The sequence below is a fragment of the Alteribacillus sp. HJP-4 genome, from assembly GCF_042139015.1.
GTDB lineage: Bacteria > Bacillota > Bacilli > Bacillales > Marinococcaceae > JBHIKY01.
In genome coordinates, this window is record NZ_JBHIKY010000005.1 from 170,015 (window position 1) to 227,685 (window position 57,671).

General features: G+C 41.1%; 53 protein-coding genes (1 of these 53 cut by a window edge). 39 read left to right on the top strand and 14 right to left on the bottom strand.

Translation table 11 applies throughout. The features are described from left to right. Window positions 1-175, bottom strand: the 5' end (the start) of a protein-coding gene (locus ACE4RR_RS06545) for a sensor histidine kinase (RefSeq protein WP_375534604.1). The gene continues 1,145 nt to the left of window position 1, outside the view; only the first 175 of its 1,320 coding nucleotides appear in the window; the start codon lies at window positions 173-175; its stop codon lies off the left edge, out of view. 323 nt (window positions 176-498) lie between these two features. Here ACE4RR_RS06545 and ACE4RR_RS06550 point away from each other — a divergent pair, with 323 nt between their 5' ends. The 4 genes from ACE4RR_RS06550 (at window position 499) to ACE4RR_RS06565 (ending at window position 6,129) form a co-directional block, all read left to right on the top strand. Then, window positions 499-1,920: an alanine/glycine:cation symporter family protein gene (locus ACE4RR_RS06550; protein WP_375534657.1), complete on the top strand. Its 1,422-nt coding sequence runs from the start codon at window positions 499-501 to the stop codon at window positions 1,918-1,920. Between the two features lie 100 nt (window positions 1,921-2,020). Next, the gene (locus ACE4RR_RS06555) at window positions 2,021-3,013 is read left to right on the top strand and encodes a glutaminase (protein WP_375534605.1); all 993 of its coding nucleotides are present in this window, start codon (window positions 2,021-2,023) and stop codon (window positions 3,011-3,013) included. A 498-nt stretch (window positions 3,014-3,511) separates the two neighbouring features. Continuing rightward, window positions 3,512-4,819, top strand: coding sequence for an amidohydrolase family protein (locus ACE4RR_RS06560; RefSeq protein WP_375534606.1), 1,308 nt, complete (start codon window positions 3,512-3,514; stop codon window positions 4,817-4,819). A 101-nt stretch (window positions 4,820-4,920) separates the two neighbouring features. Further along, complete coding sequence (locus ACE4RR_RS06565) at window positions 4,921-6,129, top strand: trypsin-like peptidase domain-containing protein (protein ID WP_375534607.1); 1,209 nt, start codon at window positions 4,921-4,923, stop codon at window positions 6,127-6,129. 493 nt (window positions 6,130-6,622) lie between these two features. On the opposite strand, the gene ACE4RR_RS06570 is transcribed toward ACE4RR_RS06565, so the two are convergent. Then, window positions 6,623-7,459: a YihY/virulence factor BrkB family protein gene (locus ACE4RR_RS06570; RefSeq protein ID WP_375534608.1), complete on the bottom strand. Its 837-nt coding sequence runs from the start codon at window positions 7,457-7,459 to the stop codon at window positions 6,623-6,625. Window positions 7,460-7,648: 189 nt separating this feature from the next. Between ACE4RR_RS06570 and ACE4RR_RS06575 the strand changes: the two genes are divergently transcribed. From ACE4RR_RS06575 to ACE4RR_RS06590, 4 genes are read left to right on the top strand one after another with little or no spacing between them, the layout of a single operon-like run. Next, window positions 7,649-8,233: a biotin transporter BioY gene (locus tag ACE4RR_RS06575; protein WP_375534609.1), complete on the top strand. Its 585-nt coding sequence runs from the start codon at window positions 7,649-7,651 to the stop codon at window positions 8,231-8,233. A gap of 13 nt (window positions 8,234-8,246) precedes the next feature. Beyond that, window positions 8,247-9,728 (top strand): AMP-binding protein, encoded by a 1,482-nt coding sequence (locus ACE4RR_RS06580; RefSeq protein ID WP_375534610.1) that lies wholly within the window; start codon window positions 8,247-8,249, stop codon window positions 9,726-9,728. A gap of 17 nt (window positions 9,729-9,745) precedes the next feature. Beyond that, window positions 9,746-10,897 (top strand): thiolase family protein, encoded by a 1,152-nt coding sequence (locus tag ACE4RR_RS06585; RefSeq protein ID WP_375534611.1) that lies wholly within the window; start codon window positions 9,746-9,748, stop codon window positions 10,895-10,897. 14 nt (window positions 10,898-10,911) lie between these two features. Further along, a complete protein-coding gene (locus tag ACE4RR_RS06590; RefSeq protein ID WP_375534612.1) occupies window positions 10,912-11,730 on the top strand; it encodes an FAS1-like dehydratase domain-containing protein in 819 nt (272 codons plus the stop codon). 212 nt (window positions 11,731-11,942) lie between these two features. Here ACE4RR_RS06590 and ACE4RR_RS06595 read toward each other — a convergent pair whose 3' ends face one another. Next, window positions 11,943-12,782 (bottom strand): DegV family protein, encoded by an 840-nt coding sequence (locus ACE4RR_RS06595; RefSeq protein ID WP_375534613.1) that lies wholly within the window; start codon window positions 12,780-12,782, stop codon window positions 11,943-11,945. 142 nt (window positions 12,783-12,924) lie between these two features. Here ACE4RR_RS06595 and ACE4RR_RS06600 point away from each other — a divergent pair, with 142 nt between their 5' ends. The 11 genes from ACE4RR_RS06600 to ACE4RR_RS06650 all read left to right on the top strand — a co-directional run bounded on the left by ACE4RR_RS06600 (window position 12,925) and on the right by ACE4RR_RS06650 (window position 25,581). Beyond that, entirely contained in the window at window positions 12,925-15,915 is a 2,991-nt protein-coding gene (locus ACE4RR_RS06600; RefSeq protein WP_375534614.1) for a CDP-glycerol glycerophosphotransferase family protein, read from the top strand. A gap of 266 nt (window positions 15,916-16,181) precedes the next feature. Next, window positions 16,182-16,577, top strand: coding sequence for a glycerol-3-phosphate cytidylyltransferase (gene tagD, locus ACE4RR_RS06605; RefSeq protein WP_375534615.1), 396 nt, complete (start codon window positions 16,182-16,184; stop codon window positions 16,575-16,577). 284 nt (window positions 16,578-16,861) lie between these two features. Next, the gene (locus ACE4RR_RS06610) at window positions 16,862-18,088 is read left to right on the top strand and encodes a CDP-glycerol glycerophosphotransferase family protein (RefSeq protein WP_375534616.1); all 1,227 of its coding nucleotides are present in this window, start codon (window positions 16,862-16,864) and stop codon (window positions 18,086-18,088) included. 30 nt (window positions 18,089-18,118) lie between these two features. Next, window positions 18,119-18,937 carry an ABC transporter permease gene (locus ACE4RR_RS06615; RefSeq protein WP_375534617.1) on the top strand — a complete coding sequence of 273 codons (819 nt, stop codon included), beginning with the start codon at window positions 18,119-18,121 and terminating at the stop codon, window positions 18,935-18,937. Between the two features lie 33 nt (window positions 18,938-18,970). Further along, window positions 18,971-19,798, top strand: a complete 828-nt coding sequence (gene tagH, locus ACE4RR_RS06620) for a teichoic acids export ABC transporter ATP-binding subunit TagH (RefSeq protein ID WP_375534618.1) — start codon at window positions 18,971-18,973, stop codon at window positions 19,796-19,798. Window positions 19,799-20,643: 845 nt separating this feature from the next. After that, window positions 20,644-21,933: an extracellular solute-binding protein gene (locus tag ACE4RR_RS06625; RefSeq protein ID WP_375534619.1), complete on the top strand. Its 1,290-nt coding sequence runs from the start codon at window positions 20,644-20,646 to the stop codon at window positions 21,931-21,933. 163 nt (window positions 21,934-22,096) lie between these two features. Next, on the top strand, window positions 22,097-23,350 hold the full coding sequence (locus tag ACE4RR_RS06630; RefSeq protein WP_375534658.1) for a sugar ABC transporter permease: 1,254 nt from the start codon (window positions 22,097-22,099) through the stop codon (window positions 23,348-23,350). Next, entirely contained in the window at window positions 23,350-24,192 is an 843-nt protein-coding gene (locus ACE4RR_RS06635) for a sugar ABC transporter permease (protein WP_375534620.1), read from the top strand. Before ACE4RR_RS06630 ends, ACE4RR_RS06635 begins: the two co-directional genes overlap by 1 nt. 162 nt (window positions 24,193-24,354) lie before the next feature. Continuing rightward, the gene (locus tag ACE4RR_RS06640; protein WP_375534621.1) at window positions 24,355-24,984 is read left to right on the top strand and encodes a uroporphyrinogen-III synthase; all 630 of its coding nucleotides are present in this window, start codon (window positions 24,355-24,357) and stop codon (window positions 24,982-24,984) included. A gap of 25 nt (window positions 24,985-25,009) precedes the next feature. After that, window positions 25,010-25,162: a hypothetical protein gene (locus tag ACE4RR_RS06645; RefSeq protein WP_375534622.1), complete on the top strand. Its 153-nt coding sequence runs from the start codon at window positions 25,010-25,012 to the stop codon at window positions 25,160-25,162. A 98-nt stretch (window positions 25,163-25,260) separates the two neighbouring features. Then, window positions 25,261-25,581, top strand: a complete 321-nt coding sequence (locus tag ACE4RR_RS06650) for a hypothetical protein (protein ID WP_375534623.1) — start codon at window positions 25,261-25,263, stop codon at window positions 25,579-25,581. Window positions 25,582-26,593: 1,012 nt separating this feature from the next. Here ACE4RR_RS06650 and ACE4RR_RS06655 read toward each other — a convergent pair. Continuing rightward, on the bottom strand, window positions 26,594-28,279 hold the full coding sequence (locus ACE4RR_RS06655; protein ID WP_375534624.1) for a glycoside hydrolase family 13 protein: 1,686 nt from the start codon (window positions 28,277-28,279) through the stop codon (window positions 26,594-26,596). Window positions 28,280-28,536: 257 nt separating this feature from the next. Further along, complete coding sequence (locus ACE4RR_RS06660; protein ID WP_375534659.1) at window positions 28,537-29,325, bottom strand: MBL fold metallo-hydrolase; 789 nt, start codon at window positions 29,323-29,325, stop codon at window positions 28,537-28,539. A gap of 162 nt (window positions 29,326-29,487) precedes the next feature. Between ACE4RR_RS06660 and ACE4RR_RS06665 the strand changes: the two genes are divergently transcribed. From ACE4RR_RS06665 to ACE4RR_RS06680, 4 genes are all read left to right on the top strand, one after another. Continuing rightward, window positions 29,488-30,126: an SIMPL domain-containing protein gene (locus tag ACE4RR_RS06665; protein WP_375534625.1), complete on the top strand. Its 639-nt coding sequence runs from the start codon at window positions 29,488-29,490 to the stop codon at window positions 30,124-30,126. Between the two features lie 139 nt (window positions 30,127-30,265). Then, complete coding sequence (locus ACE4RR_RS06670) at window positions 30,266-31,435, top strand: CapA family protein (protein WP_375534626.1); 1,170 nt, start codon at window positions 30,266-30,268, stop codon at window positions 31,433-31,435. Between the two features lie 161 nt (window positions 31,436-31,596). Continuing rightward, window positions 31,597-31,743, top strand: coding sequence for a hypothetical protein (locus ACE4RR_RS06675; protein WP_375534627.1), 147 nt, complete (start codon window positions 31,597-31,599; stop codon window positions 31,741-31,743). A gap of 362 nt (window positions 31,744-32,105) precedes the next feature. Further along, window positions 32,106-34,097: an acyltransferase family protein gene (locus ACE4RR_RS06680; protein ID WP_375534628.1), complete on the top strand. Its 1,992-nt coding sequence runs from the start codon at window positions 32,106-32,108 to the stop codon at window positions 34,095-34,097. A 105-nt stretch (window positions 34,098-34,202) separates the two neighbouring features. Here ACE4RR_RS06680 and ACE4RR_RS06685 read toward each other — a convergent pair whose 3' ends face one another. Then, the gene (locus tag ACE4RR_RS06685; RefSeq protein WP_375534629.1) at window positions 34,203-35,030 is read right to left on the bottom strand and encodes an STAS domain-containing protein; all 828 of its coding nucleotides are present in this window, start codon (window positions 35,028-35,030) and stop codon (window positions 34,203-34,205) included. 245 nt (window positions 35,031-35,275) lie between these two features. On the opposite strand from ACE4RR_RS06685, the gene ACE4RR_RS06690 reads away from it, so the two are divergent. Beyond that, window positions 35,276-36,334, top strand: a complete 1,059-nt coding sequence (locus ACE4RR_RS06690; protein ID WP_375534630.1) for a tartrate dehydrogenase — start codon at window positions 35,276-35,278, stop codon at window positions 36,332-36,334. Window positions 36,335-36,448: 114 nt separating this feature from the next. On the opposite strand, the gene ACE4RR_RS06695 is transcribed toward ACE4RR_RS06690, so the two are convergent. Then, the gene (locus tag ACE4RR_RS06695; RefSeq protein WP_375534631.1) at window positions 36,449-37,132 is read right to left on the bottom strand and encodes a GntR family transcriptional regulator; all 684 of its coding nucleotides are present in this window, start codon (window positions 37,130-37,132) and stop codon (window positions 36,449-36,451) included. Window positions 37,133-37,232: 100 nt separating this feature from the next. On the opposite strand from ACE4RR_RS06695, the gene ACE4RR_RS06700 reads away from it, so the two are divergent. Further along, a complete protein-coding gene (locus ACE4RR_RS06700; protein WP_375534632.1) occupies window positions 37,233-38,135 on the top strand; it encodes an alpha/beta fold hydrolase in 903 nt (300 codons plus the stop codon). 308 nt (window positions 38,136-38,443) lie between these two features. Here the strand turns inward: ACE4RR_RS06700 and ACE4RR_RS06705 are convergent, their stop codons facing one another. Further along, window positions 38,444-39,241 carry a carbonic anhydrase gene (locus ACE4RR_RS06705; RefSeq protein ID WP_375534633.1) on the bottom strand — a complete coding sequence of 266 codons (798 nt, stop codon included), beginning with the start codon at window positions 39,239-39,241 and terminating at the stop codon, window positions 38,444-38,446. Window positions 39,242-39,599: 358 nt separating this feature from the next. Here ACE4RR_RS06705 and ACE4RR_RS06710 point away from each other — a divergent pair, with 358 nt between their 5' ends. Beyond that, window positions 39,600-40,526 (top strand): bifunctional helix-turn-helix transcriptional regulator/GNAT family N-acetyltransferase, encoded by a 927-nt coding sequence (locus ACE4RR_RS06710; protein ID WP_375534634.1) that lies wholly within the window; start codon window positions 39,600-39,602, stop codon window positions 40,524-40,526. A 338-nt stretch (window positions 40,527-40,864) separates the two neighbouring features. Continuing rightward, window positions 40,865-42,427, top strand: coding sequence for a malate:quinone oxidoreductase (locus ACE4RR_RS06715; protein WP_375534660.1), 1,563 nt, complete (start codon window positions 40,865-40,867; stop codon window positions 42,425-42,427). A 160-nt stretch (window positions 42,428-42,587) separates the two neighbouring features. Here ACE4RR_RS06715 and ACE4RR_RS06720 read toward each other — a convergent pair whose 3' ends face one another. Beyond that, on the bottom strand, window positions 42,588-43,217 hold the full coding sequence (locus ACE4RR_RS06720) for a trimeric intracellular cation channel family protein (RefSeq protein WP_375534635.1): 630 nt from the start codon (window positions 43,215-43,217) through the stop codon (window positions 42,588-42,590). 445 nt (window positions 43,218-43,662) lie between these two features. Between ACE4RR_RS06720 and ACE4RR_RS06725 the strand changes: the two genes are divergently transcribed. From ACE4RR_RS06725 to ACE4RR_RS06740, 4 genes are read left to right on the top strand one after another with little or no spacing between them, the layout of a single operon-like run. Beyond that, window positions 43,663-45,249 (top strand): spore germination protein, encoded by a 1,587-nt coding sequence (locus tag ACE4RR_RS06725; protein ID WP_375534636.1) that lies wholly within the window; start codon window positions 43,663-43,665, stop codon window positions 45,247-45,249. A 28-nt stretch (window positions 45,250-45,277) separates the two neighbouring features. Then, entirely contained in the window at window positions 45,278-46,480 is a 1,203-nt protein-coding gene (locus ACE4RR_RS06730; RefSeq protein WP_375534637.1) for a Ger(x)C family spore germination protein, read from the top strand. A 6-nt stretch (window positions 46,481-46,486) separates the two neighbouring features. Beyond that, window positions 46,487-46,720 carry a hypothetical protein gene (locus tag ACE4RR_RS06735; RefSeq protein WP_375534638.1) on the top strand — a complete coding sequence of 78 codons (234 nt, stop codon included), beginning with the start codon at window positions 46,487-46,489 and terminating at the stop codon, window positions 46,718-46,720. A 12-nt stretch (window positions 46,721-46,732) separates the two neighbouring features. Continuing rightward, window positions 46,733-47,833, top strand: a complete 1,101-nt coding sequence (locus tag ACE4RR_RS06740) for a GerAB/ArcD/ProY family transporter (RefSeq protein WP_375534639.1) — start codon at window positions 46,733-46,735, stop codon at window positions 47,831-47,833. 352 nt (window positions 47,834-48,185) lie between these two features. Here ACE4RR_RS06740 and ACE4RR_RS06745 read toward each other — a convergent pair whose 3' ends face one another. Next, window positions 48,186-48,278, bottom strand: a complete 93-nt coding sequence (locus tag ACE4RR_RS06745) for a YjcZ family sporulation protein (RefSeq protein ID WP_375534640.1) — start codon at window positions 48,276-48,278, stop codon at window positions 48,186-48,188. 245 nt (window positions 48,279-48,523) lie between these two features. Here ACE4RR_RS06745 and ACE4RR_RS06750 point away from each other — a divergent pair, with 245 nt between their 5' ends. After that, window positions 48,524-48,664, top strand: a complete 141-nt coding sequence (locus ACE4RR_RS06750) for a RusA family crossover junction endodeoxyribonuclease (protein WP_483860824.1) — start codon at window positions 48,524-48,526, stop codon at window positions 48,662-48,664. A gap of 42 nt (window positions 48,665-48,706) precedes the next feature. Here the strand turns inward: ACE4RR_RS06750 and ACE4RR_RS06755 are convergent, their stop codons facing one another. Then, entirely contained in the window at window positions 48,707-49,219 is a 513-nt protein-coding gene (locus tag ACE4RR_RS06755; RefSeq protein ID WP_375534641.1) for a DUF3231 family protein, read from the bottom strand. A 113-nt stretch (window positions 49,220-49,332) separates the two neighbouring features. On the opposite strand from ACE4RR_RS06755, the gene ACE4RR_RS06760 reads away from it, so the two are divergent. From ACE4RR_RS06760 to ACE4RR_RS06780, 5 genes are all read left to right on the top strand, one after another. Beyond that, a complete protein-coding gene (locus ACE4RR_RS06760; RefSeq protein WP_375534642.1) occupies window positions 49,333-49,485 on the top strand; it encodes a hypothetical protein in 153 nt (50 codons plus the stop codon). A 114-nt stretch (window positions 49,486-49,599) separates the two neighbouring features. Beyond that, window positions 49,600-49,812 (top strand): hypothetical protein, encoded by a 213-nt coding sequence (locus tag ACE4RR_RS06765; protein WP_375534643.1) that lies wholly within the window; start codon window positions 49,600-49,602, stop codon window positions 49,810-49,812. A 49-nt stretch (window positions 49,813-49,861) separates the two neighbouring features. After that, entirely contained in the window at window positions 49,862-50,653 is a 792-nt protein-coding gene (locus ACE4RR_RS06770; protein ID WP_375534644.1) for a DUF2935 domain-containing protein, read from the top strand. Between the two features lie 71 nt (window positions 50,654-50,724). Next, complete coding sequence (locus tag ACE4RR_RS06775) at window positions 50,725-50,844, top strand: YjcZ family sporulation protein (RefSeq protein WP_375534645.1); 120 nt, start codon at window positions 50,725-50,727, stop codon at window positions 50,842-50,844. 147 nt (window positions 50,845-50,991) lie between these two features. Continuing rightward, on the top strand, window positions 50,992-51,162 hold the full coding sequence (locus ACE4RR_RS06780; protein ID WP_375534646.1) for a hypothetical protein: 171 nt from the start codon (window positions 50,992-50,994) through the stop codon (window positions 51,160-51,162). A 70-nt stretch (window positions 51,163-51,232) separates the two neighbouring features. Here ACE4RR_RS06780 and ACE4RR_RS06785 read toward each other — a convergent pair whose 3' ends face one another. Continuing rightward, window positions 51,233-51,388, bottom strand: a complete 156-nt coding sequence (locus ACE4RR_RS06785; protein ID WP_375534647.1) for a hypothetical protein — start codon at window positions 51,386-51,388, stop codon at window positions 51,233-51,235. A gap of 803 nt (window positions 51,389-52,191) precedes the next feature. Between ACE4RR_RS06785 and ACE4RR_RS06790 the strand changes: the two genes are divergently transcribed. Next, window positions 52,192-52,608: a hypothetical protein gene (locus tag ACE4RR_RS06790; RefSeq protein ID WP_375534648.1), complete on the top strand. Its 417-nt coding sequence runs from the start codon at window positions 52,192-52,194 to the stop codon at window positions 52,606-52,608. A 67-nt stretch (window positions 52,609-52,675) separates the two neighbouring features. Here the strand turns inward: ACE4RR_RS06790 and ACE4RR_RS06795 are convergent, their stop codons facing one another. Next, window positions 52,676-53,266, bottom strand: coding sequence for a DUF4352 domain-containing protein (locus tag ACE4RR_RS06795; RefSeq protein WP_375534649.1), 591 nt, complete (start codon window positions 53,264-53,266; stop codon window positions 52,676-52,678). 616 nt (window positions 53,267-53,882) lie between these two features. Next, the gene (locus ACE4RR_RS06800; RefSeq protein ID WP_375534650.1) at window positions 53,883-55,553 is read right to left on the bottom strand and encodes an NTTRR-F1 domain; all 1,671 of its coding nucleotides are present in this window, start codon (window positions 55,551-55,553) and stop codon (window positions 53,883-53,885) included. An 899-nt stretch (window positions 55,554-56,452) separates the two neighbouring features. On the opposite strand from ACE4RR_RS06800, the gene ACE4RR_RS06805 reads away from it, so the two are divergent. Continuing rightward, a complete protein-coding gene (locus tag ACE4RR_RS06805; RefSeq protein WP_375534651.1) occupies window positions 56,453-57,568 on the top strand; it encodes a hypothetical protein in 1,116 nt (371 codons plus the stop codon). Window positions 57,569-57,671 lie beyond the last annotated feature (103 nt).

Consider the following 57,671-nt stretch of genomic DNA (forward strand, 5'->3'; position numbering starts at 1 on the left):
TCGATTTTCTTAAAAATAGTAGGAGTAAGAAAAGAGCTGGTGGTCCTAAACTAACTCGAAATGTTTCATTAATAGGATAAAAGCTTATTTCACCTGCTAATGGAACAAAAAATATCATGAATATAATAATAGTACGGTCTGTCCTTAGTAAAGGATTAATGTTCAATAGTGCCACTCCTATTTAACAAATATTAAGGTTAGTTTATATAATAGCTTCTTTTTATTCAATGGCAACACACTATCGAACAAATTTTCCGAACTATTTTTCTGGTTTATGTGTAGTTATCTGTTTCTTTTTGTAGCTTAGATTATAAACTGAATTATGATATTTAGGCACACTAATGGCAACGCTTTCAAAGAGGAGAGTGCGCCAAACTGAGAATGAAGGGTTGGGAAATTGATTAAAAGGGATCGTTAATGAATTCGTAAAGCATCAAAAGGAGGTGTACGATTAGAAATCTGCTTTTTGATTTCGCTTATTAAAAAAATAAAGAGGTGATTATTGTGGTAGAAAGTTTGATTAATTGGAGCAATACAATTCTATGGTCCTATATTTTAATCGCTTTACTTGTTGGTTTAGGAATTTATTTTACTTTCCGAACAAAATTTGTTCAAGTGACGAATCTAATAGAAATGATTCGTTTAATGAAAGAGAGTCCTACTACTAATAATGGGAATAAACAAATTTCATCATTTGGAGCTTTTTGTATTAGTGCAGCTTCAAGAATTGGCACTGGTAATCTAGCTGGTGTAGCCATTGCGATTACATTAGGTGGACCAGGTGCTGTATTCTGGATGTGGGTTGTCGCAATCTTCGGTGCAGTATTATGCTTTATTGAAAGTACGTTAGCTCAAGTCTATAAAGTGAAAGAGACAAACGGTTTCAAAGGCGGGCCAGCATATTATATGGAAAAAGCGATTGGTGCAAGGTGGATGGGCGTTATGTTTGCAATTTTTATCACTTTCTGTTTTGGACTAGCTTTCAATTCCGTTCAAGCAAATACCATTACAGTTGCATTTGAGGAAGCTTTAGGTACAAACCGCCTTGTAATTGGTATGGTTTTAACTGCATTTGTGGGATTCGTTATTTTTGGTGGTGTTAAACGTATTGCTAATGTGTCTCAGGTAATTGTACCTGTCTTAGCATTATTATATTTAATATTGGTTACATATATAGTAATTATAAACATTGGTGAAATCCCGAGGGTCATTGGTCTTATTGTAACTAGCGCATTTGGTTTAAATGAAGCGATTGCTGGTGGGATAGGTGCAGCAATAATAAATGGTGTTAAACGTGGATTATTCTCTAATGAAGCAGGTATGGGTAGTGCACCTGTTGCAGCTGCGACAGCGGATGTGAGTCACCCAGCTAAACAGGGATTTGTTCAAACGCTAGGTGCTTTTGTTGACACATTATTAATTTGTAGTGCAACAGCGTTTATTATTTTATTGTCTGGAATTCCTGGAGAAGGAATAGGCGGTATACAGCTTACTCAGAGTGCATTAGCCAGCCACGTTGGTCCATGGGCAAGTATTTTTGTAGCCATTGCGATCCTATTATTTTGTTTTAGCTCGATCATTGGGAATTATTACTACGGCGAATCCAACATCGGATTTATTAACGAAAATAAAACAGCTATTTTTGTTTTCCGTCTGGCTGTGTTAGGGATGCTTCTTTTTGGTTCAGTATCAAGCATGAGCATGGTTTGGAATGTAGCAGACTTATTTATGGCATTTATGGCAATTACGAACTTAATCGCTCTTGCTTTAATTGGAAAAATCGCAATAGCCGTATTAAAAGATTACTTGAAACAGAAAAAACAGGGAAAAGATCCTGTATTTTATGCTAGTAACATTAAAGGACTCAAAAATGTAGAATGCTGGAAAGATGAAGAGATAAAGAAGCATAAAGAAGCATAAAAGAAACTGCTCACTCGTTCAATAATGATCGTTGAACCTTAGAGATGGTTTGTTTCTTTTTATAGGATAATAAAATGGAAGCGGTTACGAGGAGGATGAAATGTATCAGCAGAAAATAAAACAAACAAATATAAAAAATAACCCCAAAGAAGATAAATGCCTTGACGAATGGGTTATGAAATACCGTTTGCTTGGTACGAAAGGTCGATGTGCTGAATATATCCCTGCTTTGGGGGAGTCAAATCTATATGATTTAGGAGTTTACATAATTAGTTCGGATGGAGTAGAGATCAAATCAGGAGATTGGGAAGTTCCTTTTACTTTGCAAAGTATTTCAAAAGTGATTAGTCTTATTGCAGTATGTTTAGGCCGAGGAATTTCTTATGTATTAGAACGTGTTGATGTAGAACCAACAGGGGATGCATTTAACTCTATCGTTCGATTAGAAATGAATACACCAGGTAAACCGTTTAATCCAATGATTAATGCGGGAGCGATTACAGTTGCATCTCTCCATTGTGGGGAATCACCAGAGCAAAAGTTAGAATCGATATATGCAATTATAGAAAAAATGGTTGGAAAGCGACCAACAGTTAATGAAAAAGTGTTTCAGTCTGAGTGGAAAACAGCAAATCGAAATAGAGCTTTAGCTTATTACTTGAAAGAAAATGGTTTTTTAGAATCAGAGGTAGAGGTGGCGTTAGAAGTTTACTTAAAACAATGTGCAATCGAAGTAAATACAAAAGATATTGCACGAATAGGGTTAATTCTATCACAAAATGGGTACGACTCAATTCACAAGAGACAAGTCTTTCCTAAAGAAATAGCTAAGCTTATCAAAGGTTTAATGCTAACTTGTGGGATGTATAATGCTTCGGGGAAATTTGCAGCATTTGTTGGAATACCAGCAAAAAGTGGGGTATCAGGTGGAATTATGGCATCAGTACCAGCTAGATATCCCCAAAAATCACCTTATCAAATGGGATGCGGTATTGGTATTTATGGACCTGCTATAGATGAATATGGCAATAGTATTGCGGGTGTCGAGCTTTTAAAGCACCTTGCAAAGGTGTGGGACTTTAATAGTTTTTAATGATTTCAATCACCTGAGAAATTTCATTAGTATACAATCATTAAACATTTATGTACTGAGGGTTAAAATTAGAAGAGTGGAATGAACTATGAGTGAAACAAAGGAGTTAAATGATCTTCAATCCGCTCAGCAGACAGGTCGCTTCCTATAGCCCCAGCATTTTATAAAGAAATATGTAGAAGCATTGATGTGACCAATGAAAAATGAAAAATTGTCCAATTTTCATTTTTTAGTTTAACGATAATATCATTATGGGAACATATAATTAAAACAGAGAGAGGATGATACAAGTGATTCGTACAATTTTAATGATTATCGGTCTTGTTGTAGTAGTATTAGCAATTATTAATTTAGCTGGTTAATAAGTAATTCGAACATACAAAAAAGACACCTTAAAGGGTGTTTTTTTTATTGAACGGAAGATAACATTACAAAAACACTTGCGGTCCTGCAGCTGTTTTCGTATGATAGGTCATATTTCAGGGAGTGATAATTTATATGAAAATAGCTTATACGAACGCCGTTTTTCTAACGATGGACGAAAATGAAACGGTAGTTGAGGATGGGTTAATGATTACGGACGACGATAAGATTACTTATATCGGCCCGTATCAGACGGACAAAGCTGCCGAGGCTGGCCGCACTGTTTCCTTAAAAGGAAAGTGGGTGCTCCCCGGTCTTGTAAATACCCACTCTCATGTATTAATGACCATGCTGCGGGGCAGTGCAGATGATATGCCGTTACATCAGTGGCTTACGACAAAAATTTGGCCGATGGAGGAAAAGTTCACTACCGAGCTAGCTGAAATAAGCGCAATGCTTGGCATTCTTGAAATGATAAAGTCTGGAACGACTACCTTTTCTGATATGTTTAACCCCACCGGCATTGATGCTGATGCTCTTATCCATTCTATTGCTGAGACGGGCATCAAAGGTGCATTTTCCTATTCTATTTTCAGCTCTGAGGATAAGAAAGCCGAACTTGAGCATATTCGGAAAGCGGAGCAATTTACAAAGAGATACCGCACGTTTGCCGGCGGACGGATGTCAACGATGACTGCTCCGCACAGTCCATACGCTTGTAACGTAGAAACGCTTCAGGAGAGCGCACGCATCGCTAGTGAAAATAATACCATGATTCATCTTCATGTTTCTGAAACGCGACAGGAAGTGGATAACTGTTTAAACACGCACAGTCTGCGGCCGATTGAGTATTTGGAAAAGCTCGGAATTTTTATTCAGCCGACAATTATGGCACATGGGGTATATCTCACAGAAGTGGAAATAGATATTATGAAGAACCATAACGTCCGAATCGCTCATAATCCGATCAGTAATTTGAAATTAGGGTCTGGTATCGCTGATATTAAGCGTCTGCTGGCTGAAGATATCCTGGTCGGCATTGCCACAGACAGCACGGCTTCAAATAATAACCTTGATATGTTCGAAGAAACGAGGACAGCCGCTTTACTGCAAAAAGGGTTTCACGAAGATGCGGGAGCACTGCCTCTGCAAACGACATTGTCGCTGGCCACGCGAAAGGGAGCGGAGGCGGTAAATAAACCGGATACTGGTCAATTACGCATAGGAAAAAAAGCAGATTTCATCACAGTAAAGGCGGATCAGCCCCATTTTTACCCGCTTTCCAAAGTGAATTCGCATGTCCTATATTCCATTTCCGGAAAAGATGTATGCGATGTATTTATTGATGGAACACCAATTATGCAAAATAAGGAATGCCTGACTCTGGATGAAGAAAAAATTAAAGCAGAGGCAGAGCGGCTTTACATGAATAATTTCACGTAAAAAATTAATGAGAGGATTCAAAACTTATAGACGGGATCACTCATTATTCCATATAATAACGGTACAGGCGTTTCAGATCGAACACTACAGGAGGATGCGACATGGGTTATTATAATGATCCTCAAACGCGCCAGAGCCGTTTAAAGCAGAATAAATTCAATGCAGGATTCTTTGGTTTTATCGGTGCGGTCATTGGAGCAGCTGCAGTGCTTTTTGTCGCCCCATTGCTGGATTCAGGAGAACAAACAGCAACGGAACCCGAAGCAGGTGATAAAGAACAACAGGAAGCGGGGGAAGTGGTTGAGAACCGGACGAATGTGACAAGTGATGTGACAGAAGCAGTAGAAACGGCGTCTGGAGCAGTAGTAGGCGTTTTTAATCTTCAGCAAACAAGCTTTTTTGAATCTGATTCTCCACAGGATCTTGGCGCAGGCTCGGGAGTTGTTTACAAAGAAGAAGGAGACTCTGCATTTATCGTAACGAATCATCATGTCATCGACGGAGCGAGTCAGGTGGAAGTAAGCATTGATGACAATGATCGAGTAGAGGCAGAAATAGTCGGGTCCGATGAGCTGACTGACCTTGCCGTGCTTAGAGTAGGAGCGGAGCATATAACCACCGTCGTTTCTTTCGGGGATTCCACACAGTTAAACGTCGGGGAGCCGGCAATAGCCATTGGGAATCCATTAGGACCGGATCTTTCAGGCACGGTGACTCAGGGAATAATCAGTGCGTTGGACCGAAGCATACCAGTCGATCTTGATGGAGATGGAGTGGAAGACTGGGAGTCTGAGGTGCTCCAGACGGATGCTGCCATTAACCCCGGTAACAGCGGAGGAGCACTCGTGGATATTAATGGAGAATTAATAGGGATTAACTCCATGAAAATTTCACAATCCCAGGTAGAAGGCATAGGTTTCGCCATCCCTACCAATGTTGCCATTCCTGTATTGGAAGACCTCGAAGAATCAGGGCAGGTCGAACGGCCGCAGCTTGGAGTAACAATTGGAGCATTACAAGACATTCCAAGCTACCACTGGCAGGAATCACTCCATCTCCCGGAGGAAGTGGAACATGGGGTGTTTATTACCAGTGTCCTTGATGGATCGGCAGCAGCGGAAGCCGGCCTGCAGGAATATGACGTCATTACTGCCTTAGATGGCAAGGAAATTGAAAATGGAAACCAGCTGAGATCCTTCCTTTATAATGAAAAAAATATCGGGGATAATGTAGAAGTGACATTTTATCGAAACGGTGAGCAGCAGACCGCTGATTTGACACTTGCCGTCCAGGGTACCAATCAGCAATAAGAAAAAAACATCCGCATCGGCCAATGCCTTTGTGGATGTTTCTTTTTTAAGATATAGGAAAGTTTAGGTTTTGTTGATTTCTGCAGGCGGACGCTTTCCGTGGGGCTTGTCTTCAACTAATTCAGCTTCCTCCACAGTTAATACTGCCTAGGGCGTTTTATTCCGCACACTATTCCCACGACGCACAGGACGTGCTAGTGTCGATGTTGGCCACAGGACGTGGCCGGTTTTAATCGACCCGGAGTCGCCGCCTTCCGTTCTTCAATCTAAGTATAATCACCATAAGGATGCTAAAAATACTTCTCCAAAGATAGTTAGACGATGAGCGAAAAGCTGGGGTCACGATGTTCCGGGCGACGCATCGCAAACCAAGCTTTTCTTTTTCGCGGGCAATGCTGCTGAAAAAATGCAACTGGCGACTGATATATACATTAATTATTCCTTTACATGAAGAAAGTCGCCATTCGGATCTGGCGGTATGTCGATTTGTTCTTTATTCTTCCCTCCGTTTTGGGGAATCTCTTCTTTCCCGCAGGAGAGCATTAATTTCCCCTCCAAACACGAGGGAGAGACCAGTTAGAAAAAACCAGAACATCAAAACGATGACGCCCCCGAGACTGCCGTATGTCGCAGAATAATTCCCGAAATTACTGACATAAAAGGAAAAGCAGAGGGAGATGAGCTGCCACGAAACTGTAGCTGCTACAGCACCTGGAATGACTTCTTTAAAAGGAAACCATTTATCCGGAGCTACATAATAAAGCGTAGATAAAATGGTCATCATAATCAGCAGGGAGGCCAGCCAGCGCAGGATATTTACTAAGCGCTCTGTTTCCACGGGAAGCTGAAGGTTAACCGATATCTGGCTTATTATAACATTACCGAAAATAAGTAAGATAAGTGACCCTACAATTGCAATAATCATCCCGAAGGTTAAAAGTATGGACAGCAGTCTGACTTTGATAAAGGATCTTGTTTCTCTGACATTAAAGGCTTCGTTCATTGCACCTATAAAAGCATTCATGCCGCTCGAAGCTGTCCAGATCGTTCCGATAATACCAAATGTTAACAGCCCGCCGCTTGGTGTCGTAATTACACTGAATATATGTTCTTCAAACGCATCCGCCGTTTCTCCCGGCATCATTGCCTCAATAAAGGTTACTGCCTGCTGAGGATCAATGTCCATGTATGGGAGGATGGATAATAATAAGATCAGAAGAGGAAATATCGAAAGCATGAAGAAAAAAGCTTGTTCTGCTGCGAGTCCAGTGGCTCTGTCTTCATTCATTTCATCAATTAATTGTTTTATAAATCCTGCAACACTTCGCATGTTTTTACTCCTCCCTGTCCATAGCAGTGTATTCATATATTCCCATTCTATTCATTTGTATAAACAATGAGTAAGAATTGTAAATATATTGAATAGACAATCATTGTTAACCATAAAAATATTTGTGTTGACACAAGTGTTTTTCTGATTTACGGTTAATAATATGATTTTCAGTGAGGAGAGGAAAAGATGAAATTACGAAATATGTTATATATGGCAATGTTTGCAGCAGTTGTCGGTGTTCTTGGTTTACTGCCGCCGATACCACTGCCGTTATCCCCTGTGCCGATTACGGCACAGACGCTCGGTGTAATGCTTGCAGGTTCGTTGCTCGGGGCTAGGCTGGCCGGAGGAAGTATGCTCCTTTTTGTAGCTCTTATTGCTGCTGGAATGCCTTTACTTGCCGGAGGAAGAGGCGGGATTGGAGTGTTAATTGGACCGAGCGGCGGATATATCATAGCCTGGCCTTTTGCAGCGTTTGTCATCGGGCTGATTGTACAGACGGCAAAAAATCAATTGTCTGTTTCACGGGCCATGCTTGCGAATATTATAGGTGGTATAATTATTACGTATGCATTTGGTATTACTTACTTATCCATCCTGACGGATATTTCCTGGGGCGCGGCGGCCTTTTCTTCGATCGGCTTTTTGCCGGGAGACACGATTAAAGCAATCATTGCTTCTTATGTTGCCGTGAAAATGGCACGACAGTACCCTGTGATAACCAAAAGAAAGCAGAATTCACGTAATCGGTACAATAGAGCTGCCGGTTAGGAGGAAAATGACTGTGAATATATGTGAACGAGTATTCGATCATGCCGTGAAACAGCCTGACTCAATCGCTGTTTCGCTGGATAAATCAAAAATTACGTATCATGAGCTGGCAAAGAAAATCAGCCAGGTTTCGAACTTATTAAGAAATAATAAACACGCAGCCAGAACGTCAGTGGCGTTATTGATGGGAAATGAAGTGGAAACGCTCGAAATATTTCTAGGTGCCGCACATGCAGGCTGGACTGCCGCGCCGCTCGACACAAAATGGAGCCAAAGAGAATTACTATCTATTATTGATCACGTCCGTCCGGATGTGATCTTTGTTCATGTAAAATATTTACACCAGCTCAGAGAGTTGACTTATTGTCCGGAAATTATCGTGTGCGGGAGCGGTGCCGCTGATTTATCCCCAAATCTAAAGTACAAAGAGCAGCTCGATAGCCAGCCATTCCTTCAGGTGAAACCCGCTGCAAATCCCCATGCTCCTTTTTATCTTGGGTTTACATCCGGCACAACCGGAATGCCTAAAGGCTTCCTTCGTTCCCACCTCTCCTGGGTCGAAAGCTTCCGGGTATGGAACGAGGAAATGAACTGGAGCCCTGAAGACGCATTTTATGTACCCGGCCCACTCGTTCATTCGTTGTTTCTTTTTGCCGCCCTGCACGCCGTTCACACCGGAGCGCAATGTATTCTTGAACGAACCTTTCATGCAGACAAATCAATACAGAATATAAAAACTAAAAAAATTTCGGCTTTTTATGCAGTCCCTACTATGCTGGAAGCGATCCGCAGAGTGAATCCGGACCTGCATGATATTTGCCTGCAAAAAATTATCTCCTCAGGGGCAAAAACGGATACAGGCACAGAACAGTGGTGGACAAAAGCGGCACCGGAGACAGAATGGATTGAATTCTACGGAGCATCTGAATTAAGTTTTGTCTCTCTTTTGAGAAAACAGAACAAAACGGGTGAAGCGTCACTTGGAATTCCATTTTCCAATGTGGATACATTTGTTCAAAGAGAAGATGGTACAGAAGCAGCGCCGGGGGACATTGGAGAATTATTCGTGCGCAGTCCGATGGTTTTTTCAGGGTATTTCGGTGAAGCAGCTGAGGCAGAAGAGTGGCTGAGTGCTGGAGATCTGGTCCGTCAGGATGAGAGAGGCTTTCTATACCTGGCGGGAAGAAAGAAGAATATGATCGTGAGCGGGGGGTTAAATGTGTATCCCGAGGAAGTGGAACATATGTTAAAGACGCACGAGGCAGTCTCAGAAGCCATTGTTTTCGGCAGGAGAGATGAATATTGGGGAGAAGCAGTGTCTGCTGTGGTAACTTCGGAAATACCTGAAGAAAAATTAATACCAGAGCTGGAAGCTTTCTGCAGGAAAAAGCTTTCTCTTTACAAATGCCCAAAGCAGTGGCATGTTTTGGAGCAGATACCTTTAACGACAAGCGGAAAGCCGGCTCGAACAAAGGTTATCGAGAGTTTGAACTGAAAGGAAGTGAGATTGGTATGAATCAAGCAGTGGTCGTCTGTGCTAAACGAACCGCAATTGGGAAAAGCGGTGGCATTCTCAAGCAGTTTTCTCCTGAAAAGATGGCAGCAGCAGTGATTAATACTATAATAGAAGAAACTGAAATAAAAACAGATGAAATTGATGATGTTTTGTTAGGAAATGTTATAGGACCCGGAGGCAATATTGCAAGGCTATCTCTTCTCACAGCAGGTCTGCCGGTGTCGGTTCCCGGCGTTACAATAGACCGCCAGTGCGGGTCCGGTCTTGAAGCGATTAACATAGCAGCGCGCCTTATAGAAGCGGGCGCAGGGGAAATGTATCTGGCAGGTGGAGTGGAAAGTGTAAGCCTGGCACCTTGGAAAATGGAGAAGCCTCTTAATGCGCATACCTCCTCACCTCGGTTGTATGAACGAGCAAGATTTTCCCCTGATAGTATCGGAGACCCGGAAATGGGAGAAGCAGCAGAAAATGTTGCGGAGGCCTATCACATTACAAGAGAAGATCAGGACGAATTTGCGCTCCGCAGTCATCAAAAAGCAAGTGCCGCAATTGACAGCGGCGTTTTTCACGGCGAAGTTGTTCCTTTATACGATGGCACTTCAGAAATTAATAAAGATGAATGCCCCCGGAAAAAAACAAGCATGCGTCTGTTAAAGAGGCTTCCGACCATCTTCAGAAGCGGCGGTACAGTCACGGCAGGCAACAGTTGTCCAACTAATGACGGGGCCGCTGTTCTATTGATTACTTCGAGAAAAAAAGCTCTCGCTCTCGGCCTTGAACCGTTGGCGGCATTAACAGATTCAGTAACTTCTGGAGTGGACCCAAATCTTCTTGGCATCGGTCCGGTGCCCGCCGTGGAAAAACTGCTTCAGCGTAAACAAAGAAATATTCAATCGATTGATATTATGGAATTTAACGAAGCATTTGCTTCTCAGGTGCTTGCTTCGCTGCGGGTGCTCCGCATGCCCGAGGAAAAAGTAAATCTGAACGGAGGCGGTATCGCATTGGGCCATCCGTATGGAGCCTCAGGAGCTGTCATTGCAGTCCGGCTTTGTCATGAAATGAAGCGGGGAGAGCAGAGATGCGGCATCGCAACAATGGGAATCGGCGGTGGGATGGGGATCGCTTCCATGTTTGAAAAAGTATGACCGGAGGGAAATCTATGAATTCAGACTGTACAAGTTCTTCAGCCTCCCAGCTTATCACCGTGGAGGAAGAAAAAAGTAAAGCATTCGCACGCTGTCTTCACGATCACCATCCCATGTATTTCAATAAAGAAGCTGCTGCCGCGCTCCGGTATGATAATATTTTAGCATCTCCGACGTTCCCAGTGGCGTGGTGGAAGCGTTTTACACAGCCGTGGCTGCCTAAAAACGAAGTGATAATTCATGGAGAGCAATTATTTGTTTATTCACAGCAGCTGCTCGCAGGTGATCAGATTAAATGCAGTATGAAACTGAAGAGCGCCAGAGAAAAGGCAGGATTATTAATAGTAAAACAAGTTTTATCCGGATCGAACCAGAATGGTCCAGTATTCGATGCGGAAACGACTCTGTTTATCCCCCGTCAAAAAGAGCAGTCCCGGCAAGTATCATCAGAATCACAGGCAGCTGTCATCAGAGCTGATCTCGAAACCGGCCCTATAACTACGAAGGAGCTATACCGCTACGCAGAAGTCTCTGGGGATGATCAGCCAATTCATCTGAAACCGGAAGCTGCCAGAAACGCAGGATTTTCCACTAACATCGTCCATGGGATGTATTTGATGGGAAGAGCTGCCGTTCTTTTTCATCCGGAGCTGGAGCTTGGCAGAAGATTAAAGAAATACCGCATGCGGTTTCAGCAGCCGCTGTCAGCTGGAGATGGACTAGCCTTTTATGCAGATAGAAAAAAAGCAGAAGGGCATATTTATTTTACGGGGAAAAACAGGGAGGACGGAAGCCCTTTAGTTACTGGACATGCAGAATTTGAATCAATATAAGGGAAAAATAGCAGAGAGCTGCAAAGGTTGTTTCTGCGGACGCGGGTTCCGCTTTCGGCCGGTTAGCAAGCTATATTTTTCGCCATGCAGGCCAATAGCGTACCTCCAGTCCGCATCCACCCTCCCGCCTGCGCTGCGCTCCTGGTTTTCACCTATCGCCAACACGTTTGCAGAATGACATCAACAGAAAGGGCAGCAAATCTCTGCAGGTCTTAGTTATTATCAAACCAGCAGATGCCGACAGCGCCGGAGCCAGAATGCACCCCTAGTACTGGGCCAAGCTGTCTCACCTGAAACACAATGTTTGGATATTTCTCTGCAAGCTCCTGCTTCAGCTGTTCGGCTTTTTCTTTTGCGGAAGCGTGGACGATATGGGCGTTTTTTACTGGCGATTCTTCTACTGACTGAGTAAACAATTGGATTAAACGCTGCTGGGCTTTTTTTCGGGAGCGTACCTTCTCAAAAGGGATGGCTTCACCGTTTTGAAAGGCAAGGATTGGCTTGATCTGCAGAAGCTGTCCAAGCAATTTTCCGGTGCCGGAGACACGTCCTCCGCGATGCAGCTGTTCAAGTTTGTCAATCATTATATAGATTCGAAGACGGTCAGCCATACTCTTTAAAGCATCGCGGATGTCAGGAAGGCTGCTGCCATCACTGTGGAGTGCTCTTCCATGCCGGATAATATCGAGGACCGGTTCTGAGGCACCTTTGGAATCTATTACCGTGACATCGAAGCCTGCGATTTCTGCGGCCTGTAAGGACGTTGAAAGAGTCCCGCTTAATGCTCCTGATAAATGAACGGCAATGCCCCTGTCGTACGACTTCTTTAATTCCTTGTACAGCTCTATGAAAGCACCGAGTGCCGGCTGGCTTGTTTTCGGATGCTCTTTATCCTCAGACAGCTTGTTATAGAATGCATCTGCTGACAGCTCTGTTCTATCTTCATACGAGCGCTCTCCGAAAATAATATGGAGAGGAACGACGTACACATCCTCCATATCAATTTTTTCAGTTGCTGCACTGCTGTCCGTGATCCAGGCTATTTTCTCCATTCATGACCCTCCCAAACTCTCTCTACAGTACCGTCAAGTATATCATTTTTTGTCGTAGCAAGTCGTAACAACATTAAGAAATTTGACAACTGCAGTTCCCTATGAATAAATTGGAAGAAACAAACAAGCAGGAGAGACGATGATGGAAAAGCTAGTGAATTACGTAAAAAATAAATGGGAATACGTCAACACTGAGCCGGATCAGCAGCAGTACCCTCCGGAAGTGCTGAAGTACACGATAGAATCTGAAAAACTTGTGCTTCATTTTGCCATCGAAGGACTGACAAGACAACAGGCAAGGATGTACCGTGAAGCCTCATCCTGCTTGAAGTGGTATAACGATACAGAGGAAGAGTCTCTTGAACGGTGTCCTCTTCAATTTATACATAGAAAAAGAAATAAGAAAGCATTTACCGTTTATTACTCAGTTGAAATGGATCCAGAGATTTTTTCAAAGTATTTAACGGATGACAATCATATGGAAATGATCTGGACACCTGCCGCTGTCTTTGAGAAAGATAGTGAAATAATAGGATTTAGATTGACGGCTTCGTCAAATCCGATTTATATACAGGAGCGCCGGATACTTTTTCACCAAAATGTATTGTATTCTTTATTTTTAAACGATGAAGGATATGTATCACTTCACATGAAGGGTATGAAACATTATACAGATATTCTTTCCTTTCCCGTGTATGCCGACTCGATGATCAGGGAGAACGGCCGTTACATGCTGCGCGGATTCGTTTCAGCACAGCTTAGAACAATGGCAGAGGCGGACGTAGAACTCGGTCTATTAATAAAGAAACGGGGAGAGCAGGAAAAGCGTATTCTCCCTATCGGCTGGACAGACGTCAGCTGCTGGACTGCTTCAATGCCCGCAGATGTGATTGCAGACGAATCGGGTGTGTGGGATTTTTATTTTTATACAGGAGAAGATACAGCTCAGCGTCTCCACCGTGTAAAAACTGCACTTTTAGAGCCTTTGAATCCAAGCATATGTCATGTTAGTGACCGTACCGTCAAGCACGTTGAACCTTATGAAACGGTATATCACGGTCTATCGGTCAACGTAACGGCAGAAACAATCATGCTGCGGTCGTTTCACGCTGATTTTTCAGAAAACGTATGCAGACTTTCAGGAGAATTTCCAGCTCCTGAGCTTGAAGACTCCGCCTCGTTTACACTTTTAATGAAAAAAAGAGATTCTGATGCAGGAGAGCAGATTGAACTCAAAACGACTCGGGAACAGAAAAATATTTCATTTCAAGCTATGATATCTGAAGAAGAGTTGTTCCAGGATGGCTGCCCTGAATCTGTACGCTGGAATATATATATAGAAGCCCATGTCCAAGGGGCTGTTTATTTGTACCGTTTAAAGTCACGAGATATCCATTTACAGAACACCACTTTTTATGAAAAATGGAGTGAGGAATCATTATATTACACGTATTTTTATCCGTCGGTCAGTAACCGTCTGACATTTGTATGCAGGCCTGCTGATTATATCAGAAGGCTGAAAAATTTTCGGATTTCAGACGGTGTAATTACTCTGAGGGGGACAGCCTGCATTGTCCGAAAGAATCCTGAGGACGTCGAGACACAAAAAATATACATTATTATAAAAAGCCGGGAAACGGAGAAGATGATCTCAATCGAAGCAAAAAAATGGGAACAAGCTCCATTTAAAAAACTGCCTATTTATCGTAATGAGCCTGCATATGCGGACTGGACAGCAGAAGCAGAACTCAGCAGCTTTCTCGATATTCAGGCTGATAGAGACATTCTTGATTTTTATGTGTGCATTGAGGATGGCCCTATTCGTAATGAAAAGAAACTCGGCTATCGTTATTTCACGTATAAAAAGGACGGAGTTAAAAAGCATGTTTCCTTAGAAACGGGAGAAAAAACAAGTTCCTGGTATTTTGAACTGACGCCGCATGGCAATCTAAAAACGGATGTTAATGTGGTAGATACAGATGATATTAAAAGGCTCAAGGAAGCAAATGAAGTCTACATTAACAATCTTCCTCCAGAACGCGAGGTTTGGGTCGTCGGGGAACGACCGGATACAGCGCAGGAGAACGGGTATCACTTTTTCCAATACTGCCGCCTTCACTTTCCGGAGATGGAAATTTATTATGCAATTGAAGCAGATTCGCCAGACTATCATCGAGTAAAACAGCTTGGAAATGTTCTAATAATCGGGAGTAGCGAACACATGGAGGTGTGTTTGAAAGCGACAGCGTTTATTGCCTCCCATGATATTGAATACATTCTTCCCTTCAAAGGAATGCTGATGGAGTCGTACAAGCGCGGCACCCGTGTATTTCTGCAGCATGGTGTGCTCGGCAGAAAGCGGGTGGAATATGATAAGCAGTTTTACCGTTATCCATTTCAGCTGTTTTGTGTCAGTTCAAAAAAAGAGAAAAAAATCGTAAACGAAGAAATGGGCTATAAGAATGGAGCTATACGGGTAACGGGCCTGGCCCGGTTTGACCATCTGAAGCATGCGGCTCCGCCAGAAAATAGAATCCTATTAATGCCGACCTGGCGGGATTGGCTTTATAATAAAAACACCTTTACAGAATCGGAGTATTTTCAGCGGTATGCCTCCCTGCTGAAAAATGAGAAGCTGGCCGTTCTGTTGGAGGAATATAATCTTACACTTGATTTTTACCCGCATTACAGAATGCAGCCATTTATCGAGTCGTTTCAATTCGGACACTCTGAGCGGATCCGGGTCGTGCCGTTCGGCCGGGAGTCTGTACAGGAACTGTTAATGAAAGCAGCACTATTGGTTACAGATTATTCAAGTGTATCGTTCGATTTTAATTATTTACAGCGCCCGGTGCTCTTTTATCATTTCGATCAAGAGCGCTTCTTTGAACACGGAAGTCTGCGTCCGCTTGAGGAAACCTTTCTTGGTGAAACTGCTGAATCAGAAGAAGAATTAATTCACCATATCCATGAAGCTGCCTTTCGTAACTTCACAGAATCTGAAGGGGCAGCGGCGAATAAAAAGAAAATATTTACATTTGAAGATGATAGAAATGCAGAGAGAATCTTTGAAGCTATTATGAAAAAAAGATTAAGTAAATGTGAAGCTCAAAGAGAGAAATGGCTGAACTAACTGATACTATAGGGCTTGATAGGATTTTCCTGAGGCGGATCTCACAATTTTGCGGCTTTTCATACCACATTGTCACATAATTTTAGATATTATTTATCTGCATTTCCACGTTTAGTAGACACGAAAAGTGGAACATATGTGATATACTCAATCAAGTCAATAAAGGCAGTATGTTTTTTTTGTAAAGTTTTTTCGCAATTTTTTAGGATAGATTTAAAAATATTACACTAATTTTATGTTTCTCTTGTACTAGGAGGCAGATTACTATGAAAAAAGTTATTACGTATGGAACATTTGATTTACTACATTGGGGGCACATTAATTTGTTGAAGAGAGCAAGTGAGTACGGCGACTATCTCGTCTGCGCTATCTCCACGGATGAATTCAACGCTCTCAAAAACAAAAAGGCGTATTACAACTACGAACAGCGGAAAATGATTCTTGAAGCTGTCCGTTATGTTGACGAAGTTATTCCCGAAGACAACTGGGAGCAAAAGCTTGATGATGTGTATCGCCATAATATCGATACCTTCGTCATGGGCGACGACTGGAAAGGTAAGTTCGACTTCTTGAAGCGTCACTGTAATGTCGTTTACCTGCCGCGTACGGCCAATATTTCCACAACGAAGATTAAGCAGGAATTACTTCTTGTAAACAGCTAATGACAAACAATTTGATTTTGGATATGATAAAAAAGGGAGAGGTAATTGCTCTCTCTTTTTTTATACGTTTAAGACAGGGTAATATCTCAATAAATGGATGAAAAGTATAAGAAAAGAAGGCTTTCACCATTTGCTCCTGGAAACAGAATTCAGGGGGAGTCAAAGTAGATATATCAGCACCTGCCGGATATTTATCTGTAAGGGTAGAAATAATACCATACAATATGACATAGTATGGCTAAGGCTTATATTATAAATCTGGTTAGAGAAGGGTACGTCAAATCATGAAACGATGGCTGCAAATGTTTAACAATCCGGATAAGAATAAAAAGAATAAATCAAAGAAGAAAAATAAAAAAAAATTAAATAAAACAAGCCGCACTTTGTTAAATATGATGGCTAGACTTCCAAAAAACAGCAAAGTTATTGTTTTTGAAAGCTTTTTTGGAAAACAGTACAGCTGCAACCCTCGTGCTATATACGAGGAGCTGAGAGAAAAATATCCGAAATACACGTTTTACTGGAGTATTGACCACCGTTATAAAGACACGTTTAAAAAGCACGGCCTGAATACGGTGCCGCGATTTACACTGCGCTGGTTCTTAATTATGATGCGTGCGAAATATTGGGTATTTAACAGCCGCCTGCCCAAGTGGATGCCGAAGCCGGAAAACACAGTCTATCTGCAGACTTGGCACGGCACTCCATTAAAGAAGCTTGCGCTGGATATGGACGAGGTATATATGCCGGGAACTACTACGAAGAAATACAAAAGAAATTTCGTGGCGGAGGCAAAAAGGTGGAACTATCTTGTTTCACCGAATCCTTATTCATCTGAAATTTTTAAGCGGGCCTTTAAATTTAAGCGCAAGCTGCTTGAAACCGGGTATCCGCGTAATGATTTTCTGACAAATTATACAGATGAAGATGTGGAAGCCATCAGAAAGCATATTAATATTCCGGAAGGAAAAAAGGTGATATTATATGCTCCTACGTGGCGTGACAATGAGTATCATTTTATCGGAATGTATAAATTTGCGTTAAAGATGGACCTTGACAAAATGAGAGATGAATTCGGCGATGACTACGTTATTTTACTGCGTCTTCATTATTTAATATCGGACCATCTCGATATTAAAAAATATGAAGGGTTTGCCTATGATGTCTCGAATTATGAAGATATCAGAGAATTATATGTCGTAAGCGATCTGCTGATTACAGACTATTCATCCGTCATGTTTGACTACGGAATTCTGAAGCGGCCGATGATCTTTTTCGCTTATGATATTGATAATTACCGTGACAAGCTCCGCGGCTTTTATTTTGACTTTGAACATGAAGCACCTGGGCCGATTGTTCAGAATACAGAAGAGATCCTGGATGAAATCCGGCACGTAAATACGATCCGGATGCGGTATAAGCGGGAATGCAGTCAATTCGAGCAGAGGTTTCACTCTCTTGAAGACGGCCGGGCAGCCGAGAAGGTAGTAAAGAAAGTATTTAAGAAATAAATCTAGCATTATATAAAAGAGGGAACGTTGATGAAATCTGCCGTCAAGGTTGGAAAAGAGCTTTATCAACATCTTTATTTAATTAATCGACTGGCTCTTTATGAATTAAAAATAAAAAATAAAAATAATTATCTTGGTAATGCATGGGAGCTTATTACCCCCTGCTTTTTTATCGCGATTTACTGGTTTGTTTTCGGCTACGGGATTCGCGGAGGGGGCCGCGGCGTGGAAGGAGTAGAGGGGGTTCCTTTTTTAAACTGGATGACGGCAGGCATTATTTTATGGTTTTTCTTCCAGCCTGCTGTTATAGACGGATCCAAAGCAATCTATACGAAGGTAAAAATGGTTTCAAAAATGAATTTTCCGACGACAGTCATACCGACCTATATCGTCATATCGAAGCTGTACGCCCATCTTGCTCTTATATTCATAGTTATGATTTATATGCAGGCGACAGGCTATTCGATTAACATCTATTATTTACAGTTTCCTTATTTACTGGCAGCGACCATTGCTTTACTCGTATCTATTGTAATGATTACGTCTACCGCTACGGTGCTTATCCGCGATATTCAACTGCTCATTCGATCAACGATCCGGGTCATGCTCTACTTGACGCCGTTTCTATGGACAAATGACAGGCTCCCTGAGATCGTCCAGGATATTATGAAGCTGAATCCACTATACTACCTTGTAGAGGGATACCGTGCTGCTTATTTTGGTGATGGGTGGTATTTGCTACAGAATTTGAATTATACGATTTATTTTTGGAGTGTCGTCCTTATCTTTTTTATTTTTGGATCAATTCTTCACATGAGATTCCGCAGACATTTTCTTGATTTTTTATAACGAGCTGTTCTAAATCTTGATGGAAGTGATAATATGAAAAAAGCTGTCATAGCAAAAAACCTGACGAAAAAATACAAGATGTATGAAACAAAATCAGAACGTTTAAAGGATCTTTTTTTCCCTGGAGACAGCGGAGAAGAGTTCTATGCTCTTAGAAATGTATCTTTTACAGCGGAAAAAGGGGACATTATCGGTCTCATTGGAGTTAACGGTTCAGGGAAATCCACATTGTCCAATATGCTTGCCGGCATTGTGCCAAAAACCTCAGGACAGTTAAAAAAATCTGGAGAAGCTGCGATTATTTCTGTGTCCTCTGGATTAAACAATAAATTAACCGGCAGAGAAAACATTGAGCTCAAATGTTTAATGCTCGGCTTTAATAAGAAGCAGATTCGTGCCATGGAGAATGACATTATCGAGTTTGCAGAGCTCGAACGCTTTATCGACCAGCCTGTTAAGTCCTATTCAAGCGGTATGAAATCAAGACTTGGCTTCGCTATCAATACAAGCATTGACCCTGAAATTTTAATCATTGACGAAGCGCTCTCTGTCGGGGACAAGGCATTTGCCAAAAAAAGTCTGGATAAAATGCATGAATTTAAAGATAGAGGCAAGACAATGTTCTTTGTGAGCCATTCACTCGGCCAAATGAAAGAATTCTGCAACAAAGCATTGTGGCTTGAATTTGGGGAAGTAAAGGCATTCGGCGATATGAACGAAATCATTGCCGATTACGAAGAGTTTCTAAAGAACTTCAACCAATTATCTAAAAAAGAAAAGAAAGACTTCCGCGAGAAGGGGCTTAAAAGACAAAACAGCAAAGCAGCAGGCACAGTACCAAAAAAAGCAATCAGCCAGTAGAGGCTGGGAACACAATATCTTAGTAATAAAAACTTGGTTTTCGCCTTTTGCTGGCGACAAGCCAAGTTTTTTTGTCCGCGGGGGATGCTTCAATGTCCTCTGCACCTAGTTGCTGCCTGTGGCATTTTCAGTAGCTGATTTCTCTGGCTGCTTCAAACAAGCCGGTTCTGCGGACACTGGTTCCGCTAACGGTCAGAAAAGTAGTAAAACTCTCTGTCTATTTTGTCAAATAACGTTAAGCTTCAAGAGAGGGGCTGTATCATAAATGATACTCGCCCCTTTTGCATGGTAAAAAAAGCAGTGGACAAGTCCTTCGCTTTCCGTGGGCAGCGCTTCAGCTAATCGGGCGAAACCCGCGCCCGGCAGATCTTCAGCCGCTGCTCTTCCCACTGGAGTCTTCGGACTTGTCTCCTGCTATCTTCTATTTAGGATACTACTTTTTCTATAAAAAGGGGCTTTTGCTACAGCCCCTCTCTTATACTAACGATCAGAAACTAATAAAATAATGGATCTCATGTCCACAGCTATCCAGGAGAATCAGCAACACCGAATACTCCCTGCGCAGAATTAATTTTTTGTGCAATTCCATAAAAAATTGCGCAATAATTGCACAATAAAAAAACAGTCGAGCAAAAAATCTCATTCATACCCAATAAAAATTGAGAAAATTTTATAAAACCACTTGCGCAAATCATGCCTACCATTTAAAATAATCTATAAGAAAATGAAATCGTTTCCAAAGTAAGCGTATTTTTTTACGTTATAAATGCAAACGATTGCACTATTTTTATTGTGAAGCCTTGTCATGGGATGATTTACATACTTTGAAAAATGGGGGAAGAGAAATGAAAAAATTAACTTGGACAGTAATGTTAATGCTGGCAGCTATAATGCTTTTGATGGCTGCGTGTGGACCGGACAGGGAAGAAGAGAGCGGAGCAGACAGCGGGGGAAGCGGATCTGGCGGAGAAGAGCCGGAGAAACCGGAATCACTGACAGTCTGGGTAAACAATAACGATGAACAATCAGCTGCTTACGAAGAGATTGCGGAAGGATTTACTGAGGAACATGGAATTGAAGTGAAATTTAATAGAATGGATCTCGATGAACAGATAGAAAACGTTTCCTTGGATGGACCAAATGGAAATGGTCCGGATTTGTTTTTCGCAGTTCACGACGGTATCGGCGAAATTACACTGCAAGGTTTAGCAGCACCGCTTGAGATAGAGGAAGAGAGATTGGAAGAGTACGAGGAAGAAGCAATTCAGGCTATGACATATGAAGAGGAATTATATGGTGTACCTGCTGTCACTGAAACATACGCGTTAATGTACAACAAGGAGTTAATGGAGGAAGCACCTGAAACATTAGAAGATCTTGAAGTGGCAGCAGAAGATTTAACGGATGCATCAAATGATGAATATAGCTTCTTAATGGAAGCAGCCAATTTTTATTTTACTTATCCATTTATGACAGCAGAAGGCGGATATGTTTTCAATCAGAAAGAAAATGGCGAGTATGATGCTTCTGACATTGGTTTGGATAACAAAGGAGCGATCGAAGGGGCTTCGATGATTCAGAGCTGGTACGAGAACGGCTATATCCCTCAGGGAATTAATGCAGATATTCTTAACGGTTTATTTGAAGATGGCAAGGTTGGTGCGGTGGTGAATGGACCATGGGCCATTAATGACTATGCAAATGCAATTGGTGAAGAAAATCTTGGTGTAGCGCCGCTCCCAACAAATGAAGCTGGAGAAAATCTACGCACTTTTTCCGGGGTAAAAGGATGGCTGGTATCTCAATTTGCTGAGGATAACAGCAAATATTGGGGGACTGAATTAGCGTTGCACATGACAAATGCGGATAGCTCTAAGACTTATTACGAAGTATCAAGTGAAGTCCCTGCAATAACAGAAGTCATTGAATCCGATTTAATCCAGGAAGACGAATACTTTGCTGGCTTTGCAGAGCAGACTCAATATTCGGAACCAATGCCAAGTATTCCGGAAATGGCGCAGGTGTGGGATCCGATGGGCGAGGCTCATGAATATATTGCTGAAGGCGAGGATCCTGCAGAAGTACTTCCAGAAGCAGTGGAACAAATTGAGTCAGAGATTCAAATGCAGCAATAAGTGATAAAACGGGAGGGAAGAATGATTTTTCTCTTCTCTCTTTTTTACACGGCTGTGCTTAAGAATATTGTTTAAAGGAGTGAAGATTGTGGGTGAAGCTCTAAGAAAACCGGCCTCTGAAAATCCAAATCAGCCGCCGACTCCGGAGCCTTCTAAACATAGTGTGAAGACTGCGACATGGTTGGCACTGATTCCTGGTGCAGGGCAGTATTATAATCGTCGTTTTATCAAAGGATCAGTCATGCTGGGGCTGGCGGCTGCATTTGTCATCACATTTGCCCAATTTTTAAACATCGGTTATTGGGGACTTTTCACACTGGGTACCCTCCAGGGAACAGATGACTCAAGATCCTTATTAATTCAAGGAATTCTGTCAGTCTTTTTGACATTGACTGCTCTTGGTTTTTATGCAGCAAGTATTTTCGATGCCCGCCGTGATGCACAAAAAATACGGGACGGCTGGAAAATACCTCCCGTAAGGAAAGCATTATATGACTGGTTCGACGCCGCATTTCCATATTTATTGGTTACTCCGGGATTAATTTTATTAATATTCGTAGTGGTCTTTCCGTTATTATTCATGGTTTTATTGGCATTTACCAACTACAACCGCTACAATGCACCGCCGGGAAATCTACTGGACTGGGTTGGATTTCAAAATTTCTTTGAAATTGTTAATGTACCGATCTGGCGGGAAACCTTTATTTCGGTTTTTAGCTGGACCTTGACCTGGACGTTTGGCGCAACTACCCTGCAGATAGCTCTGGCACTGCTGCTTGCCGTCATTGTGAACGATAAGCGTATAAAATTTAAGCGTCTGATACGTACCGTGTTTATTTTACCGTGGGCGGTACCTGGATTCGTGACCATCATGATCTTTTCAGCTTTATTTAATGATAATTTTGGGGCGATAAACCGAGACATCATAGTACCACTGTTCGGAAGCGGCATTCCTTGGCTCACTGACCCCTTTTGGGCAAAAACAGCTATTATAATGATCCAGGTCTGGCTCGGTTTTCCCTTCGTCTATGCTTTGTTTACCGGTGTTCTGCAGAGCATCTCCTCGGAGTGGTACGAAGCAGCTGATGTGGATGGCGGATCTAAATTTCAAAAGTTCTGGTATATAACACTTCCGCACATTTTGTTTGCGACGGCTCCGCTGCTTATAATGCAGTACTCGTTCAATTTTAATAATTTCAATATTATTTACTTATTCAATGAAGGTGGTCCGGCAGTGCGCGGCCAGGAAGCCGGCGGCACCGATATTCTTATTTCCTGGGTATACAGCCTGACGTTTGAAAACAGTATGTACAGTCTGGCGGCTGTTGTGTCTATTATCATGGGATTGATGGTTGCGATATTCGCGTTTTTCCAATTCCGGCGCAGCCGAGCGTTTAAAGAGGAGGGGCAGATTTAATGAGCAGAAAAATCAGGGATCGTCTGGAACTTACCGGAAGCTACTCGATTATTTTTATCATGTTCATCATTATTTTGTATCCACTGCTTTGGACGCTCGGAATGTCTTTTAATGAAGGGGCAAGTTTATACTCCTCGAGTATTATCCCAGAGACCCCTTCATTGGAGCATTATATCTGGCTTTTCACAGATCCGAACAGCCACTATGTGACCTGGTATAAAAATACATTAATCGTCGCATTAACTACAACAATTTCATCAACCTTTATCATTGCATTGACCGCCTATGCTTTTTCACGATACCGATTTGTCGGAAGGAAATATGGTATTTACGCATTTTTGCTGCTGCAGATGTTTCCAGTATTAATGGGAATGGTGGCCCTCTATATTCTTTTGAATAATATCGGACTGCTCGATTCTTTATTAGGTCTGACGCTTATTTATATTGGCGGGGCTATTCCGATGAATGCATTTCTAGTAAAAGGCTATTTTGATACGATACCGCGCGAATTGGATGAATCAGCACGGATGGACGGCGCCGGGCATTTCCGGGTATTTTTCACGATTATGCTTCCGCTTGCAAAACCTATATTAGCGGTTGTGCTCCTCTTTAATTTTATGGCGCCATTTATGGATTTTATTCTGCCGAGCATTATACTCAGAAGTGAAGAAAATTTTACACTTGCTCTGGGTTTGTATAATTTCGTAAATGATCAGTTCTCAAACAACTTTACAAGATTCGCAGCAGGCTCGGTCTTGATAGCCGTGCCGATCGCTACCGTTTATCTTGTTCTGCAGCGCTGGCTTATATCCGGGCTGACCGCGGGAGCGACAAAAGGTTAATATGTGAGAAATAAGTCTGCTGACTGGTATACAGCAGGCTTTTTCTGTTTAAATGTAAAAACCATGGTACATAATCTGCCGAATTTCCCCAGCCAGTTATTGAAATTCGGTACACTATCTATACATACACTCAGGAAGACTTGAAGGAAAGGAAGGAGATTCATGTTTCAATTAGGCATTCAAAATATTCCAGCTCTTGCTGAAAAGCTTTTGAATGAGGGAACAGATCCTTCTGTTCCTGTGATGATAACAGAATGGGGTGGAATGGAAAGGCAGCGATCCATCACCGGACCGCTTGGAAGTATTTCTGCGATTGTATCCCAGGCAGATCTGTCTGATCCGGCTATCATTGTACTCGGCAATGATACCGAACTGCATTGGGTAAACACAGCGCCTTTTGCCGGAAAAGGCATGCTTGCTTTTCCAGCGGGAGAGCAGGAAAAAGAGGTTGTGAAAGCATTTCAGGACGCAGGGGGATCTCTATATACTTCCAAAGAATTTACCTTGCATCAACGTATAACAAGTCTGGCAGCGCTTGACTCCCTTGAAATGATTAAGCATGGCAAAGCGGATGCGATTTTTCTGCAAAACAAAACAACTGCACAGATCCTTCTTAAATACTTGAAGAAGCACTCCGAAAAATCGGGAATTCAACTGCAAAAGCTGTCTTTTGTGTGTATCGGAAAAGAAACGGCACAGGAGCTCACTAAACATGGCCTGATGCCAGCCTGTATTTTTCCAAATTATGCCGAAACGTTTCTTGCGGAGTCGGTTTCATCCTACAGTATTTAAATAGAGGAAGGAAGAGGTGTTTACGGTGAATAGCAAAAGCCTGCTGCTCAGTAATGAGCAGCGGGCTTTTTCGTGTGCTGTCTATGAGACGCTGCTTGGAGAAATTAAGAACAGCCCTTATAATAGAGTAAGAATGGAAGTAGTAAGGGAGAATCTGTGCAGATGGGTGAATTTCTGATATCAAACATTTACGTCATAACCATGATACTTACGATTACCCTCGTTGTATTTTTATTAATAAAAACGAAAAAGAAGCAGTAAAGGAGCAGTTCATTAATGCAATCACTCGTTAGATATTTGTTATTTGGATGTTTATTGGCAGCAGGCAGTGGTATGCTCGCCATTAGTTTAGAGAGTATGGGACTTTTCGTAATTCTATCGCTGTCGATAACACTGCTCTCCTTCCTGCCGATCGTTATTATTACTTTTCATCCAAGAAACCTGCTGCGGCCGTATGGAGTTTCGCTGCCGGACAAGCAAAAGAAAAAAAGAAAGAAGCAGAATGTTAACAGATATGATAAAGCATGGCAGTATGCCTGTCTCGGTATCCCAAGCCTGTTGACCTTTCTTGTAACTGCCATAATTTCAGTCGCTTAGCCCAATAGCCAGAATTATTGTTTAACTATTACAGATTTCGGAGAAAAAGCGAATTTTACAATCAAATAGCATTGTATTTTACATCTTAATCACATACAAAGCCGTTTTAAGCTCAATAACTTTAAATTTAATAGCTTTTCAATATTTATTAATTGATGAAATTAATCAATATATGCAATTATGGATTTAAAAGATCTTGTCTATCCTTATTAGTTAATATGATAATGATTTCATAATTCATTTTCACAACAGAATATACAAACATTAACCTATTTTCTATATATCATTCGATTTCGCTTCCGGCGAACGCTTTCCACGGGCTTGGCCTCAGCCTCCTCGGCAGCAAACTGGCTGCGGGTCTTCACTTCAAGCTTTTCCCGTAGGAGTCGTCGCCTTACGCTATAATCGAATGTTCATGTTTTTTATTAAGAATAGCACTTATGCAATTGATGCATGGAGATTGTTTTCAGAAGTTATGAAATATTCTTAGATAGTTTACTTGATTAAGAAGACGCTGGGAGTATTCTAAATTCGAAATGTTCTATGAATCCAATAGTTTAATATCATTTATGGCATTGACGACACTGCCAAATGTATCAAACCTGTCACTAGCCATATATTTATACCCCAGACAGAAAATAAATATGGTGAATTTGCTATCCCAAATACAATAACGAGTATATAAAAGAGCATCAAAACCCAAACTAATCCTTTCATCCCTGCCCCGATATTAACAACAGTTATGTACATGATTACTCCTCTATATGTATAAACAGATTACTGATCGGAGCGGAGCAAGCGAGTTTGTGAAGGGATGATAAACCTCTTTATACACCCATTATTATAAAAAAAGTTTCTTATACTTTGTTCCTAACAAAAGATTCATCCATCAAAAGTGCAAGCGAAAGTATTTTTGCACAACCCATCCTTTTCCACAGATAACTCTAATAAAAGAATTAAAGTATAAGATATGCTCACACTTTCGCCATTTTTGAATGGGAGACAAGCCAAGTTATTCTTTACTTGATTTTGTCCCGATCAAATAGACGCGGGCTTCATATGGCTTAAGCGTAAAATGAGTATCAGATGGCTGTGGTTCGGCTGGATAATTAGTAAGAGCCAGCCGCTCTTCAGGGAGCGAAAGCTCTGACACGTCCCACTCCGCAGGCAGGGGAGTTAAATTGGAAATGATAACAGCTGTTTCCTGTCCATTTTTTCTTGTATAGGCAAATAGCTGTTCATGGTTTTCCAGCAGCAATTCGTAAATTCCATACGTAAATAAGTCATGATTTTTTTTCAGCTGGATCATTTTCTTGTAGTATTGCAGAATCGATGTTTTATCCTGTCTCTGATCGGCCACATTTATCTTTTTATAATTCGAATTTATTTTCAACCATGGCACTGTGCCGGCTGTTGTAAAACCTGCATTGGCCTCTGCTGACCATTGCATTGGAGTGCGGCTGTTATCACGGGAGGTCTGCCAGAGCAGGTTTAGTATATCCTGCTCGGATTCCCCATTTTCCATTTTCTCATGATACAAATTTTTTGCAGCCACGTCATCGTAATCGGCAATCGAAGGGAATTGCACATTGGTCATGCCAATTTCCTGGCCCTGGTAGATAAACGGAGTTCCCTGCATAAGAAAGTACATCGTGGCCAGAGCCTTAGCGCTCTCCTTCCAATATTCCTGATCGTTTCCCCAAATCGATACAATCCGCGGCACATCGTGGTTCTCCAGAAAAAGTGCATTCCATCCGCTTGATTCGAGCCCCTTCTGCCACCGGCTGAGAACTTTCTTTAAGCCTGCTATATCGAGGCTGTTCTTCTCCTCAGCATCCCACAGGTCGAGGTGTTCAAACTGAAAGATCATATTCATTTTTCCTTGATTTCCGACCCAGAGATCTGCTTCCTCCACAGAGACGCCGTTTGCTTCTCCTACAGTCATTACATCGTATTGACTGATCGTCCTGTCTTTAAATTCCTGAAGGAAATCATGAATGCCCGGCTGGTTCATATGCATATCAAAGGAGGATACATATTTTTTCTTATCTGGATTAGGAAGGTCCGGGAAGCCGGGGCGCTTTTTGATATGGCTGATGGCATCAATGCGAAAACCGTCAATGCCTTTATCCAGCCACCAATTAACGGTTTCATAAAGAGCTGAACGCACCTCAGGGTTCTCCCAGTTTAAATCAGGCTGTTTTTTTGAAAAGACGTGCATATAATATTGACCGGTTGCCTCATCCAGCTCCCATGCGGAACCTCCGAAAATACTTTCCCAATTATTTGGCTCTCTGCCATTTTTACCATCACACCAAATATACCAGTCCCGCTTCGGGCTGCTTTTGGAAGAACGGGATTCAATAAACCATGGATGCTCATCACTTGTATGATTGAGCACAAGATCGATGATTAATTTCATTCCCCGTTGATGCACTTCATCCAATAATTGGTTAAAATCATCCATCGTCCCGAATTCCTCTAGAATATCCTTATAATCGGAGATATCATAGCCGTTGTCATCCTTAGGTGATTTGTACATTGGACAAATCCAGATAAGGTCAATGCCAAGTTCCTGTAAGTAATCGAGACGCTGAATCATACCTTGCAGATCACCGATTCCATCTCCGTTTGAATCCTGGAAACTGCGGGGGTACACTTGATAACCGACTGCTTCTTTCCACCATACTTTTTTCATTTGATTCCACCTCAATTATTTCTTTCGACTTTGAGCCAATTCACCAGTGCGGGCGGCATGCCTTACTGGCAATCCATGTGCTGTAAAATAATGCAAACGATTGTATTTAACACATACATTATATTAATTAGGGAATTAATATGAAATTTGTGCAATCGATTTCGCTTACTAAATAGTTTAACGTGGTTGCTGTTAAGAATCAACCAATAGCAGAACGGAATGAAAAAGATGACGCACTGCTGCGCCATCTTTCGGTATTACTTTTTTTCTTCTACAAATTTTCCGTAGTCAGGAATGGCTGCAGTATCAAAATGAGTAACGAGATAATCCAGGCTTTTTTCAAGCTCTTCACCAGCTAATGGAAGACCGTGACCGGTAACAGCGAGCTTCGGGTGAAGCTTCTGAAGTCTATGCACGGACTTCTTGGCTGCTGGCCAATCAGTAGTGAGGTAGCGGGGCGGTCCGCTTATTTCCTGCTCCTGCGTCAGCACCTTGTAAAGCTGTTCCTGCTTGACTGTTACAAAGGCATCTCCTGCGATCAAGGATTGGTCTTCTTCCCGGAACAATGAAATATGTCCTGGTGTGTGACCGGGCGTGTGGACCCAATTCCAGCCGGGCATCTCCGGCACCGTGCCGTCAGCAGGGAGAGGGTGAATGTGCTCTTTTAAATCAATGCCTTCGTTTGGAAACATTTTCGACATTTTTGCGACCATACCACCTTCTACAGTCGTATCAGGTTCTGGATAATCTTTTTTACCGTTCAAATAAGGCAGCTCTTCTTGATGAGCATAAACAGGGACATTCCATTGAGAAGCTAATTCTTCTACGGCACCGACATGATCAAAGTGACCATGAGTTAAAATGATCGCTTTGGGCACGGTGTTTCCAAACAACTCACTAGCAGCACTGCTGATTGTTTCTGCTGACTTAGGCATACCAGTATCAATAAGAACCCAGTTACTGGAGGGGCGAGGGGTTCCATAAAAACAGACATTCACTACCTGCACCGTAAAGCAGTGCAGATCGGCAGCAACGTTTGTCAGCATTCCGCTTGTCGCCGATGTAATTGGAAGAAATTTTTCTTTCAATTTTCTTCACCTCTTTCTTCATAATTATTTCAAAAATCCTGAGATAATATGCGGTGCTGTTGACATAGGTTAAGGTAGCACAGTGAAACCAATGTGATCAGCCGGAAAGGAGACAGGACGATGAACTATTTTCATCCAATGAATGTATACCGCGAAGACGCAAGGCGAATGACTGTTACAGGCAATGCATCAGTTCCGGCAGTACCTGATACGGCGGCCATTCAGATGAGTGTAGTCACGGAAAGTGAAAATGCCACAGACGCTCAGCAGCAAAATACAGAAACGATGGAACAGGTTATAGTGTCGCTTTTCGAAGAAGGAATAACTCGAGAAAACATACAAACGAAGGACTTTACGATTTTTCCGCGCTATGAATATGAAGATGGGGACCAGGTGTTTCTAGGATATCAAGTGACTAACACTATTGAAGTAACGATCGATGATATTACACAGACTGGTAATGTGATCGACACAGCTGTTCAAAATGGTGTCAATCAAGTGATCGGTATTCGTTTTTATATCAAAGATTCGTTTCAGTACTATGAACAAGCACTCGGTCTTGCTTTACAGCAGGCTGAGAGGAAAGCCGGGGAACTTGCAGTTACGATGGGTGTAAGTTTAGACCCTGTTCCACTGCGAATAGTAGAAAAGCTTCCAGAAACGGTGCAGCCGCAATTATTCAGTGCAGCAGGAGCGGTTCCAATCGAAGTAGGACAGCTCGATATCACTGCCGGTGTAGAAGCCCAATATCGTTATTAATTATAGGAAAGCATAAGATTTTCGATAAACATCAATCTAACATACATCCTAATGAAAAGAAATTATTTGAAAAAAAAGGATATGGAGGGGATAACAGCGTATATAGGTAATAAAGGGAAAAAGTGGAGTGTTACGTCGAATGAGAACTATTGATTTATGGGTAAAACTATTAATTTTGACAATATTACTGAGTTTAGCTGGAGTCTTATACTATTTTGTTTCAGTATTTGACGCGGAGCAGACGTTGCAGGAAAGCACTATCGTGGAAGTTCATCCAAAGTATGAAACAACTGCATATAAAAGTGGAAAAGAGAGAGTGGAGTCCGCCGAATTAGTGCGGGAGGAGGACACTGCAGAGCCATTTACAATTGCTTTTGCCGGTGACACGATGTTTGACTGGGATCTTCGTGATGTACTGGAAGATAAGGGCTACGATTATCCGTTTGAATACGTAAAAGATTCCTTTGCCAATACTGATTATACAGTCGTAAATCTGGAATCGGTCATTACTGAGCGAAATGAAAAAAAACCTGGCCAGCAGTTCTGGATTAAGAGTGATGAAAAGGGACTCGAAGCTTTGAAAAACAGTGGAGTGGACATGGTAAACCTCGGAAATAATCATATGCTTGATTATGGTGAACAAGGCCTCCTTGATACTCTCGATGCTGCACAACGATTAGAAATGGACTATATGGGGGCAGGTGCCAATGAGACCGAGGCTTATAAAGCAAAGACAATCGAAATTAACAATCAAACTGTAGCCTTCCTATCCTTTACACGTTTCTTTCCCGATTTTACATGGACTGCAGAAGCAGACAAGCCTGGAGTAACAAACGGCTACGAATTGGATTTTGTGATCGAGAAAATACAAGAGCAGCAGGATAAAGCTCAAGCAGATTACTTAATCGTAAATTTTCACTGGGGGATTGAACAGACGAATATCCCGGCTGACTATCAGCGTGAGTACGTGAAACAGATTTGTGAAAAGACGGAAACGGATGCGATTGTCGGTTCCCATCCACATTGGCTGCAAGGCTTTGAGTTTTATAATGACGTACCGGTTGCATACTCGCTCGGGAACTTTCTATTTCCTGATTATGTGAGCGGCCCATCCGCTGAAACAGGCATCTTTAAGCTGACCTTTGATAACGGAGAAATTGCCGCTGATTTCAGTCCATATATCATTGAAAGCAATCAGATACAGCCTCTTGAAGGAGACCAGGAACAGGAAATCTACGAATATTTAGATGAAATCTCGATAAATGCAAAGCTTGATGAAACCGGCCGGATTACTGTCGAAGAAGGATAACTAAATATATTACAATTTATTGACAACGGAAGGAAAAAGGGTTTTGATGTATAAATTGTATTATAATGGATAAAGAAAACGTTTGAAAATAACAACAGCTGTGTTTTTATCCGAAAATAAACTTGTCAGTAAAAATATTAATAAGAGGAGGATTCAGTAGAGTGGCCGTTGCAGATAAAATCATTTGCTGTGCGAAACCGATGGAAATGATCGTAAGGGGCGAAAAAGCACACGTCATTTGTTGTACGTGCAGCCATCAGTTTATCATACCAATCCGCAAGCACGGAGTAGTGCGCACAGCTAAATAGCGTGGAACATGTGGAAGAAGAGTGGCAGAGCGCCACTCTTCTTTTTTAAATATAAGTTTTTGTTGATTTCATCCCTGCAGGCGGACGCTTTCCGTGGCTGACTTCAGCGAAGCTTTGCCAGAATGGATTTTCATAAGGTGCTGATCCCGCTTTTCAAAGACCTTCAGTTTTTTAGTGGCCTCCAGGTTTTGCTCGGTTTTTCTTAATCATTTTAATAGTATTTCTTAGACATTCCCGGTGCTTCGAGCATAACAAACTTGAATATCATGGCAAAAAAATAGGCAATAAACTTTCAGTATAGTGAAGTATAATAAGGTAGAGAAATTTCTGCAGTATACTTTATCGCGATGGAGATGTGTACGATGACAGATTTAAGGATCCCTGAAAAGAAGTTTCGTCCGGAAATTGAAGGGGTGCGGGCAGTAGCAGCATTGCTCGTCGCAGTATATCATATTTGGCTGGGCTCTGTATCCGGTGGAGTCGATGTCTTTTTTATTGTTTCCGGATATTTAATTACAACGTCCTTATTGACCAAGATGGAAAGAGAAGGACAGATTAATTTTTTTGAATATGTTTTAGGACTCGCCCGCCGGTTATTTCCTCTGGCCTTTATAGTTCTGCTGATAACTACGTTGTTTTCTATTATTATCCTTCCGCAGTCGCAGTGGGGAGACATTATATCTCAGGTATTTGCTTCGGCATTTTACTATGAAAATTGGCAGCTGGCAAATAATGCCGTCGATTATCTTGCTCAAAATAACCAAGCAAGCCCATTTCAGCATTTTTGGGCACTATCCATTCAAGGGCAGTTTTATATCACATGGCCGTTCATTATTATGGCTGCGTACACAGCAGCGAGAAAAATGTTCAAAACACCTGTCCGAAAAACATTATTAGTTCTGCTCAGTACCATATTTATTTTATCTATCTCGTATTCCGTATACATAACCGCTGTTAATCAGCCATGGGCATATTTTGATACATTCGCCCGGGTGTGGGAATTCAGTTTAGGTGGCATACTCGCTTTATTGATTCCATACGTAACGATAAACAAGGCTGCCAGCTTTGTCCTGGGCTGGCTTGGACTTGCTGTCGTCTGCCTGACAGGTATTTTACTTCCAGTTTCAAATGTATTTCCTGGATTTGCTGCATTACTGCCGACAATGGGGGTGGTACTCGTCATCATCGCAGCTGAAAACGGCAGCCGCTTTGGTGCCGAGAAGCTGCTGGGTTCTAAACCATTTGTATCCTTTGGGAGTATATCGTACGGATTTTACTTATGGCACTGGCCGCTTCTCATTTTCTACTACACATATACGGGAGCAGACGTGGTGTCGGTTCAACATGGGCTTGCCATGCTTTTTTTGACATTTACGTTATCTTTCCTGTCCGGAAAAATTTTGGAAAAGCCGGTCCGGAAAATTAATGTAAAACAATCCAAAGGGAAGCTTGCGGCAATATTAGTAAGTTTTATGGTGCCAGTTCTTGTAGTTGGTACAGCATGGGGAGCGTATCTCGAGCAGACGCAGGCAAGCTTTGAGGAGAATGAAGAAGTGGCGGTTGAAGATTTCCCTGGCGCGCGTTCCATTTCTGATGGCATTGAACCGAATGAAGAAATCGATCCCCTTTCCATGCTGGCAGAAATCAAAGGGGAGCTGCCGGAGTTTTATGCAGACGAAGATTGCTTTACTGATCTGGATGAATCTGGTGTAAGCAAGTGTTCCTACGGTGAAACGGAGAATCCTGAACATACCGTAGCTCTTGTGGGAGGTTCTCATTCCGGTCACTGGTTTCCTGCACTGCAGGAAATGTCCAAGGAGCTGAATCTGCAGATAGATGTATATAATAAAAACGGATGCCGGTTTACAAATGAAGATTTTGACGGCGCCATGTCTGATTCTTGCATGCAGTGGAATGAAGACGTCATGGAGCCATTAACATCTGACCCGCCTGATCTGGTCTTTACAACAGCCAATGTAAATATTATCGCAAATGTACCGGAGGGGTATATCGGGCAATGGGAGGCGCTCGAAGGCAGGACAGAGGTGCTGGCTGTTCGGGATAACCCAAGGATGGCAGAGGATATTCCTGCCTGTCTGGAAGATGATCCGGAGCAATGCTCGATACCAAGAGACAAAGCGCTGTCGAACGCGGTTCCGTGGGAAAACACTGATAATATACCTGATAATGCAAGCTTTGCGGACTTATCGGATTATTTCTGTAATGATGAATCTTGTGAACCGATTATAGGAAATGTGCTTGTTTATCGGGACAGGCATCACATTACAACACTGTATTCGCGGACACTCGCTCCGGCTTTGAAGGAACACGTCAAAGAAGCTTTGGAGAAATAGGCTCACTATGCAACCTGTAATAAGAGGTGAGCCGGTGCAGATAGAAGGGGGGAATGGTAACGCTTCCGACTAGTTGATAATCGGAAGCGTCTTTTATTCTTATAATTATGTTTTCATGTACTTCTGAAGGGCCTGCTGCAGAGTTCCTTTTGTTTCAGCGAATTTGTTGAAGCTGTGACCGAGCTTAATTATCTTCTGGATGATCTCCGGACGAAGGCCTGTGACGACAATTTCGCATCCCATCATTGTAATACCATTCATTAAACGAAACACATGCTCCAACGCGTCTTCCTCTATATCGGCAACTCCGGAGAGATCGAGGATAAGCTTTGAGATACGCAGCGTGCCGATTTCGGTTAGAATTTTTTCTTCTAGAGAATAGATGCGTTCTGAATCAATCGCACCGATCAGAGGAAGTACACATATTTCTGAAGTTAGAGGGATCACCGGCACGGATAAATTGACCACCAGCTGCTTTTGAGCTTCAAGCAGCTGATCCTTATATTCAGAATATCGAATAAAAAATGCATGAAGAAAATTATCAACCTGATCATTTATCAGACTTTCTGTTTCGAAAAATTCGTCTGTATCGTTTAGCTCGAGCTCTGTATGGTGACATTCCCGGAGAAACATCCAAAGCGTCCTGCGGATTGCCTGAATCCATTCAATCTTAAATCCAAGTGTTAAAGAATGTTTTGCCCAGGCTTCGCCTTCCTGTCTTGCAAACGCAATAAGCTCGGCATCCTCTTTTTCAACAATAAATCTTATAAGTAAATGAGCGTTGCTGACTAAGTTGATATTGCCGCGCTGCTGTATTTCATCAATTTTCTCCCGGACGTTTACCGCTTCATTTAAAAGGGTTTCTTCAAAACGCTCTCTATTTTCTTGAATATAGCTTCTAATCTTATTACCGTTTTCAATTAAGCGCTCCAATAGAACCACTCCCACTATTGTAATAGTTTACCAATGATTATATTTTACCGGAAGTTTACTGATAAAACAATCTGATACACCTGTGTTTATAAAATCGAGACTATAGTATGCAGCCAATACTTACTTTTTCTTGGCCGGGCTTCACATTATTATTTTCTGAAATTTCAATAATAGTAGTTTACAAAGTGATTCTATTGATTTATATTTATTTTAGTCGACCGACGACTAAAATAGGAGGTGCGCTAGTGAATACATATGAAATTGCCAGTATTCCGGGAGACGGAATAGGAAAAGAGGTAGTGCCGGAAGCGATCAGAGTATTGAACGCCCTTGCAGAGGCACACGGAGGAATAGGATTTACTTTTAAGGAATTTCCGTGGAGCTGTGAATATTATTTAGAGCATGGGCAAATGATGCCGGATGATGGTTTGAAAACATTAAGAAATTTTGAATCTGTATTTTTAGGCGCTGTCGGAAATCCCAATATAGTAGCTGATCATATTTCTTTATGGGGGCTGTTGATTAATATCCGCCGCGGATTTGAGCAGGTGCTTAACATCCGCCCTGCCAAAAAGTTCAACGGGATAAAATCTAAGCTGGCGGATGCAGAAAACTTTGATTTAATTGTTGTGCGTGAAAACAGTGAGGGGGAGTATAGTGAGGTAGGGGGAAGAATTTATAATGGTCCGGACCAGATTGCTATTCAGAATGCTATTTTTTCCCGCAAAGGTATTGAAAGAGCAATGAAGGAAGCCTTCAAGCTGGCCGGAGCCCGGCGCCAATTGGTGACAAGTGCGACGAAGTCAAACGGAATCTTTCATTCGATGCCTTTTTGGGATGAGGTGTTTCGGGATATGTCTGCTGAATACCCGGACATTCAAACAGAAGAGCAGCATATTGATGCTTTGGCCGCTTTTTTTGTGACCAACCCCCAACGATTTGACGTTATCGTTGCCAGCAATTTGTTCGGTGATATATTAACGGACATTGGAGCTGCGATTATGGGAAGTGTTGGTATAGCCCCGGCTGCTAACATTAATATGAATGGGAAGTATCCTTCAATGTTTGAACCCGTTCACGGCTCAGCACCTGATATTGTAGGGAAAGAAACTGCAAATCCCATTGGCCAGATCTGGACGGCCAAAATGATGCTCGATCATTTTGGCGAAACAGAAGCTGCAACAGTATTAATGCACGCTATTGAAACGGTGATTGAAGAAGGAATCGTGACACCTGACATCGGAGGCAATTCGAAAACGGGAGAAGTGACGGATCATATTATAGACAAGCTGCAGAAGGTCTGACAACTGCATGTAAGAAAAAAGGATAGCCGGCTGATCTTTTTCAGCAGGCTTCTTTCACTTTAGTGACTCCTCCCGGCATTAGATAATGTCAGGCGAGTGTCATCTTTTTCAGGCTTAGTTGAAAAAACTTTTTTTGTCCATCGCCAGAACCTCTTTTAAATGAACAATATCACAGTTTAAATGTTCAATCATAGCCTCCGCTGCCTCGTTACCTTTACGGGCATTCATTTTTTGAAAAATTCGATGATGTTCCTCCCAGATAACCAGGGCTCTATTGATACCTGTAAAGTTATAAATACGAAACAAATGCATGAGTGATTTCAGTTCGTTTATATGCTTTTTTAAGCGGTCGTTCTGGCTGAATTCAATAATTTTTTGATGAAATTCCTCATTCATGGCAATGATTTCATGCGCAGGCTTTTTATCCTGAATCGCTTGTTTTGTATTGCTCAGGAGTACACCTATCTCCATCATCTGCTCATCGCTCGCACGCTCCACGACAAACTTTACACCAAAGGATTCGAGTGCCTGCCGGCATTCATAAATTTCTTCAATATCTTTACCCGTAGGTTCATAGACGACTATTTTATTTTTTTCATCAAACACGAGAAGACCTTCACGCTCTAGTGTTCGGACGGCTTCCCTGATGGGACTTTTGCTTACATTGAATTCTTTCGATAACTGCGTTTCATTTATACGTTCCCCCGGTTGTAACTCTCCTTCAAAGATCATTTTTTTTAAGGAGTGATAAAACTGTTCATAATAGGGAGTCGGTTTTTGAATGGATTTTTGCCTCATAACCATGCCTTTCCTTTCCGTCGAAAAAGTTTCTAATTTGTATTATAACGTACCATTATAGATGAGTGGTACTTAGAATTCATTAGAGGAGTGAAAAGCGATGAGTCTGGTATTTGATCAATTCACGGGCGAGTATATAGAACACGGCTATGTGAAATATAACAACGTCACCCTTCATTATGTTACTGCGGGGAAAAAAGATGCTCCTTTATGTATACTCCTGCATGGATTTCCACAGACATGGCTTACCTGGCGCTATGTCATTCCAAAGCTTACGGATCATTTCAGAGTGGCAGCTCTGGATTTACGCGGCTATGGGAAATCGGATAAGCCTGAAGGAATGGAGAACTATGATAAAAAAGCAATGGCAGGGGATATCAAAGTACTACTACAGCATCTGAATGTACCAAAAGCTCTTATCGCAGGGCACGATCGGGGAGGACGGGTGGCAAGACGTCTCGCTTTAGATTATCCGGAATTTGTAACTGGACTGGTCCTTATTGATATTTTACCAATGGAATATGTTTATAATTCCATAACGGCGGCTGATGCAGCCACTAAATATTGGCATTGGGTATTTCAAGTAGTGGAGGAGCTGCCTGAGGAAATGCTGAAAGGAAAAGAAGAAGTATATTTGAAATTTTTACTAAGCCGAGGAGACGGTCTGTTTGAAAAATTTTCATCAGATGGTTCCTGGAATGAATATCTGGCTGCCTGGAAACAGCCAGGTGCTGTCTTAGCAGCTCTGAATGATTACAGAGCTGCCTACAACATTGATCTGCCCCGCTACCGAACTGAAAAGCAGCCTACAATAGATATGCCGGCGCTTTTGTTATGGGGCGAAAAAGGAAATCTGACTGGCCTGCCGGTAACAGAGATATGGAACAGAATTATACCAGGTGTTACGGGAAAAGAAATCAAAAACTGCGGCCATTATGTGCCAGAAGAAAAACCGGAAGAAACAGCGGAAAACATAATTGAGTTTTTTAAACGAATTGAATAGACGGGCATGGTAGAGCATCCGGTGAAAGGATCCCCCCGATCAGCGCTTTTTAGGTCTGATAAGCGATAATCTGAAATTGATCAGCGAATTTTTGAAATTCATCGGCGGAAAATCGAAAATCATCGGCGAAAAGGTCTCTCAAGCTTTATCCAGTTTCTGCACTTTGTCTCTCCCGACGGTGTACACACAAACCTCTTTATTTCATTTTGTAATGACTTTATCCAGTGCTAAGACAGCATTTGTTGCCAGAGATGGCACAATAATATAAAAAAAGCGGGATGTGAAATGTTGCAGATAATCACGAATATCTACTTGTTTTCAATTACTTCCCGTTCGTTTAAATCCTGTTCATGCCGGTGATTATCAGGGAAAATCTCCTGGAAGTCTTTTATCTGCTCTTGTGACATAGCTATGGGCTGCTTATAAATAATCCATTCAACTTCCTCTGAACAAGGGGGGGTAGTTAACGAACCGTTATAATGAAAGGTTGTGTTTTTCTGCGGAAGTAATGCCTGAAGATCTATAGGATCATTGATAGCAACTTCTTCCCTGGATTCTGATGCAGGCAGGTTATTCCATGCTGCAGATAACTCTTCATTTGTTTCTCCCTCTTGAATCATTACTCCGAGAACGGCTGTTTCGCCTTTCTCATTTTCATGAACAAGGTGCATTTCCATCTCATAATGCTCTTCGTTAAATAAGTGTTCGCTTGGCGTGTGAAAATGAAAATGATCCAGCGTATACTCTGTATCATTTACTATAATATTATTATACTCAATTGAATTTTCAGCCTGAATCGTGTGGCCGTTATGAACTAATGTGTAGGCTGCCGGCTGATAATTGATGTCAATACTTTCTAACTCTTCGTCCTGTGAGACGTCAGAGAATTCGATATTAATAGGGGACTGCTCCCTTCCATCTACACATGTTGAGTAATCTGAATCTAATTCCCCCCAATACTCAGGACCTGAGTTCCCTTCATATGACCATTCCGCGGCTTCTTCTTCCTCCCCTGGCGAATTCGTTTCTTTAGTCCCTTCCTGGCATGCGCTTAATGGCAGACTAAGGGACGCAGCTAAAACAGGAAAAACTAATCTTTTTGACATGCGATGGTTTCTCTCCTTTTGTAAATATTCTTTAATAAACGCAATGTATTGGTAAAAGAAACAAACAGGACTGCATACGCCCTGCCCGCTTCTATAAATAATCGTAGTAACAATCGTTTGAATGTACAATAAGTCCTTCTTAACTTTTTCTTATGCGTCATACTTCACTAAAACGAATACATTAAACGAGGATGAGACTGAACCTTGGCAAGAAAAATTTGGCTTGGGGACAATTTTATCGTCGTTAAAAGGTGGATGGTACAAATTCCGCCGGGAAATCAAGAATGAGAAAAAATTAATTGACTAAGTCAACTAAAATCCTTACGATAGAAGTAGATATCATAAGGAGGGTCTTCCAATGAATGACATCCATTATGTAGAAAATATCCGACAGTTTAATCGGCTTTACGCGAACTTTCTTGGAAGAGTCGATCAGAAGATTTATAATCAGACCCTATCATTAACAGAGGCACGAGTGTTAACGGAAATTAAAAGCAGAAAGGGCTGCTCATCATCGGAAATCAGAGAAGATCTCGGCATTGACGGAGGATATATGAGCCGGATTATTCAAAAGTTCGAAGATGAAAAATTGATAGAAAAAAAACAATCAGCGGCTGATAAACGCCGATACTTACTCTATCTCACAGATCATGGAGAAGAAATTTATCATAACCTGATCCGTGATGCCAATGCCGGCGTAAGTGAGATGATTCACGATCTTTCCGAGCGGGATCTGTCCAGGCTGATGACTTCAATGAAAACAATAGAATCGATCTTTTTAAACGAATCGCAGCACCAGCATGACGTTTTGATCCGGCCTTTTCAGCCGGGAGATTTTGGGTATGTCGCACACCTTCATGGAAAATTCTATGAAAAAAATTATCAGTTCGGGAACTTGTTTGAGTATTACGTCTTGAAGGGTTTAGCAGAATTTATGCTGGATACAACTGGTGGAGAACTTTGGGTAGCTGTAGTAAAAGGGGAAATAGCTGGTTCCATCGCGATAACGAAATCTGATGAAACGCTCGCGCAGCTGCGATGGTTCGTACTGGACGAAAACTACCATGGTATGGGTATTGGCAGAAAACTTATGGAGAAAGCCGTGCAGTTCTGCGAAGCCCAGTCATACCAGCACGTTTTCTTATGGACTGTCAGCATTTTAGAAGCGGCGCGGCACCTATACAAGGCATTCAATTTTACCATCACCGAAGTAAAGACCAACAAAGAATGGACAGGAACTCCATTAACTGAAGAACGATGGGACCTGGACCTTCTCAGTGAATAGAAGCGACATTTGAATTAACAGCCAAAAAAAAGACAGGCGTCAGCCTGTCATCAAAAGAGGGATTAGCTAATTATAACTTTAATTATATCAGTACCCCTATATCAAATAAATGGATAAAATCTAGGGTATTAATATATAATGACCCCAAAAAATAATTCAAAAGAATCGGTAACATTCTAATTCAAGTTTTTAAAATGAATAAGAATACCAACTATTATAAACTATTAATGAATGAAAGATAATCTTAAAATAGTAGAAATTTGACTGTATAAATAATAAACTATGATAGGGATATCATTGTGACAGAAAATGTAGTTGGCTGGCTCTCCCTATACAGAATGAATTTTGCCACTGCTACTTTTCTGCAAAATTTACGAGAAGAGGGTGGTAAAATGAGCAATAGTGAAACAAACACAGATGTTATATTAATTGGTGCAGGCATTATGAGTGCGACACTTGCAACTCTATTAAAGGAGATAGTTCCGGATTGGAAAATCACCGTGTTTGAGAAGCTTGAAAGGGCGGGAGAAGAAAGCTCCAACGAATGGAATAATGCGGGAACGGGCCATGCGGCATTATGCGAACTTAACTACACCGATGAAAAGTCCGATGGAACTATAGATAACAGCAAAGCGATTAAAATTAATGAACATTTTCAAGTTTCCCTGCAGTTTTGGTCTTACCTTGTAAACAGAAAGCTGTTGGCTGATCCTCAGGATTTTATCATGACGCTGCCTCACATGAGCCTAGTACAAGGGGAAAAGAATATAACCTTCTTAAAAAAGCGTTATGAAATGTTGTCAAAGAATCCTTTATTTCAAGAGATGGAATACTCCGAGGAGCCGGATAAACTGAAAGAATGGATACCTCTTATTATGCAGGGCCGCGATGCGAAGGACCCCATAGCAGCAACAAAAATCGACTCAGGAACGGATGTCAACTTTGGGGCGTTGACGCGCATGTTGTTTGACCACTTAGAGCGTACAAATGTCGAAATAAATTACAAACACAGTGTTAATGATCTCAAACGTACCAGCGACGGCCAGTGGGAATTAAAAGTACGGAATCTGGACAGCAATACGGTGGAGCGACATACCGCAAAGTTTGTATTTATCGGAGGCGGGGGAGGAAGCCTGCATCTCTTGCAAAAATCTGGTATACCGGAAGGAAAACATATTGGCGGATTTCCGGTAAGCGGAATTTTTATGGAGTGTAAAAATCCGGACGTTGCCGAGCAGCATCATGCAAAAGTTTACGGCAGGGCAAAGGCTGGTGCTCCGCCAATGTCAGTTCCGCATCTTGATACAAGATACATCGACCATAAAAAAACGCTGTTATTTGGACCGTTTGCCGGATTCTCACCAAAGTTCTTAAAAACTGGTTCCATGTTCGATTTAGTAACCTCAGTGAAACCGAATAATGTGTTAACGATGCTCTCAGCAGGCGCGAAAGAGATGCCATTGACAAAATACCTGATTGGGCAGGTTTTGCTATCAAAAGAAAAGCGAATGGAAGAGTTACGTGAATTTATCCCGAATGCCAAAAGCGAGGATTGGGATTTAATCGTAGCCGGCCAGCGTGTGCAGGTGATTAAAGATACGGAAGCTGGCGGAAAAGGCACACTTCAATTTGGTACGGAAATGATAACTGCTGAAGACGGCTCGATTGCTGCATTACTGGGTGCTTCTCCAGGTGCCTCTACTGCAGTTCACGTTATGCTTGAAGTAATCAAAAAGTGTTTCCCACAGCACTTGAAAGAATGGGAACCAAAAATCAAAGAAATGATTCCGTCTTACGGAAAGTCCCTAATGGAAAACCCGGAGCTTCTAAATAAAATCCGTCATTCAACAAACGATACACTGGGACTCCGCAGAGAAGACAAGGTATCTAATATTAACTGAGAACTTTTAATAAATGCCTGTGGTATCAGGTATTTAAATGAAGAAAATTCCTCTGACCTGGACAAGGTGTGTTCCATGTCAGAGGTTTTTGTACATAAAAAGCGTACCATGCTGCCTCTTCTTATCCTGAATAAATTATCTGACGGGAAGGATTTTTGACTCAGCTCTGTATGTTTTCCGATTCATTTTTCTGGAATACTGCCTGCCTGCTTGGAAGGGACCATTGAAAATACACAGAACAGAGCCGCATGGCAACTATTAATACGACCACAAACAAAAGCTGCCATGAGCCGGTCATCCAGCCCAGTCCTACAACAACTCCAGGTATTAAAGTCCAGGCAATATAGATTTCTTTTTGTAAAAATAACGGTTTTCTCCCAGCCAGGACGTCGCGGATCATTCCGCCGCCAGTGCCTGTAAGCGCTGCTGCAGCGATACAGGCACTGAGCGGATGTCCCATGGAATAAGCATACAGAGCTCCCTGTACAGAGAATGCTCCAAGTCCGATCGCGTCAAAGAAAACGCCCTGGCGTAAAAATGTCCATTTTAGAAGCGTAGGAAAGACGAAAGCGATTGTCATTACAATAAAAGCTATCGTAAATAATAAACCCTGATCCCAAAGTGCTTCTACCGGAACCCCGATAAGTAAGTTCCTTACAGCTCCCCCGCCAAAGGCCGTAATAAAGCCTAATATGTAAACACCCATCAAATCATACCGCTCTTCTAACGCCACATTCACACCGCTCAGTGCAAATGCAATCGTTCCGATAACATTTAGAACCTCCCACACATCAACATCCAACTTTCTAAATTTGAATAATGAATACTTAATAGAATATTTAATTTAATTTTTTTTATATTGCGATTACCTGCCAGTCATAAGCTCACGTTAATAGAATAACATGAAGTCTTTGTTTTCAGCATGAATAAATGGTTTTCTTTCATGATATATCTGCTGCTTTTGCGCAATCGTTATACTCATTTTAAAATTCAATTTCCCGAACAAAGGTACAACCTGTTTTAATTTTTACCCCCTTTAATTTCTCGGTGACGTAAAGTACTTTGAAACAAGGCATTAGTGATTTGTTTTTCACCTAATTGACGCGTTCCTGTTCAAAAAGATATAAATTCATTTGATACTCCCTCCTTTTTCATAGAAATTGATCATCCTGCATGAATTTTTGAAAATGCCGCAAACTATGAGAAAGCTGCGTTACTAAAGAGGGGGGAGTGCAATGCGCTTTCTTACAAAAAAATTTCGAAAAAGAGAAATCGCTAAACATGCAGAACAATCCAACCGCCATAGTGATCAAGAGTATTTAAACACGGACTTAAAGGAAAATATACAAAAAATTAAAGAGAGACTAGGCTACAGCAGCGACGTTAAATTCAGAGATATTGGTGTCGGTGCTGATGGGGCGTTAAAAACATGTTTGATACATACAGCAGGACTGGTGGATCAAGTTTTATTGCAGGAAGCGGTTGAGTCTCTCTTAACAACAGTCAGCGATGTTCAGCTTCAAAAGCTGTTTTCTTCCAACTCAAATTCTGTACACGTTTTGAAGAATGAAGTACTTAGTACCAGTCAAGTGACGGAAGTCCGTTCTTATGATGAGCTGTACTCTTCCTTGATTATGGGAGAGGCAGTTTTACTCATTGACGGGTATAACCATGCTGTTTCCCTTAATGTAAAAGGGTGGGAAAAGAGAGGCGTGGATGAGCCATCTACACAGAACGTAATCAGGGGACCGAAGGAAGGTTTTACAGAAAGCATAAGAACCAATACTTCACTGATAAGACGCAGAATTAAATCACCAGACCTGCGTGTGGAAACAAGAGTTATCGGTCAGGTTACTCAAACTCAGGTAGATATTATGTACGTTGAAGGGATTGTTACCGAAGGAATTGTCGATGAAGTGCGGACGCGACTCGACAGAATTGACATAGACGGCATTTTAGATAGTGGCTATATTGAAGAATTAATTGAAGATGAAGCCTATTCCCCTTTTCCCACGATTGTTGATTCAGAGCGTCCGGATGTTGTGGCCGGTGGATTACTGGAAGGTCGTGTAGCGATTCTTGTAGATGGCTCGCCATTTGTATTGCTGGTTCCTTCTGTGTTTGTAGAATATTTCCAGGCTGCTGAAGATTACTATCAACGGGCTGATATTGCTTCTCTGCTTCGTTTATTGAGATTTATGTCGTTTTTTACCGCCTTGCTTCTTCCAGCTATCTATATTGCACTTACCACCTATCATCAAGAAATTCTTCCTCATGCACTTTTACTAAGCTTGGCTGCCCAGGTGGAGGGTACGCCTTTCCCGGCGCTGGTAGAAGCATTGCTAATGGGTGTCGCATTTGAAGTACTGAGAGAAGCCGGGGTACGTATGCCGAAAGCTATTGGGCAGGCAATCTCGATTGTCGGTGCACTCGTCATTGGAGAAGCAGCTGTTCGAGCCGGCCTTGTTTCAGCAGCTATGGTGATCGTCGTCGCATTTACAGCGATCTCAAATTTCGTGTTTCCCGCTATAAACATGGCCATACCAGTACGCATTTTACGATTCGGGTTTATGATATTTGCAGCGACATTTGGATTATTTGGGATAGCAGTTGGATTGATTGCGTTAATTGTACATTTGTGCAGCATACGTTCCTTCGGTATTCCATATATGAGTCCGCTGGCTCCTTTCATAAAATTCGATCAGAAGGATGCAATTATAAGGATGCCGATTTTCTGGAGGATGACAAGGCCGCGTTTAATTAACCAGAACAATATGAGAAGACAATCAAAGATTAAACCAACTAAGCCAATCCCAAAATAGTGGGAATGCGGAGAGGAGAATGGGAGCCATGAAAAGGAGACTCTTCTTTTTACTTATCCTGTTACTTACGCTGTTCATGACTGGATGCTGGAGTATGACAGAAATGGAAGACCTGGCTATAGTAGCCGCATATGGTATTGACAAAACTGACTCAGGCTTTCATATTTCTGCTCAGATCGTTAATCCAAGTGAGATTGCTCAAGTAGAAGGAGCGGCTGCTTTCGACAGTCCTGTCACAGTATATGAAACAGATGGTGAAACACATTATGAAGCACAACGAAAATTAGCAACCATTGTACCGCGAAAATTATACAATGCTCATATGAGTGTTGTTGTTTTGGGTGAAGATATGGCAAGGGATGGTATCGTAAAGAGTTTGGATCTATTTTCCAGGGATAATGAAACAAGGCCGGATTTTTATATCCTGGTTGCTAAAGAGGGAAAAGCCAGCAATATATTGAAAAACTTAACTTCAATGGAGATGATTCCTGCAGACAAGCTGTTTAATTCCCTGGAGGTTACTGCCGATACCTTAGGGACAACGACCACGGTGCATATCGAAGAATTGGAAACGTTTTTTGAGAGAGATGGGAGAGAGGCTGTATTAAGCGGGGTTGTATTGCAGGGCGACCCGGATGATGGGGAGAGTTTGAAAGATGTAAAACTTTCAGATCCAAAAGTGGTGGCACAACTTACCGGGCTGGCGGTTTTTAAAAATGATCGTCTCGTCGGCTGGTTAAATGAGAATGAAAGCAAAGGATATAATTATACCCAGGGAAATGTGAACAACACAATTGAAGGTGTGGCTTGTCCAGGGGGGAAAAAGGGAAAAATCAGCGTTGAACTTGAAAATACGGAAGCTTCCATCACCACTCACATGGAAAAAGGAGTACCTCAAACAACGGTTACGATCAATGGGACAGGAAGTGTTGCCGATGTAGAATGCGATGTTAATCTTACAGAAAATCAAACTATTGAGGAGATTGAAAGCCTTGTGAACGCAGCCATTACTGAAAAGGTGGAACTGGCTGTCAAGAAAGCGCAAGAATTGCATACCGACATATTTGGTTTTGGAGAACTCATTTGGAGATCGGATCCCCATACGTGGAAGGAATTGAAAAATGACTGGGATCAGGAATTTGAAAACGTGGATCTTCACACTCAAGGGAATGTGACAATTAAACAGACTGGAAGGTTCTTCAATCCGATTACTGATGAGTTTAAGGAGTAAGGGCATATGTGGAAGGTACTTTTTGTAATCACTGCAGCAATTCTTATCGCCATTATTGAAGTCCCGGCACTTTCGAAAAAAAAATGGAAGAAAGAGATGTGGGTGTTTGGACTGTTATTGGCCACGGGGACGATATTAGCCGTTCTATTTGCATTGGATGTTCAACTTCCCACTCCGATGGATTATATTGCGAGTTTATACAAACCACTAAGTGACCTTGTGAAAAATTGGCTGGGTTAGGAGGCATTCGCTTTGCAGAATCAGGAAAAAATAGATGTTGCCCAGTTCACGTTATTAGTGGTGCTGTTTACGATCGGAAGTGCGATTATTTATATCCCACCCATTTTAGCTGTTTCAGCGATGCAAGATGCCTGGCTGTCCGCTTTTGCCGGCTTACTGGTCGGCCTGCTCAGCTCGTTGCTCCTTGTTCGAGTAAGTCAATTGTATCCTGACCTGACGTTGGCAGAGTATTGTGAGAGAATTTTAGGAAAATGGGCAGGCAAACTGGCAGCATTATGGTTCATCTCTTTTGCATTCTTGCTTGCCGCTTTGAATGTACGCAACATGGGTGAATTTATGTCAAGTCAAATCCTGTATGGGACACCGTTTGAATCTATTCATTTTATCTTTATTTGTGTCGTTGTTTTTGGCGCCAGACTGGGAATTGAAGTGCTTGGCAGGGCTGCGGAACTCGTGATTCCTTTCGTGTTATTTTTCATTTTCGTTATTATTGTTTCCGTGCTCCCCGAAGCTGAATGGAATAATTTAAAACCGTTTCTGGCTGAAGGGATGCGGCCTGTTTTTGCAGGTGCCTTTCAGTTTGCCGGGTTCCCATTTTTTGAATTGGTCATATTTTTAATGGTGTTCCCATTTGTAAACCAATCCCATAAAGCTGGAAAAGGTTTTATGGTTGGTGTCATAACAGGTGCGGCGGTGCTCCTTGTTCTTACCACGCTTAGTATAGCTGTCCTTGGTGCAGAGGAATCTGCAAGGATAATATATCCGGTTTATATGCTGACAAAAAGAATCACGATTGGCGGTTTTATCGAGAGAATTGAAGCAGTTGTAGCTGGTATCTGGATGATTACCATTTACTTTAAATTGTCAATTTGTTTTTATGCCGCTTCCTTTGGCATAAAAAACCTTTTAAATCTCAAAGATTACCGCCCGCTGTTATTACCGTTAGCACTGATCATGCTCATTTTGTCGGTAATCATATATCCAAACATTATCTACTTAGCGACGTTTACGGAGCGTTATTGGACACTTTACTCTGGAACGGCTGGCCTGCTGATTCCGCTAATCCTGCTGGTTGTGGCTAAGATCAGAAGAATAGGAAGCTTCGGTGACTAGGCAATTAGAAAGCCGTTATCTTTCCTTCTTGGTGGGCATTCTTAAATATGGTTTCCATAACATCACACAAAAAACTAAGCATTCTAATATAAATGGAAAAAGTAGTTTAGATTGAAGTAGTAACTACTAAAATAAATAAGGAGCTAATTAGAATAGAAAAAACCGGGTCTGAATTCAAAGGTGGAAATAACATTGCTTTCCACCGGACGTGGCCGGTTTTAATCGACCCGGAGTCGTCGCCTTACGCTATCATTGAAATGTTCGTGTTTTATATTCAATAAAGCACTTATGAAATTGATTCAGTTATTAAAAATTACGAGCGCAATGGGAGACGCTCGTAATCTTGATTATATTAATAAGACTTAACAAAAGCTGTGCCAACAATTACTAACAAGATAAACAATACAACAATTAAGGCAAAGTTGTCTCTCTTAAAATCAGACATCGAGTACACCCCCCTTTGTAATAACTTATGAAAATGATTACAAAGAGCTTTAGAGCAAAAGCCTTTTAATTCAAAAATAGGGGTTTATAACAAAGAAGAGGATTTGGTTGATGAACTGAATCAGGAGAAGGGAGGATGTAACGGCTCACGTTAAAAAGAACGCTACAACGGTATCTGAATTATAAATCGCTTGTAGGCTGGACAGCGAGAGGCCAACACATCAGACAATTAATGAACCTGTATATGTGAATATATCTATTTTTCTATGTGGCGGCAGTCAAGGAGATATTGATAACTACGTCAAGCGCATTACACATGGCTTAAATAAAATTGCTTATGACGATGATAGGCAGATACTTATAGTAAAATTTTATTTTAATAAATAAAGAAGCCAGACTGGGTAGTCTGACTTGTTAGAAGATACTTTTTCAAACTTCGGCTGGTACTTCCGTGTGCAGTGGTGGTGCAATAAGCCAACCCTTTTTCTTACTGAGGCGCAAACCCTTAGCTCCAGCTTGTGCTTTACTCATGTGGTATTTACCAAACATCAAGGCAATATCTTCTCTCGTACTTTGCCCCATGACTTGGCTGCAAGCAACAAGTCCAGTGGCAATATCAGTTGCGATATGAGCCGCAATTTCTGGATCATTAATACGTGCACCCATTGGAATATCTTCAAGCTTTGCCATAGATCTTTCGGGAGGAGTAGGCGGTAAAGGAATTCCATTCACTTTTAATGTTTCTTCTATTTCAGCCTCTTCTTGTTCAATATTTTTCAAGAGGCCCTTAATTAAATCTTTTAGGTCTTCATCACCTGCATGGTTCATGAATGTTTCATACAAAGCATACGCACCTTTAGCGACCGATAAGTAGGACCACATTCCAAAAATTTCTCCATAATGCATCGGTTCTTTTTTGGGGTTACCTGACATCATACCCATTAAAACACTCCTTTTTTAATTTTTGTGATACACAAATAGGTTTACTTAAATGGAAATTTTTATTCAACAAAAATTAAAGGGGCAACCAAAAAATATGTGAGGTGTCTGAAGTGTTGGATCAAAATAGCATTACGTTTCGTCAGATGCTTACAATGGCAGCAGTTATGACTGGAAAAACAGATGAAGAAGTGCTCGATATGAATGGGGAGTTTCAAAAGCAAATGAAAAATGCTAAACAAAGACAACATATCCGACCAATAAAATAATGAGGTGATTGCATGAAATGTCAACATTTATGAGGGCAAAAGACAGAGTGGACATTTTAGCAGAAACACTAACTTACAATAAAATATTAATCGATAATACGGACGGTATTCAAAATGGATTTGAGTAAAGTTATCTTCATTGTAGCCAAACTTGCCTTTGAAGTTGTGAGGGAAGGTGAACTATATCAAAAACCGGAAAAAAGTCATGTAGAATCTTGGGAGAAAGCAACCCGCAAAGGTATATTTAACGGAAAGATTTTACGAGAAATCTCAATTGTGGCTAGGGTCTTTTTAAAGGATGATGATGGTTCTACAAACCAGCCATAATAAATACACTAATAAATGGATAAGATGGTTGAATTTCAAGGAGGGATTTATGGCAAATTTATTTGTTGTGAGGTCACTAGATGAAATTAAATTTTGGTCTAGGATAATGAAGGAGCATTCGTTATTTTTAACTTTAGGTTTTACCTATGAGCAAAAGCAACTGATTGAAGAAGCTCAACAATTTATTGAAGAGTTTGAGAGAATTGAGGAACAATTAAGTAAGTTTACGGTTAACTCTGATCCAGAGCAGATTGAAGCATTTAATAACAAAGTTTATCAAGCAGCTGCCTCTATTTGGGCATACAAAAGAAAAGTATTAGGGTTAACTCTGAATTGTCAAATCCGTTCAAATAATTTTCCTTTATTAATTGACCACATAAGCAGAGAAGCAGCTTACTTTGCAAATCGCTTAGAAGAATTGAATGAAGGAACATTAACACCTCTACCTGAGGCGATTATTGAGGAGAATGTATTCTTTCTAAAAATAATGGCAGACCATGCAAAATTTATTGGACATTTGTTAGATCCCTCAGAGCGAAAGTTAGTCGATCAAGCGAAAGAGTTTAGTCATGACTTTGATCAATTGGTGTTCCAAGCTATAGATCTAGATTCTATGCGACCTCAATCTGAAACTTCTCCTTTATTAGATCAATTTCTAGATCAAAATAGAATTTCAGTGGTCTCGTTAAGGGATTTTAAGAAAACTGCAAGAGATTTAATTGAAGCATGCCGTATTAAGAGTAATATTCATCCTCTTCTAGCTGATCATACATTCAGAGAGGCTGAAAGGTTCATTGAAATCATAGATAGGTTTGAAACATATTTAGAAAATAACAATTAGGGCAAGGATCCTGCTAGATATGTTCCACAATTGATGGTCCAAAAGTTCACTAAATGTAAGAAACCAAATAAATGTATCTTAGGTTCATTTTACTAGTTATCGTTGGATCAGCATATTGCTCTTATGGCGATTATGGTGGGTATGGGTCTTACGGTGGAAAAGGAAAAGAGTTCGGTTTTGGGGGATATTAAGTAATTACATGGCGAGATGATTCTCCGTTGATTATCTCCCTTGTACAATTATTTCTCATACTTTTTATATACTATGGTTTAGCAGTAATATCTTTAAGGTAAAAGGAGTATAATGAGGCTGGACAGTCCTTATGAAATAGGGGTTAGATGGAACAAAAAGATGCAAAAACATTCCTAGAAACATTCGCAGACGCTGAATTAAGAGATCAACTCGAAAATATGCTAAAAGCCATGTATCGTTTAGGCTACAAAGATGGTTACAAAAAAGGATGTCAAGACGGGTTTAAAGAAAAGCAGCAAAGTTCCACTATGACATAAAGGTGTGCTCTCCCAGCGAAAGAGTCCTCTGATTAAATAATTTTTAATGGCTGTCCAGCCTCAGAAATTATCATATAATTCTGTCATTTTTATTTTCTTGAGTTGTTCTAGAATAATAGTTTTCTTCTTCAACCATCCATTTTATAAATTCTTTCTCTTTAGTATCTAATGAACGATGTAATTTTTCTTCCGTTTCCTTTATTAATTGTTCACTTGAAATAGGCATTATTCACTCCGAGAATTGGACTTATTCTTAAATCGAATAATGTTCTATTCCACGTAAAATCATAAAAATAAACCTTTATTCATGAAAAAATTAGTTAAAACATTTATATAATGTTGGTATATAAATTATTTAATTGATGTAAAATATTATTTTATTGGAGAGTGAGAGGACATCTCGCTGAGTCAACATATGAGTATGTTAAAACGGGTGAAGAAATTAGAGGACAGGATCCATTTAAAGCAAAGAAGGCATCTACTCATCATAATTACTGTACCAGGTAGGGAGAAACCACGGGAGGCTGGAACATGAACCAGATAACGAGTATCTTAAGTATTTAGACAGTGTGGGCTTTAAATATGTGTATGTAGAAGAGTGGGAAGCAGATGCTTAATAAGCGTTTAAAACGTATATAACCTTTTAAAGTTATCTAACAGTGACGAGCTTATTCCAGAAAATATGAGCATAAAGATCAATCAAACGAAATTTGATACGATGGATCATTTTACATAAGCTCAGCTAAGGGAGATCGTAAAACTTGCAACCGCATAACAGTTATTCAGGGAGTTGCACAAGTCATTCTCTTATTTTGCTTCTGAGAGCCTGTGTATTACAGCAGAATAATGATTAATGGGTCTTTGTCTGGGGAAAAGAAGTTATGTACCTCTACAATGATCGAAGGAAGAAGAAGCTTCGGAAGAATCAGACGGGGACAGAGCTAGCGAAAGATTGATCAAAATGGCGAGCATTATGGATTCAAGCATATAAAAGTTGTCGGCGCTGGCGTCCAAGACGAATCGAAAACCGTGACCAGTGGACCAATGGAGTTAGAAATTAGTGTGGTCGATGTGATTGACTTAACCCCTCATGAAGATACCGCCTGGATGTTTGATGAAGAAAAAGAGAACTGCCGCATTGTTATCATGGACATGAAAGCCACCAATACATCAGACCAGGATGTAAGCTTTTATCCCGATCAATCTATTATAGTGACCAACACCGGTGAACAGATTGACGACAGAAATGATGCTCTCAGGCGAAGGGGGTGGCGATTTTTACGGGCAGGTATCGAAGAAGGGCAAGTATGGTTTGTGCTAAATGACGACCAGTCAGACCTCACCAACATCGAATTAATCATCAGTCCACCACATGACATGGAAGAATGGGAAGATCTCGGCGAAGAAATACGCACCTCTTTTGATATCACTGACGAATCAAAATAATGTCACATACTCTACGAAGGGGGGAAATCCAATGAGTATCAACAAGACAAGAGGAATTTTGTACCAATTAGGCCGTATTTTTGGGGATGTCAACGCTGTCCAAAAAGGAAAAGCCGGGCAGCGCGTCGCACGGAGAGCCACGGGAAAAGTCACGGGGAAGGCATTTAAAAAAATATTCAAATAGAGGGAGTGAGGGAGTAATCCCCCACTCTATTAAGTACATATCCGCCTCAGAGTTTGATTTGTATTCAGTTTCTTCGGAACCGAGCAGACGAAACATTTCACCATCAATTAATCTTGCTTCTGAGTCGTTATTATAAACCGTTAAATCAACAACAACAAATTTTCCCTCTGTGGTGAGTGTATCAAGAAATTCATCTTCAATCTCAGACTGTTCACTTACTTCATTTACTGTGAAAGCTAAATCGCCAACTTCAACTTCTTCACCTATGTCTGCTGTTTCTGCTGGTTCTTCTTCTGCTCCTTCAGTTTCACTCTCTTCATTTCCTTCAGTATCGCTTGCTTCAGCTTCAGCAGTGGTAGCATCTTCATCATTGCTTTCTGGTTCTGTAGCTGCTTGTTCATTTCCCATATTGGCTGCAACTGAAATAATAAGTATTAACGCTATAATTCCCCCAAGCCATGAACGCTTTTTCATGTACCATTTACGTCTAGCCTTCTACAGTGCTCTGTGTTCCTTTTTGCTCAAATTTTCCTCACTCAAAATTTACCCTCTCCTTAGTGGACTTGTTAGCCCTTTAGCATTAATTGATAATAATAAAGTACCACCAATTACTACCAATTACATTGTTCTTACATTTACAAAATTTCATAAAAGCAATGAAGCCCCGTTCGTACACAAATATATTTTTGAAATAAAGTATACTAATTATATTTTTGAAAAATTAAGAAACACTGGGAATAGATATGGATTACTCACTGTAAGAGAAGACTATGTGAATAAATTAATTGTCACATTAAACATGCCAGAGAAAGAAGAATACGCTCAAAAAAAGATTAACTACTGAAAAGTTCGCTTCCGTTCTTATCGAGTTTCACCATTGACATCTGGAGCTGTATTCACTTAATAAAATTGGGGCTGTGTCAAAAGGTTATAAACAATTGACGTCCTCCCAAAAATAATCCCGTATCACTATAAAAGTGGTACGGGATAACTTGTTTTGGTGTGATTTTAACCACCAAAGTGGGGATAAAATTTTTTAAAAACGTCTTTTGATACAGCCCCTTCTATTTATAATAATGGATATTAGTAGTTATCGTTGATCACTGATAGAAGCATCACTATTATTCGACGCTAGTTCAGTTAACGGGTCGTATGGAGGTCCTATTATTGTTCCTACCAATAATGCTATATCAACTGCATTTTCTGGAATCCCCCATGAGTTTCCAGAAAAATTGAAAATAGCTTGATCTACAACAAATCCTCTCGTATTATACACCACATTATTAACAATAAATCCCTCAGAATTTGGGTTCAAATATGCTGGTTGTCGCAAGGAGAAAAATATATTGTCTTGCACTATCAGGTTCATTACATTTCCTTGTGTTAAAAATCCTCTGTTCACTACCCAGCCAGTCGAGGGACCTGCTTGTGGCGGGCCATAGATAACGTTATTGATAATTTTGTGGTCAGTCCCTGCAAGTTGAATGAATTCCACAGCATAAGGATTATCGCTAGTAATGGTTAAACCATCAATAGTAATACCGTTTCCAGTAACTAAGAAGGGAATAACCGCCGCTTGTAATTCGATGATTGTGTTAGGATATCCTTTTAAAGTTACACCAGTTTTATTAATTGTTATTTGGGCAGATATAGGATACGTCCCACCTAGTAAATGAACGGTTCCGGTTGGGGATACGGCTGTCACTCCTTCTTGAATAGTTCCAAATGGATTTGCTTGGGTACCATCTCCACCAACTGCTCCAGCCTGGACAAAGACATCAAATGGATTTGGTTCGATAACGCCCGTCGCGCCAGCTGGACCTGTCGCACCGGTGGCCCCCGTAGGTCCCGTAGGTCCGGTCGCGCCCGTGACCCCAGTGGCTCCTGTAGGGCCCGTCGCCCCAGTAGCTCCCCCAGCTGGCCCGGTCGGTCCGGTAGTACCCGTGACCCCAGTGGCTCCAGTAACGCCGGTGGCCCCTGTAGGTCCGGTCGCGCCGGTCGATCCGGTGGCTCCAGCAACGCCGGTGGCCCCTGTAGGTCCGGTCGCGCCGGTCGGTCCGGTGGCTCCAGTAACGCCGGTGGCCCCTGTAGGTCCGGTCGCGCCGGTCGGTCCGGTGGCTCCAGTAACGCCGGTGGCCCCTGTAGGTCCGGTCGCGCCGGTCGGTCCGGTGGCTCCAGTAACGCCGGTGGCTCCCGTGGCGCCAGTAGCCCCCGTAGTTCCGATCGGTCCGGTGGCTCCAGTCGCGCCAGTAGCCCCCGTGGCGCCGGTCGCCCCAGTAGCTCCATCGCTTTCTACTTCTAAGAAAGCTACATCATCGACGAAGACAAAAGGAGCGTTAATGGCGCTGACTGGTTTACTAATAATTACTTGTGCCTGGGTAGCTGTAGGAGGTGCTGCGCTTGTGGTTAAATAGACTTCCAACCAAGTGTCATTCACCACATAAGGCAGACCGCCAAAATCAACAAAAGTATCTAAGCCCGTGCCTACTACCATGTCTGCCGCATTCAAAAATAATACATCTAAATTAATGATAGGACTGTTTTGTGTGTTAGATTTTGATAAGGAAACTAAAAATTCGAACATTTGCCCTTCACTAATCGGTACGGTTTGAGAAAGGGAAGCAACAACAGATCCAGAGGCAAATCTCGCTGAAAAATCTCCGGTGTGCGCCTCATTTGCAATGGTAGTGTTAACCGCAGTCCACCCTGCTAACGTTCCTGTCTCAAATCCGCCATTAACTAGCAGATTATTAATAGACAATAGCATCTCCTCCTGTTATAAGTTATTTCAACAAAGCCATTGGCTAATATTGAAACTCCCGATAGCTTATGACTTTTGGGAGGAGCTTGTTTAGGGGAACGAACCACAAGGAAGCCTATTTTAAAGGAAATGTGCGAAAATCTTTGATCAATCTATTTAGTATTACTCATTAATAGTTCAAGAATTACTAGGTTTAAGTCTGAACATTTCGATATTTTTGTAAAACAATAAGTATTTAAAGTAAAGAAAGGAAGAGGCAAATATCAATATACCTCTTCTGTTTATAAAAATGGATAGCCTTTAAACTTAGACTAAGCAGAATAAAATGGTTTTAGCCCCTACCAAAACTGCTCCTAAGTGTCAAGAACGTTTAATTTTATACAAAATCGTCGGGTTAAAATTATAGTTATTTTTATTAATACCGTTTACTTGGTCTTTGCTTAAATTTATATTTGCTGTGATGATACGTTCACGAATAAATTATTAAATATTATATTCGGACACCAATTGGACACCCATAGAGCTCTACTCACTAAAAACCAAAATAAAGAGACAAGGTTGAAAGCCTTGTCTCTGTATGTTTGCGTATGGTGTCCCGTACTGGGCTCGAACCAGTGACCTCCACCCTGTCAAGGTGAAGAAAACCAGTGAAACTCCAAGAGAGTAAGCTTGTCAGAATAAAATACTAATTGAGCACTTCCTCAAATTTAGCTTATAAATACAATGTATAGAGCTCTTATGGAATTGTCAAGTACCTAAAAATAAATGATTTTTTAATAAAAGGAAAAGCAAACTAATTGTTATTAATAGCAGTAATTATTTAAAAGTAGTATGGAAACCTCATATATCTAATAAACAATTATCTATGGTATAATTTACAAAAAAATAGGAGAGGAAATATGGCTAAAGGAATAATATTTGATCGCTTCATGTATCCTGCTTCAATAAAATTAGATCAAGGCGATAGTTTTAGTATTAATGTAAATGATGAAGTGTATAAAGTTATAATAAAAGATCATATTAATGCAACTATTGTTTTTGACTTCGAAAATAATATTAACGTTAAATATAAATATGGAATACCTTATACTGCTTACTTAGATAGAGAAATAGGTCAAATTAATCAGGATACCCCCTATATTTTTGAAATAGGAAACGAAGTGGTGAAAGTAATCGATTATACAGGTGATAAATCTATTTTATATACAAAGGTATTTACCAAAGAACCTTTCACTGACATTTTAGTTGCTTATCAAGTAAACGATATTAGTGAAGCATTAAATCAAGATAACCAAAATTCTATAAAAGCTTTGAACTATTTTTTAGAACATTATAAGGATACTGCTAAACAAGCAAATATTAAAGATATTGGGGAAATAATTGATCGAGATGTGATATATTATAGGGGACTATACAAATATAAAAATGAAGACAAAGGGAAAAATTTTGAAGAAGTATTAGAAGCAGATTATTGTGACATAGAAGATATGATGCCTGCGGGATTTAAAACTAAAATGACAGCACTTACTACTTCTACAAGAAGTGTAGAGGAAATCAGAAATGTTTTAGAAGATAGATTTCTTAAAAATATTCCAATAGGTGATACACAACTCTTACTGAATAGAGCGGCTGGGGAATTATACTCTAACGACAACCCTAAATATGCTTTTTTAGACATTTTCATTGCCTTAGAAAGCTTTATTACTGAAATATTGAATAAGTATAAGAAAGAAGTTGTGAAAATTTCTAAAACAAAGATAAATGAATATAAAAAAAACCTGACTATAAGTTATGTGCTGGATATTGAGTTAAGAATTATATTCAACAATGACTTTGAAGATAATGAAAATGAATTATTTACAAAGGTAAAAGGTCTAGCAAAAAAGAGAAACAAAATAGTACACGAAAAAAAAGATGTAACATTTAAAGAGGCTGAAGAAGCGTTACATTATGCTGAGGATTTTATAGGGATCATTAAGACCAAATTTGATAAAAAATTTTTTAATAAAGAATAAAGTGAGGTTCATTCTACAGAACCTACTCCTAACCCTTTAATTTATGAAGCAGAAAACTTTTTTCTTGCCGAGAAAATTTTTATTATTTACTAACCAAACAAAT

Coding starts and splice junctions, on each gene's coding strand:
- tagD (WP_375534615.1), top strand. CDS start 16,182: ATGAAAAAAGTTATTACGTATGGAACATTTGATTTACTACATTGGGGG.
- ACE4RR_RS06680 (WP_375534628.1), top strand. CDS start 32,106: ATGACAGATTTAAGGATCCCTGAAAAGAAGTTTCGTCCGGAAATTGAA.
- ACE4RR_RS06785 (WP_375534647.1), bottom strand. CDS start 51,388: ATGCCTATTTCAAGTGAACAATTAATAAAGGAAACGGAAGAAAAATTA.
- ACE4RR_RS06570 (WP_375534608.1), bottom strand. CDS start 7,459: ATGCGAAGTGTTGCAGGATTTATAAAACAATTAATTGATGAAATGAAT.
- ACE4RR_RS06755 (WP_375534641.1), bottom strand. CDS start 49,219: ATGGGTATGATGTCAGGTAACCCCAAAAAAGAACCGATGCATTATGGA.
- ACE4RR_RS06765 (WP_375534643.1), top strand. CDS start 49,600: ATGGATTTGAGTAAAGTTATCTTCATTGTAGCCAAACTTGCCTTTGAA.
- ACE4RR_RS06615 (WP_375534617.1), top strand. CDS start 18,119: ATGAAATCTGCCGTCAAGGTTGGAAAAGAGCTTTATCAACATCTTTAT.
- ACE4RR_RS06555 (WP_375534605.1), top strand. CDS start 2,021: ATGTATCAGCAGAAAATAAAACAAACAAATATAAAAAATAACCCCAAA.
- ACE4RR_RS06625 (WP_375534619.1), top strand. CDS start 20,644: ATGAAAAAATTAACTTGGACAGTAATGTTAATGCTGGCAGCTATAATG.
- ACE4RR_RS06770 (WP_375534644.1), top strand. CDS start 49,862: ATGGCAAATTTATTTGTTGTGAGGTCACTAGATGAAATTAAATTTTGG.
- ACE4RR_RS06640 (WP_375534621.1), top strand. CDS start 24,355: ATGTTTCAATTAGGCATTCAAAATATTCCAGCTCTTGCTGAAAAGCTT.
- tagH (WP_375534618.1), top strand. CDS start 18,971: ATGAAAAAAGCTGTCATAGCAAAAAACCTGACGAAAAAATACAAGATG.
- ACE4RR_RS06650 (WP_375534623.1), top strand. CDS start 25,261: ATGCAATCACTCGTTAGATATTTGTTATTTGGATGTTTATTGGCAGCA.
- ACE4RR_RS06710 (WP_375534634.1), top strand. CDS start 39,600: ATGAATGACATCCATTATGTAGAAAATATCCGACAGTTTAATCGGCTT.
- ACE4RR_RS06595 (WP_375534613.1), bottom strand. CDS start 12,782: ATGGAGAAAATAGCCTGGATCACGGACAGCAGTGCAGCAACTGAAAAA.
- ACE4RR_RS06715 (WP_375534660.1), top strand. CDS start 40,865: ATGAATTTTGCCACTGCTACTTTTCTGCAAAATTTACGAGAAGAGGGT.
- ACE4RR_RS06730 (WP_375534637.1), top strand. CDS start 45,278: ATGAAAAGGAGACTCTTCTTTTTACTTATCCTGTTACTTACGCTGTTC.
- ACE4RR_RS06660 (WP_375534659.1), bottom strand. CDS start 29,325: ATGCTGACAAACGTTGCTGCCGATCTGCACTGCTTTACGGTGCAGGTA.
- ACE4RR_RS06585 (WP_375534611.1), top strand. CDS start 9,746: ATGAATCAAGCAGTGGTCGTCTGTGCTAAACGAACCGCAATTGGGAAA.
- ACE4RR_RS06700 (WP_375534632.1), top strand. CDS start 37,233: ATGAGTCTGGTATTTGATCAATTCACGGGCGAGTATATAGAACACGGC.
- ACE4RR_RS06775 (WP_375534645.1), top strand. CDS start 50,725: ATGTATCTTAGGTTCATTTTACTAGTTATCGTTGGATCAGCATATTGC.
- ACE4RR_RS06805 (WP_375534651.1), top strand. CDS start 56,453: ATGGCTAAAGGAATAATATTTGATCGCTTCATGTATCCTGCTTCAATA.
- ACE4RR_RS06705 (WP_375534633.1), bottom strand. CDS start 39,241: ATGTCAAAAAGATTAGTTTTTCCTGTTTTAGCTGCGTCCCTTAGTCTG.
- ACE4RR_RS06670 (WP_375534626.1), top strand. CDS start 30,266: ATGAGAACTATTGATTTATGGGTAAAACTATTAATTTTGACAATATTA.
- ACE4RR_RS06565 (WP_375534607.1), top strand. CDS start 4,921: ATGGGTTATTATAATGATCCTCAAACGCGCCAGAGCCGTTTAAAGCAG.
- ACE4RR_RS06575 (WP_375534609.1), top strand. CDS start 7,649: ATGAAATTACGAAATATGTTATATATGGCAATGTTTGCAGCAGTTGTC.
- ACE4RR_RS06635 (WP_375534620.1), top strand. CDS start 23,350: ATGAGCAGAAAAATCAGGGATCGTCTGGAACTTACCGGAAGCTACTCG.
- ACE4RR_RS06600 (WP_375534614.1), top strand. CDS start 12,925: ATGGAAAAGCTAGTGAATTACGTAAAAAATAAATGGGAATACGTCAAC.
- ACE4RR_RS06695 (WP_375534631.1), bottom strand. CDS start 37,132: ATGAGGCAAAAATCCATTCAAAAACCGACTCCCTATTATGAACAGTTT.
- ACE4RR_RS06795 (WP_375534649.1), bottom strand. CDS start 53,266: ATGAAAAAGCGTTCATGGCTTGGGGGAATTATAGCGTTAATACTTATT.
- ACE4RR_RS06735 (WP_375534638.1), top strand. CDS start 46,487: ATGTGGAAGGTACTTTTTGTAATCACTGCAGCAATTCTTATCGCCATT.
- ACE4RR_RS06655 (WP_375534624.1), bottom strand. CDS start 28,279: ATGAAAAAAGTATGGTGGAAAGAAGCAGTCGGTTATCAAGTGTACCCC.
- ACE4RR_RS06610 (WP_375534616.1), top strand. CDS start 16,862: ATGAAACGATGGCTGCAAATGTTTAACAATCCGGATAAGAATAAAAAG.
- ACE4RR_RS06725 (WP_375534636.1), top strand. CDS start 43,663: ATGCGCTTTCTTACAAAAAAATTTCGAAAAAGAGAAATCGCTAAACAT.
- ACE4RR_RS06590 (WP_375534612.1), top strand. CDS start 10,912: ATGAATTCAGACTGTACAAGTTCTTCAGCCTCCCAGCTTATCACCGTG.
- ACE4RR_RS06665 (WP_375534625.1), top strand. CDS start 29,488: ATGAACTATTTTCATCCAATGAATGTATACCGCGAAGACGCAAGGCGA.
- ACE4RR_RS06780 (WP_375534646.1), top strand. CDS start 50,992: ATGGAACAAAAAGATGCAAAAACATTCCTAGAAACATTCGCAGACGCT.
- ACE4RR_RS06560 (WP_375534606.1), top strand. CDS start 3,512: ATGAAAATAGCTTATACGAACGCCGTTTTTCTAACGATGGACGAAAAT.
- ACE4RR_RS06745 (WP_375534640.1), bottom strand. CDS start 48,278: ATGTCTGATTTTAAGAGAGACAACTTTGCCTTAATTGTTGTATTGTTT.